35 protein-coding genes and 1 pseudogene are annotated in these 48,427 nt (G+C 63.5%); 18 read left to right on the top strand and 18 right to left on the bottom strand.

Translation table 11 applies throughout. The annotated features are described in order from the left end of the window. Nucleotides 1–82: 82 nt before the first annotated feature. The 3 genes from N7422_RS16360 to N7422_RS16350 all read left to right on the top strand — a co-directional run bounded on the left by N7422_RS16360 (nucleotide 83) and on the right by N7422_RS16350 (nucleotide 5,423). Entirely contained in the window at nucleotides 83–2,488 is a 2,406-nt protein-coding gene (locus tag N7422_RS16360; RefSeq protein ID WP_279807488.1) for a glucose/quinate/shikimate family membrane-bound PQQ-dependent dehydrogenase, read from the top strand. A 109-nt stretch (nucleotides 2,489–2,597) separates the two neighbouring features. Then, complete coding sequence (locus N7422_RS16355) at nucleotides 2,598–3,848, top strand: carbohydrate porin (protein ID WP_279807487.1); 1,251 nt, start codon at nucleotides 2,598–2,600, stop codon at nucleotides 3,846–3,848. Between the two features lie 183 nt (nucleotides 3,849–4,031). Further along, nucleotides 4,032–5,423 carry an APC family permease gene (locus tag N7422_RS16350; protein ID WP_279807486.1) on the top strand — a complete coding sequence of 464 codons (1,392 nt, stop codon included), beginning with the start codon at nucleotides 4,032–4,034 and terminating at the stop codon, nucleotides 5,421–5,423. A 91-nt stretch (nucleotides 5,424–5,514) separates the two neighbouring features. On the opposite strand, the gene argE is transcribed toward N7422_RS16350, so the two are convergent. Next, nucleotides 5,515–6,675 carry an acetylornithine deacetylase gene (gene argE, locus N7422_RS16345; RefSeq protein WP_279807485.1) on the bottom strand — a complete coding sequence of 387 codons (1,161 nt, stop codon included), beginning with the start codon at nucleotides 6,673–6,675 and terminating at the stop codon, nucleotides 5,515–5,517. After that, the gene (locus tag N7422_RS16340) at nucleotides 6,668–7,345 is read right to left on the bottom strand and encodes a DUF1028 domain-containing protein (protein ID WP_279807484.1); all 678 of its coding nucleotides are present in this window, start codon (nucleotides 7,343–7,345) and stop codon (nucleotides 6,668–6,670) included. The genes argE and N7422_RS16340 overlap by 8 nt, the downstream gene beginning before the upstream one ends. A gap of 368 nt (nucleotides 7,346–7,713) precedes the next feature. Here N7422_RS16340 and N7422_RS16335 point away from each other — a divergent pair, with 368 nt between their 5' ends. Both N7422_RS16335 and N7422_RS16330 read left to right on the top strand, forming a co-directional pair. Beyond that, nucleotides 7,714–9,030 (top strand): NAD(P)/FAD-dependent oxidoreductase, encoded by a 1,317-nt coding sequence (locus N7422_RS16335; protein WP_279807483.1) that lies wholly within the window; start codon nucleotides 7,714–7,716, stop codon nucleotides 9,028–9,030. After that, nucleotides 9,030–9,446 (top strand): RidA family protein, encoded by a 417-nt coding sequence (locus tag N7422_RS16330; RefSeq protein WP_279807482.1) that lies wholly within the window; start codon nucleotides 9,030–9,032, stop codon nucleotides 9,444–9,446. Before N7422_RS16335 ends, N7422_RS16330 begins: the two co-directional genes overlap by 1 nt. A gap of 67 nt (nucleotides 9,447–9,513) precedes the next feature. On the opposite strand, the gene N7422_RS16325 is transcribed toward N7422_RS16330, so the two are convergent. From N7422_RS16325 to N7422_RS16300, 6 genes are all read right to left on the bottom strand, one after another. After that, nucleotides 9,514–10,401 carry a pirin family protein gene (locus N7422_RS16325; protein ID WP_279807481.1) on the bottom strand — a complete coding sequence of 296 codons (888 nt, stop codon included), beginning with the start codon at nucleotides 10,399–10,401 and terminating at the stop codon, nucleotides 9,514–9,516. Between the two features lie 185 nt (nucleotides 10,402–10,586). Continuing rightward, nucleotides 10,587–12,224 carry a phosphoglucomutase (alpha-D-glucose-1,6-bisphosphate-dependent) gene (pgm, locus tag N7422_RS16320; RefSeq protein ID WP_279807480.1) on the bottom strand — a complete coding sequence of 546 codons (1,638 nt, stop codon included), beginning with the start codon at nucleotides 12,222–12,224 and terminating at the stop codon, nucleotides 10,587–10,589. A 79-nt stretch (nucleotides 12,225–12,303) separates the two neighbouring features. Then, nucleotides 12,304–14,559, bottom strand: coding sequence for an ATP-dependent DNA helicase (locus N7422_RS16315; RefSeq protein ID WP_279807479.1), 2,256 nt, complete (start codon nucleotides 14,557–14,559; stop codon nucleotides 12,304–12,306). Further along, entirely contained in the window at nucleotides 14,556–16,208 is a 1,653-nt protein-coding gene (locus tag N7422_RS16310) for a VRR-NUC domain-containing protein (protein WP_279807495.1), read from the bottom strand. The genes N7422_RS16315 and N7422_RS16310 overlap by 4 nt, the downstream gene beginning before the upstream one ends. Before the next feature lie 83 nt (nucleotides 16,209–16,291). Further along, nucleotides 16,292–17,692 carry a hypothetical protein gene (locus N7422_RS16305; RefSeq protein WP_279807478.1) on the bottom strand — a complete coding sequence of 467 codons (1,401 nt, stop codon included), beginning with the start codon at nucleotides 17,690–17,692 and terminating at the stop codon, nucleotides 16,292–16,294. A gap of 282 nt (nucleotides 17,693–17,974) precedes the next feature. After that, nucleotides 17,975–18,997 carry a zinc-dependent alcohol dehydrogenase family protein gene (locus N7422_RS16300; protein ID WP_279807477.1) on the bottom strand — a complete coding sequence of 341 codons (1,023 nt, stop codon included), beginning with the start codon at nucleotides 18,995–18,997 and terminating at the stop codon, nucleotides 17,975–17,977. Nucleotides 18,998–19,204: 207 nt separating this feature from the next. Between N7422_RS16300 and N7422_RS16295 the strand changes: the two genes are divergently transcribed. Then, nucleotides 19,205–20,119, top strand: a complete 915-nt coding sequence (locus N7422_RS16295) for a LysR family transcriptional regulator (protein WP_279807476.1) — start codon at nucleotides 19,205–19,207, stop codon at nucleotides 20,117–20,119. Between the two features lie 105 nt (nucleotides 20,120–20,224). Here the strand turns inward: N7422_RS16295 and N7422_RS16290 are convergent, their stop codons facing one another. The 3 genes from N7422_RS16290 to N7422_RS16280 all read right to left on the bottom strand — a co-directional run bounded on the left by N7422_RS16290 (nucleotide 20,225) and on the right by N7422_RS16280 (nucleotide 29,375). Further along, a complete protein-coding gene (locus tag N7422_RS16290; RefSeq protein WP_279807475.1) occupies nucleotides 20,225–22,876 on the bottom strand; it encodes an excinuclease ABC subunit UvrA in 2,652 nt (883 codons plus the stop codon). A 324-nt stretch (nucleotides 22,877–23,200) separates the two neighbouring features. Next, the gene (locus tag N7422_RS16285; protein ID WP_279807494.1) at nucleotides 23,201–26,200 is read right to left on the bottom strand and encodes an autotransporter serine protease; all 3,000 of its coding nucleotides are present in this window, start codon (nucleotides 26,198–26,200) and stop codon (nucleotides 23,201–23,203) included. Between the two features lie 175 nt (nucleotides 26,201–26,375). Further along, nucleotides 26,376–29,375 (bottom strand): autotransporter serine protease, encoded by a 3,000-nt coding sequence (locus N7422_RS16280; RefSeq protein ID WP_279807474.1) that lies wholly within the window; start codon nucleotides 29,373–29,375, stop codon nucleotides 26,376–26,378. Between the two features lie 311 nt (nucleotides 29,376–29,686). Here N7422_RS16280 and N7422_RS16275 point away from each other — a divergent pair, with 311 nt between their 5' ends. The 5 genes from N7422_RS16275 to N7422_RS16255 all read left to right on the top strand — a co-directional run bounded on the left by N7422_RS16275 (nucleotide 29,687) and on the right by N7422_RS16255 (nucleotide 34,993). Beyond that, entirely contained in the window at nucleotides 29,687–30,511 is an 825-nt protein-coding gene (locus tag N7422_RS16275) for an AraC family transcriptional regulator (protein ID WP_279807493.1), read from the top strand. Between the two features lie 72 nt (nucleotides 30,512–30,583). Beyond that, nucleotides 30,584–30,970, top strand: coding sequence for a cupin domain-containing protein (locus N7422_RS16270; protein WP_279807473.1), 387 nt, complete (start codon nucleotides 30,584–30,586; stop codon nucleotides 30,968–30,970). A gap of 364 nt (nucleotides 30,971–31,334) precedes the next feature. Next, nucleotides 31,335–32,639 (top strand): SIR2 family anti-phage-associated protein, encoded by a 1,305-nt coding sequence (locus tag N7422_RS16265; RefSeq protein ID WP_279807472.1) that lies wholly within the window; start codon nucleotides 31,335–31,337, stop codon nucleotides 32,637–32,639. Beyond that, complete coding sequence (gene herA, locus N7422_RS16260) at nucleotides 32,636–34,480, top strand: anti-phage-associated helicase HerA (protein WP_347815270.1); 1,845 nt, start codon at nucleotides 32,636–32,638, stop codon at nucleotides 34,478–34,480. Before N7422_RS16265 ends, herA begins: the two co-directional genes overlap by 4 nt. Before the next feature lie 66 nt (nucleotides 34,481–34,546). Continuing rightward, nucleotides 34,547–34,993, top strand: a complete 447-nt coding sequence (locus N7422_RS16255; protein WP_279807470.1) for a hypothetical protein — start codon at nucleotides 34,547–34,549, stop codon at nucleotides 34,991–34,993. A 123-nt stretch (nucleotides 34,994–35,116) separates the two neighbouring features. Here the strand turns inward: N7422_RS16255 and N7422_RS16250 are convergent, their stop codons facing one another. After that, the gene (locus N7422_RS16250; protein ID WP_279807469.1) at nucleotides 35,117–35,659 is read right to left on the bottom strand and encodes a hypothetical protein; all 543 of its coding nucleotides are present in this window, start codon (nucleotides 35,657–35,659) and stop codon (nucleotides 35,117–35,119) included. Between the two features lie 132 nt (nucleotides 35,660–35,791). On the opposite strand from N7422_RS16250, the pseudogene N7422_RS16245 reads away from it, so the two are divergent. After that, nucleotides 35,792–36,066 (top strand): annotated as a pseudogene (locus N7422_RS16245) (GABA permease); the annotation flags it as partial. A gap of 128 nt (nucleotides 36,067–36,194) precedes the next feature. On the opposite strand, the gene N7422_RS16240 reads toward N7422_RS16245, so the two are convergent. The 3 genes from N7422_RS16240 to N7422_RS16230 form a co-directional block, all read right to left on the bottom strand. Then, nucleotides 36,195–37,091, bottom strand: a complete 897-nt coding sequence (locus tag N7422_RS16240) for a phage exclusion protein Lit family protein (protein ID WP_279807468.1) — start codon at nucleotides 37,089–37,091, stop codon at nucleotides 36,195–36,197. A gap of 277 nt (nucleotides 37,092–37,368) precedes the next feature. Continuing rightward, complete coding sequence (locus tag N7422_RS16235; RefSeq protein WP_279807467.1) at nucleotides 37,369–37,989, bottom strand: tyrosine-type recombinase/integrase; 621 nt, start codon at nucleotides 37,987–37,989, stop codon at nucleotides 37,369–37,371. 132 nt (nucleotides 37,990–38,121) lie between these two features. Continuing rightward, nucleotides 38,122–39,075 carry a LysR substrate-binding domain-containing protein gene (locus N7422_RS16230; RefSeq protein WP_279807466.1) on the bottom strand — a complete coding sequence of 318 codons (954 nt, stop codon included), beginning with the start codon at nucleotides 39,073–39,075 and terminating at the stop codon, nucleotides 38,122–38,124. Nucleotides 39,076–39,198: 123 nt separating this feature from the next. On the opposite strand from N7422_RS16230, the gene N7422_RS16225 reads away from it, so the two are divergent. Both N7422_RS16225 and N7422_RS16220 read left to right on the top strand, forming a co-directional pair. Continuing rightward, nucleotides 39,199–39,834: a glutathione S-transferase family protein gene (locus N7422_RS16225; RefSeq protein WP_279807465.1), complete on the top strand. Its 636-nt coding sequence runs from the start codon at nucleotides 39,199–39,201 to the stop codon at nucleotides 39,832–39,834. A gap of 21 nt (nucleotides 39,835–39,855) precedes the next feature. Then, the gene (locus N7422_RS16220) at nucleotides 39,856–40,881 is read left to right on the top strand and encodes an LLM class oxidoreductase (RefSeq protein ID WP_279807464.1); all 1,026 of its coding nucleotides are present in this window, start codon (nucleotides 39,856–39,858) and stop codon (nucleotides 40,879–40,881) included. A 67-nt stretch (nucleotides 40,882–40,948) separates the two neighbouring features. Here the strand turns inward: N7422_RS16220 and N7422_RS16215 are convergent, their stop codons facing one another. Next, nucleotides 40,949–41,110: a hypothetical protein gene (locus tag N7422_RS16215; protein ID WP_279807463.1), complete on the bottom strand. Its 162-nt coding sequence runs from the start codon at nucleotides 41,108–41,110 to the stop codon at nucleotides 40,949–40,951. An 82-nt stretch (nucleotides 41,111–41,192) separates the two neighbouring features. Then, nucleotides 41,193–41,504 (bottom strand): hypothetical protein, encoded by a 312-nt coding sequence (locus N7422_RS16210; protein ID WP_279807462.1) that lies wholly within the window; start codon nucleotides 41,502–41,504, stop codon nucleotides 41,193–41,195. Between the two features lie 305 nt (nucleotides 41,505–41,809). Between N7422_RS16210 and N7422_RS16205 the strand changes: the two genes are divergently transcribed. From N7422_RS16205 to N7422_RS16195, 3 genes are all read left to right on the top strand, one after another. After that, a complete protein-coding gene (locus N7422_RS16205) occupies nucleotides 41,810–42,973 on the top strand; it encodes an outer membrane beta-barrel protein (RefSeq protein ID WP_279807461.1) in 1,164 nt (387 codons plus the stop codon). A 93-nt stretch (nucleotides 42,974–43,066) separates the two neighbouring features. Continuing rightward, the gene (locus N7422_RS16200) at nucleotides 43,067–44,425 is read left to right on the top strand and encodes a glutamine synthetase family protein (RefSeq protein WP_279807460.1); all 1,359 of its coding nucleotides are present in this window, start codon (nucleotides 43,067–43,069) and stop codon (nucleotides 44,423–44,425) included. A gap of 15 nt (nucleotides 44,426–44,440) precedes the next feature. Beyond that, nucleotides 44,441–44,566, top strand: coding sequence for a hypothetical protein (locus N7422_RS16195; protein WP_279807459.1), 126 nt, complete (start codon nucleotides 44,441–44,443; stop codon nucleotides 44,564–44,566). Between the two features lie 7 nt (nucleotides 44,567–44,573). Here N7422_RS16195 and N7422_RS16190 read toward each other — a convergent pair whose 3' ends face one another. Next, complete coding sequence (locus N7422_RS16190; RefSeq protein ID WP_279807492.1) at nucleotides 44,574–46,415, bottom strand: potassium transporter Kup; 1,842 nt, start codon at nucleotides 46,413–46,415, stop codon at nucleotides 44,574–44,576. Nucleotides 46,416–46,804: 389 nt separating this feature from the next. On the opposite strand from N7422_RS16190, the gene N7422_RS16185 reads away from it, so the two are divergent. Continuing rightward, a complete protein-coding gene (locus N7422_RS16185) occupies nucleotides 46,805–48,379 on the top strand; it encodes a HAMP domain-containing sensor histidine kinase (RefSeq protein WP_347815269.1) in 1,575 nt (524 codons plus the stop codon). Nucleotides 48,380–48,427 lie beyond the last annotated feature (48 nt).

Below are 48,427 nucleotides of genomic sequence, written 5' to 3'. Positions count from 1 at the left end.
TGCTCCACGCAAAATGTACTAACTTGTTAATTAGCTTGCTAAGGGATTAAACTGCCGGCATTCCACCTGCGAGATCCCCGTCATGAAAGACACCCCCCGCGCCTCTGGCGCCTCAACCCTCATCCTGGTCGGACTGGGCGTGGTCATCGCCCTGCTCGGCCTGCTCCTGGCCGCCGGCGGCGTCAAGCTGGCCGGCCTGGGCGGTTCCTGGTACTTCCTGAGCGGCGGCCTGGCCATGGCCATCGCCGGCGTTCTCATTGCCCGCCGCAAGCCGGCCGGCGCCTGGCTCTATGCCCTGTTCCTGCTCGGCACGGCGCTCTGGGCGGTGGTCGATGCCGGGCTGGTGTTCTGGCCACTGTTCTCGCGGTTGTTCATGTTCGCCGCCATCGGCCTGGTGGTGGCGCTGGTCTATCCGCAACTGGTGCGGCGCCAGGCACGTGGCGCCTATGGCGTCGCCGGCCTGCTGGCCGTGGCGTTGGCGATCGCCGCCGGCAACATGTTCGTCGCCCACCCCAGCGTCGCGCCCACCGGCAACGGCCCGGGCCTGACCCCGGTCGAGCCCGGCCAGCAGCAGAAGGACTGGGCACACTACGGAAACACCGAGGGCGGCAGCCGCTTCGCCGCGCTGGATCAGATCAACCGTGACAATGTCGACAAACTCAAGGTGGCCTGGACCTACCACACCGGCGACGTGGCCATCAGCGACGGCAACGGCGCCGAAGACCAGCTCACCCCGCTGCAGGTCGGCGACAAGGTGTTCATCTGCACCCCGCACAACAACCTGATCGCCCTCGACGCCGACACCGGCAAGGAGCTGTGGAAGAACGCCATCAACGCGCAATCCAAGGTCTGGCAGCGCTGCCGCGGCCTGGCCTATTTCGACGCCAGCGCGCCGATCGCCCAGCCGACCCAGCCGAACAGCTCGCCGATCAGTGTGGCCAGCGTGCCGGCCGGCGCCAACTGCCAGCGCCGCCTGCTGACCAACACCATCGATGGCCGCCTGATCGCGGTCGATGCCGACACCGGCGCGTTCTGCCAGGGCTTCGGCGACAACGGCCAGGTCGACCTCAAGGCCGGCCTGGGCGATGTCCCTGATTCCTACTACCAGCTGTCCTCCGCGCCGCTGATGGCCGGTACCACCGTGGTGGTCGGCGGGCGCGTGGCAGACAACGTGCAGACCGACATGCCCGGCGGCGTGATCCGGGGCTTCGATGTGATCACCGGCGCCCAGCGCTGGGCCTTCGACCCGGGCAACCCGGTAGATCGCGACGCCCCGCGAGGCGACAAGACCTACGTGCGCAGTACCCCCAACAGCTGGGCACCGATGTCGTACGATCCGGCGATGAACACCGTGTTCCTGCCGATGGGCTCCTCGTCCACCGACATCTACGGTGTCGAGCGCAGCGCGCTGGACCACACCTACGGCGCCTCGGTGCTGGCCCTGGACGCCACCACGGGCAATGAAAAGTGGGTGTACCAGACCGTGCACAACGACCTCTGGGACTTCGACCTGCCGATGCAGCCGAGCCTGATCGATTTCACCAAGGACGACGGCACCCACGTGCCCGCGCTGGTGATCGGCACCAAGGCCGGGCAGATCTACGTGCTCGACCGCGCCACCGGCAAGCCGCTGACCCAGGTCGACGAAGTACCGGTCAAGCCGGGCAACATCCCCAACGAGCCGTACTCGCCGACCCAGCCGAAGTCGGTGGGCATGCCGCAGATCGGCGCGCAGACCCTGACCGAGTCGGACATGTGGGGCGCCACCCCGTACGACCAGCTGCTGTGCCGCATCGACTTCAGGAAGATGCGCTACGACGGCCTGTACACCGCCCCCGGCACCGACCTGTCGCTGAGCTTCCCAGGCTCGCTGGGCGGCATGAACTGGGGCAGCATTTCCACCGACCCGGTGCACGGTTTCATCTTCGTCAACGACATGCGCCTGGGCCTGTGGATCCAGATGGTCCCCTCGCAGAACCAAGGCTCGGCCGCCTCCGGGGGCGAGGCGCTGAACACCGGCATGGGCGCCGTGCCGCTCAAGGGCACCCCGTATGCGGTGAACAAGAACCGCTTCCTGTCGGTGGCCGGCATCCCGTGCCAGGCGCCGCCGTTCGGCACCCTCACCGCCATCGACATGAAGACCCGGCAGATCGCCTGGCAAGTGCCGGTCGGCACCGTCGAGGACACCGGCCCCCTGGGCATCCGCATGCACCTGCCGATCAAGATCGGCCTGCCGACCCTGGGCGGCACCCTGTCCACCCAGGGTGGCCTGGTGTTCATCGCCGGTACCCAGGACTTCTACCTGCGCGCCTACGACAGCGGCAACGGCAACGAGATCTGGAAGGCCCGCCTGCCGGTCGGCAGCCAGGGCGGCCCGATGACCTATGTGTCGCCGAAGACCGGCAAGCAGTACGTGGTGATCACCGCCGGCGGCGCGCGCCAGTCGACCGACCGCGGCGACTACGTGATGGCGTACGCCCTGCCGTAAATCGCGTCGCCTGAATCGCCGGCAAGCCGGCTCCCACAGGGTCCGCGCACTCGATGTGGGAGCCGGCTTGCCGGCGATGAGGCCCTTTCAGACCACCCGAGACTTCGCAATGTCATCTGTTTCACGCCTCACCCCCTCCCTGCTTCTTGCCCTCGCCAGCACCACTACATTCGCCGCCGGCAACACCCTGACCGGCGACTGGGGCGGCCTGCGCCACCAGCTCGAGGAAAATGGCATCACCTTCACCGGCGACTACAGCGGCGAGACCGCCTACAACGCCCACGGCGGCCTGCATCGTTCGGCCCGCTACTCGCAGAACCTCAAGCTGGGCGTGCAGTTCGACCTGTCGAAACTGTACGGCCTGGACAACGCCGGCAAGGTCCAGCTGACCGTCAACGACCGCCGCGGCAACAGCGCCTCGGAAGACCTGGTGGGCAACCGCCTGCCGATCCAGGAGAACTACGGTGGCCTCTATACCCGCCTGACCGAACTCAGCTACGAACGCAACCTGTCGCCGGCCCTGAACCTCAAGCTCGGCTACATGGCCATGGGCAACGACCTCGGCGGCCTGGACAGCGGCATCCTGTGCAACTTCATGAACGCCGGTTTCTGCGGGCATCCGTTGAACATGTCTGGCGGCAGCGGCTGGACCAACTACCCCAACGCCCATCTCGGCGTGCGGCTGAAGTACGACCTGGCGCCCGACTGGCAACTGCGGGTGGCGGCATTCAACGTCGACCCCGAGAGCAACGGCAACGCCAGCCGCGCCTGGCACCTGGGGCCCAAGCACACCACCGGCACTGTGGTCCCGGTGGAGCTGGTGTACAAGCTGCGCGGCGAGCTGCCGGGCGAGTACAAGGTCGGCTACTACTACGACAGCTCGAACGTGCGGCGCATCGGCAGCAGCGGGGAAGTCGCCGGCCGTGGCGGCCATTACCTGCTGATCGACCAGGCCGTATGGAACGACCCCGCGTCGCCCGGGCGCAGCCTGCATGCGTTCGGCCAGTACTCGGCGTCGAGCAAGGCGGCCTCGCCGTTCACCAAGTGGTATGGCGCGGGCGTGGTGCTGTACAAGCCGTTCGAGGGCCGGCCACGGGATACCCTCGCGCTTGGCTATGGCCGCGCGGTGCCGAACCCGCGTAGCCGTGATGTGCTCGAAGACGCCGCGCTCGATGCCGGGCAGCCGTTCCCCAACCTCGACAGCGCCGAACAGCTGATCGAACTGAGCTACGGCTATCAGGCCACGCCGTGGCTGAACCTGCGACCGGACGTGCAATACATCGTCGAGCCGGGGGCATTTTCCGGCAAGGACATCGACAACGCGCTGGTATTCGGGTTGCAGGTCAAGGCGACATTCTGAGCCCAGGGCCGCCCTGCGGCCCTTTCGCCGGCAAGCCGGCTCCCACAGGAGATCGCGTGTACCTGTGGGCACCGGCCAACCCAGTTTTTTCCTCTGCACCAACCACATATTTACTAATTTCCCCGCCCTACCCCCTGCCCCAGTATCTGGCGCAACTACAACAACAAAGAGCGGAGAACTGTCATGAGTGCAAGTGCATCCGTGCCTGCCAGCGTGCAGCACGATCAAGCCGGCTTTCGCCGGGTCCTGGGGCTGGGGTCGCTGCTGGCGGTGGCCGTCGGCCTGGTGGTGTCGCAAGGGGTGATGGTGATGATGCTGCAAGGGGTCGGCGCCGCCGGCCTGGGCTTCATCGTGCCGCTGGGGCTGGCCTACCTGCTGGCCCTTAGCTATGCGTTTTCGTTTTCCGAACTGGCCTTGCTGATACCGCGCGCCGGCAGCCTGTCGAGCTATACCGAAGTGGCGCTGGGACATTTCCCGGCGATCCTGGCGACCTTCTCCGGCTACGTGGTGGTGGCGATGTTCGCGCTGTCGGCCGAATTGCTGCTGCTCGACCTGATCGTCGGCAAGGTCTATCCCGGAGTGTTCCCACAGTACTCGGTGGCCTTCGGCGTGCTCGCCCTGTTCACCGCCCTCAACCTCATGGGTATCGACATCTTCGCCAAGCTGCAGAGCGCCATGGCCGTGGTCATGGTGATCGTGCTGCTGATCCTCGGCGTCGCCGCGATCAGCGAGGGCCACGCCGATGGTGTCACCACCACCCTGCTGCAGGGCGACTGGAACCCCATGGGTGCCGGGGTGCTGGCCCTGACCGCCATGGCCGTGTGGGGCTTCGTCGGTGCCGAGTTCGTCTGTTCGCTGGTGGAAGAAACCCGCAAGCCCGAGCGCAACATCCCGCGTTCGATGATCATCGGCCTGACCGTGATCTTCGCCACCATCGGCCTGTACGGCCTGGGTGCGCTGTTCCTGGTGCCCCGCGAAGCGCTGAGCACGGACGCCCTGCCCCATTACCTGTTCGCCACCACAGTGTTCGGCAAGACCGGCGAGGTGTTCCTGGTGATCGCCGCGGTCACCGCCACCTGCAGCACCCTCAACACGTCGCTGGCGGCCATCCCGCGCATGCTCTACGGCATGGCCTGCAATGGCCAGGCGTTCCCTCAGTTCAAGCAGCTCAGCCCTCGCGCCCGCACGCCTTGGGTGGCGGTGCTGTTCGTGGCGGCGATCACCGGCGTGCCGATCCTGCTGATGGGCCAGGACGCGGCGGCGATCAACCTGTTGCTGCTGTCCGCCGCGCTGGCCTGGTTGCTGGCGTACATCATCGTGCACCTGGACGTGATCGCCCTGCGTCGGCGCTACCCGCACCTGTCACGGCCGTTCCGCACGCCGTTCTATCCGCTGCCACAGCTGTTCGGTATCGGCGGGATGCTCTATGCGATCTGGCATGCCTCGCCCAGCCCGGAGATGAGCGTGAAGATCTTCGGCACGGCGGGGGTGGTGCTGGCGGTGGTGTCACTGATCGCCGTCGTGTGGATCAAGGGGGTAATGAAGAAGCCGTTGTTCAGGCCTGAGCCGTTGTAAGCCACACCGGCCCATTCGCGGGCAAGCCCGCTGCCACAAGGTCATCGCAGCCCCTGTGGCAGCGGGCTTGCCCGCGAAGAAACCGACACTGTCAATCCTGCTTCAGATGATCCGCCAACCGCCGCAACATCGCATCGCACCCCTGCAACTGCTCGACGCTGACGAACTCGTCGGGCTTGTGCCCCTGCTCCATGCTCCCCGGCCCGCAGACCATCGTGGGAATCCCCGCCTGATCGAACAGTCCACCCTCGGTGCCAAAGGCCACCGTGCCGAAATCGCTCGAACCGCTGAGCAGCGCCACCAGGCGCGCCGCTTCGCTGTCGGCTGGCGTGGCGAGGCCCGGATAGGCACTCAACGGCCGCAGGCGAATGTCACTGCTGCCGTTCACCGCGCGCATGCGCGGCAGCAACTCGGCTTCGGCATAGGTCTGCAGCCGGTCAGCCACCGCCTGCGCCTCGAAACCGGGCAAGGCGCGTACCTCGAAGTCGAACTCGCACTCCTCGGGGACGATGTTCAGCGCCCTGCCGCCCTTGATCACGCCGGTCTGCACCGTGGAAAACGGCGGGTCGAAACGCGTGTCGTGATGCGCGGGAAGCGCCAGCTCGTCACCGATCTCGCCCAGCTTGCCGATCAGCCGCGCCGCGTACTCGATAGCATTGACACCGTAGGGGGCATAGGCCGAGTGACAGGCGGCGCCATGCACCTGGCAACGCATGGCCAGCTTGCCCTTGTGGCCGAGCACCGGCTTGAGCTCGGTGGGCTCGCCGATCAGGCACAGGCGCGGCTTGTGCGCACGCTGCGCCAGGGCGGCAAGCATCGAACGCACGCCCAGGCAGCCGACCTCCTCGTCGTAGGAAAACGCCAGGTGCACCGGCATCTTCAGCGGCTGGGCGAGAAACGCCGGCACCGCCGCCAGCACCGAGGCGATGAAGCCTTTCATGTCAGCCGTGCCACGGCCATACAGGCGGCCATCGCGCTCGGTCAGGCGGAACGGCTCGACGGTCCAGGCCTGGCCATCCACCGGCACCACGTCGGTGTGCCCGGACAGCACCACGCCACCACGATCGCTCGGGCCGAGGGTGGCGAACAGATTGGCCTTGGTGCCCTCTTCGTTGTGGAACAGTTCGCTGTCCACGCCAAGCCCGCCCAGGTAGTCACGGATGAACGCGATCAACTCCAGGTTGGAGTCGCGGCTGACCGTGGCGAACCCCACCAGCCGCTCCAGCAGCGCCCGGCTGCAGACCTCACTCATCGCCCGGCACTCCATAGCTCGGCGCGGCGGTCGGGTTCAGCGCGCGGGTCACGTAGTCCTGCATCTGCGGACGATAGGCCTGCCACAACCTGTCCAGCTCGCCGATGGGATCCTGCTCGGCCCAGTCCACGCGCAGGTCCACCAGCGGCCAGGTCAGTTCGCCGGCAATCTTCAATGCCGCCGAATGCACTGGCCCCGCCTCGCCACCGGCCGCCATGGCGGCGTGCATCGCCGCCAGCAGGCGGTCGGCCAGGTGGCCACCGGCCTGCTCGAACGCCGCCACCATCGCTTCGATCACCGCCTGCGAGGACAGCAGGTTGCCCGCCGCCGCGCACTGCTCGCCGGCCACGGCATGGTGCGTGCCCAGGGCCTGCTTGCCGGTGAACAGCGCCACCTGGCCATGGCTGTCGATCACCGTGACCTGGCGGTATTCGCTCCAGCCGTTGGCGCTCAGTACCCGGTCCAGCGCCGCTGCCGGCGGCAGCTGGCCCTGCTCGAGGGCATCGAGGATCTGCGGGCCGAGGGCCGGCAAGGTGATGTTCTGGGTCGACACCGCGCCGACCCCGGCGCGCACCCAGGGGCAGCGGGCGCCGACGGCGATGCTCGATGAACTGATGGCGATGCCGACCTGGCCGGTTTCCTGACAACGGCCGATGATGGAGAAGGTCATGGTGCAGCTCCTGTGTTGAGGTTACCGGCATTCTCGGCGGGCCCCGAAAGCCGCGAAACCAACATTTTCCTCGGTACTGGACAGGAAAAAACTATGACGCCGCCACGTTGAACGCGTGGGAGCCGGCTTGCCCCGCGACGAGGTCGGCCGAACCCTCTTCGATGGCCCGCCAGCGCTATCGCGGGGCAAGCCCGCTCCCACGATTGCGGTAAAACCCATTCGGGCACTTGCCGCCCCCCTTCGCCAATTTATCGGCAAGCCCCAGCTAAATACTATTTTCGCGATTCCCCAGCCATCCCTAGTCTGGCCCCAGGCAAAGGCGGTCCCCACCGACCTGAACAAGAACGCCGCTGAAGAAGGGCTGGGACATGACACTGAACAACATCGAAATCGACACCCTCGTGGTCGGCGCCGGCCAGGCCGGCGTGGCCATGAGCGAACACCTGAGCAAGCTCGGCGTGCCGCACCTGGTACTGGAGCGCAACCGCATCGCCGAGGCCTGGCGCACCGGCCGCTGGGACTCGCTGGTGGCCAACGGCCCGGTCTGGCACGACCGCTTCCCGGGCCTGGAATTCGACCTCGACGCTGACGCCTTCGCCGGCAAGGACCAGGTCGCCGACTACTTCGAGCAGTACGTGCGCAAGTACAACCTGCCGGTGCGCACTGGCGTCGAGGTGAGGAAGGTGGTGCGCAACGCCGACCGTCCGGGCTTCACCATCGACACCAACCAGGGGGTGATCCGCGCCAACCGCGTGGTGGCCGCCACCGGCCCATTCCAGCGTCCGGTGATCCCGGCCATCGCACCGAAGGACGCAGGCCTGCACCAGATCCACTCCGCCGCCTACTACAACCCCGAGCAGCTGCCTGAAGGCGCGGTGCTGGTGGTGGGCGCCGGCTCCTCCGGCGTGCAGATCGCCGAAGAACTGATGCGCGCCGGACGTCAGGTGTACCTGTCGGTCGGCGCCCACGACCGTCCGCCACGCAGCTATCGCAATCGCGACTTCTGCTGGTGGCTCGGCGTGCTCGGCGAGTGGGACGCCGAGATCGCCAAGCCGGGTCGCGAGCACGTGACCATCGCCGTGTCCGGCGCCCGCGGCGGCCACACCGTGGACTTTCGCGCCCTCGCCCACCAGGGCATGACCCTGGTCGGGCTGACCCAGTCGTTCGAAGATGGCGTGGTCCGCTTCCAGGACAACCTGGCCGAGAACATCGATCGCGGCGACGAAAACTACCTGGCCCTGCTCGACGCCGCCGACGCCTACATCGAACGCAACGGCCTGGACCTGTCGCTGGAACCCGAGGCGCGCAAGCGCCTGCCCGACCCCGACTGCGTCAGCCAGCCGCTGCTGCAGCTGGACCTGGCCCAGGCCAACGTGCGCACCATCATCTGGGCCACCGGCTACGGCGTGGATTTCAGCTGGCTGCAGGTCGACGCCTTCGACGCCAACGGCAAGCCACAGCACCAGCGCGGCGTGTCGAAGGAGCCGGGCGTGTACTTCCTCGGCCTGCCCTGGCTGTCGCGTCGCGGTTCCTCGTTCATCTGGGGCGTGTGGCACGACGCCAAGCACGTCGCCGGCCACATCGCCACCCAGCGCACTTACCTGGCCTACCGCGACCGCGAGCAGCGCGCAACGGACCGCCAGCCATCCTCGCTCAGCAACGTCAGCACTTTCGGAGCCCTCTGATGCCTACCCACACTCGCATCCGCATGTTCAACACCAAGGCGACCTACCCCAACCAGACCCTGGACAACGACCTGTGCCAGGCAGTACGCGCCGGCAACACCATCTATGTGCGCGGGCAGGTCGGTACCGATTTCGAAGGCCGTCTGGTCGGGCTGGGCGATCCGCGCGCCCAGGCCGAGCAGGCGATGAAGAACGTCAAGCAGTTGCTGGAAGAGGCAGGCTCGCAGCTGTCGCACATCGTCAAGACCACCACCTACATCACCGACCCGCGTTTCCGCGAACCGGTGTACATGGAGGTCGGCAAGTGGCTCAAGGGTGTGTACCCGATCTCCACCGGGCTGGTGGTGGCGGGCTTGGCGCAAGCCGAGTGGCTGATGGAAATCGATGTGATCGCGGTAGTGCCGGATCAGGCATGAAACGCTGAAACGCAATCGCGGGGCAAGTCGCATCGGCGCGCCGATGCGACTTGCCCCGCGATCACTTCTATCGGATGGAGCCGCGCTCGACACCGCCCATTTGCCCGAACCGCCCGGCCTGGAAGTCGTCGAACGACTCGGCGATCTCCGCCTGGCTGTTCATCACGAACGGACCGTAGCCAACGATGGGCTCGTCGATCGGCTCGCCGCTGAGCAGCAGCACGCTGACCTCATCCAGTGCCTCGATGCGCACATCGGCGCCATCGCGCTCCAGCAGCACCAGGCTGGCCGCCCCCGCCTCACGCTCGCCATTGACCCGCAGGTTGCCGCGCAACACCACCAGTGCGGCATTGCGCCCCGCGGCCACCGGCAATTGCAGCGTGGCGCCGGCCTGCAGACGAAGGTCCCACACGTCCATGTCGGTGAAGGTGCGGGCCGGTCCCTGATGGTCCAGGTAGCGGCCGGCGATCACCCGCAGGCTGCCCGCCTCGCCGTCCAGCGTCACCCGTGGAATGTCATTGGCCAGCAGTGTCTGGTAGCCGGCGGCGGCGCGCTTGTCCCTGGCCGGGAGGTTGACCCACAGCTGGACCATTTCCAGCGTGCCGCCGCTCCTGGCGAAGGCTGGCGAATGGAACTCTTCGTGGATGATGCCGCCCGCGGCGGTCATCCACTGCACGTCGCCCGGGCCGATCAGGCCACCGGCACCGGTGGAGTCGCGGTGCTCCAGCTCGCCCTGGTAGACGATGGTCACCGTCTCGAAGCCGCGGTGCGGATGCTGGCCGACGCCACGGCGCGTGGGGGTGGGCGTGAAGTCATGCGGGCCGGCGTAGTCCAGCAGCAGGAACGGGCTGATGTGCCGCGCCAGGTGGTCATAGGTGAACAGGCTGCGCACCGGGAAGCCGTCACCCACCCAGTGGGCGTTGGGGCTGCGATGGATGCCTTGGATCTTTTTCATGAGAAGCCTCCTCTCGTGGATAGAACCACCTTACAGATGAGACTAATGATTCGGTAGACCGCTAAAATGGCATTCATTGTTCCAATTTTGGAACAATGAATGCATCGCGGGGCAAGCCCGCTCCCACGCCAACGCACACGGGCTTGTGGGAACGGGCTTGCCCCGCGAGTGGCGTGGGACGTCGATCAGGCGATCGCCGCATCCACCAGCACTTGCGCTTCCTGCACCAGGCGCGCCAGGTGCGCCTCGTCGATGAAGCTCTCGGCGTAGATCTTGTAGATGTCCTCGGTCCCGGACGGTCGGGCGGCGAACCAGCCGTTCTCGGTCATCACCTTCAGGCCGCCGATGGCCTGGCCGTTACCCGGCGCGTGGCTGAGGATCTGCAGGATCGGCTCGCCCGCCAGTTCGGTGGACTTGACCTGCTCCGGCGACAGCTTGCTCAGCAACGCCTTCTGCCGCGCATCGGCCTTGGCCTCGACACGAGTGGCGTAAGGCTTGCCCAGCCTGGCGGTCAGATCGGCATAGATCTGGCTCGGGTTGCGCCCGGTGCGGGCGGTCATTTCGGCCGCCAGCAGCGCCGGGATCAGGCCATCCTTGTCGGTGGTCCAGACCGAGCCGTCCCGGCGCAGGAAGGAAGCGCCGGCACTCTCTTCGCCGCCAAAGCCCAGCGAACCGTCGAACAGCCCCTGGGCGAAGAACTTGAAGCCCACCGGCACTTCGTACAGCTCACGGCCCAGGCCGGCGGTCACACGGTCGATCAGGCCGCTGGAGACCACGGTCTTGCCCACCGCGGCATCCTGGCGCCATTGCGGACGGTTACGGAACAGGTAGTCGATGGCCACGGCCAGGTAATTGTTCGGCTGCAGCAGGCCGTCGGCGGTGACGATGCCGTGGCGGTCGTGGTCCGGGTCGCAGGCGAAGGCCACGTCAAAGCGCTCGCGCAGGCCGATCAGGCCCTGCATGGCGTGTGGCGAGGAAGGGTCCATGCGGATCTGGCCATCCCAGTCGACGGTCATGAAGCGGAAGGTCGGGTCGACCTCGGTGTTCACCACTTCCAGGTCGAGCTGGTAGCGCTCGGCGATGGCCGACCAGTAGCGCACCCCGGCGCCGCCCAGCGGGTCGACGCCCAGGCGCAGGTTGGCGCCACGGATCACGTCGAAGTCGATGACGTTTTCCAGGTCGGCGACGTAGCTGGTGACGTAGTCGTGACGCTGGGTGGTCGGCGCCGCCAGCGCCTGCTGGTAGTCCATGCGCTTGACGCCAGCCAGGTCCGCCGCCAGCAGTTCGTTGGCCTTGCCCTCGATCCACTTGGTCACGTCGCTGTCGGCCGGGCCGCCGTTGGGCGGGTTGTACTTGAAACCGCCGCTCTGCGGCGGGTTGTGCGACGGCGTGATGACGATGCCGTCGGCCAGCCCCTGCTGGCGATCACGGTTATGGCAGAGGATGGCATGGGACACCGCCGGCGTCGGGGTGTACTCGTCATTCTTGGACAGCATCACCTGCACGCCATTGGCTGCCAGCACCTCCAGCGCGCTGGCGGCGGCCGGGGCCGACAGCGCATGGGTGTCGGCGCCGATGAACAGCGGCCCGTCGATGCCCTTTTCCTGACGATACAGACAGATGGCCTGGGTGATCGCCAGCACATGGCGTTCGTTGAAGCTCAGCTCGAACGAGGTGCCGCGGTGGCCCGAGGTGCCGAAGGCCACGCGCTGGGCCGCCACGGCGGCGTCGGGGCGGCCGGTGTAGTAGGCGGTCAACAGGCGGGGGATATCGACCAGCACGCTGGCCGGAGCCGGCTTGCCTGCCAAAGGACTGAGCGTCATGCAGAACCTCGAAATCAACGAATGTGGGTGTTGGAACGCGCAGTGTACTGGGAGTTTCAGCCCCAGGCGATGGCAGCGTTCACACGCACCGCCACCAGGAGGGAAACATCTGCCGCACACGCGCTTCGGCAAACCGCTCGTCGATCAGCAGCAGCACGCCACGGTCCTCTTCGCCGCGGATCACCCGGCCGGCGGCCTGGATCACCTTGCGCACGCCAGGGTACAGGTAGGCATAGTCGAAGCCGGCACCGAACTGTCGCCCCAGACGCTGCTTGAACTGCTCGTTGACCGGATTGACCTGGGGCAGGCCAAGGGTGGCGACGAAGGCACCGATCAGCCGCGTGCCCGGCAGGTCCACCCCTTCGGCGAAGGCGCCGCCCAGCACGGCGAAGCCGACCCCTCGCCCGTCCGTCTCGAAGCGCGCCAGGAACGCCTCGCGGCTACCCTCGTCCATGCCCGGCGCCTGGCGCCACTGAGCCAGCGCGGGGTGGCGCTCGGCCAACGCCCGCGCCACCTGCTCGAGGTATTCGAAGCTGCTGAAGAACGCCAGGTAGTTGCCCGGCTGACGGGCGAACTGCGCGGCGATCAGCTCGACGATCGGCGCCACCGAAGCCTGGCGCTGCTGATAGCGCGTCGAGACCTCGCTGACGATACGCACCTCCAACTGCTCGGCCTTGAACGGCGCGGCGACCTCCAGCCATGCCACGTCAGCGGGCAGGCCCAGCAGGTCGACATAGAAGTGTCGCGGGTTGAGCGTGGCGGAAAACAGTGTGACGCTGCGGGCCGCGCGCATCCTCGGCCCCAGCAGCCGCGCCGGCACCACGTTGCGCAGGCACAGGGTGGCCAGGCGCCGCCCCCGCAGGCCACTGCGCTGGCTGATATCGAACAGAAAGTGCTCATCGAACAGCTCGGCGATCCGGCTGAACTGCAGCGCCTGATAGAAGAACTCCAGCACCTGGGGCTCGACCTCGGCGGGCGACTGGTTCATCCGCTCCTGAATCAGGCCGATGCACTGCTGCAAGGCCCGCACGAAGGCATCCGGCAGCTGTTCGAATGCCTGGTACGGCGCCACTTGCGCCTTGTACAGCGCGTTCCACTGCCGATTCAGGCGGTCCAGGGCACTGCCCAGGCCGGCCGGCTTGCTCTGGCGCAGCGCGAGCAACTGCCCCTGATCGAACGTCGCGCTGTACATCTGCCGACCGCGCTCGACCAGGTTGTGCGCCTCGTCCACCAGCACCGCCGTGCGCCACTGGTTGGCCTGAGCCAGGCCGAACAGCAAGGCATGGGCGTCGAAGTAGTAGTTGTAGTCGGCCACCACCAGGTCGACCCAGCGCGCCATTTCCTGTGCCAGGTAGTACGGGCAGACCTGATGTGCCAGCGCCACTTCGCGCACGGCGGCACGGTCGAGCAGCGGCACCTGCGCGGCAGCCTCGCGGGCAGCGGGCAGGCGGTCGTAAAAACCCTTTGCCAGCGGGCAGGACTCGCCGTGACAGGCGTTTTCCGGGAACTCGCAGGCCTTGTCCCGGGCGATCAGTTCGAGGCCGCGCAACGCCGGCTGCGCGCCGCCCTGGGTGAGCTGGCGCAGGGCATCGAGCGCCAGTGCCCGGCCAGGGGTCTTGGCAGTGAGAAAGTACAGTTTGTCCAGGCGTTGCGGCACCACGGCCTTGAGCAGCGGGAACAAGGTGCCGAGGGTCTTGCCGATACCCGTGCTGGCCTGGGCCATCAGGCAGCGACCGGTGCTCACGGCCTTGTACACGGTCTCGGCCAACTGCCGCTGGCCCTGGCGAAAGACCGGCCAGGGGAAGGCCAGCGCCTGCAGGCCCCTGTCGCGCTCGGCCAGGCGCTGTTCCTGGACCTGGGCCCAGGCCAGGAAGCGCTGGCACTGCCCTTCGAAGAACGCCAGCAGGTCACCGGCACGGTGACGCTGGCAAATGACCGTCTGGCCATCGCTGTCCACGTCCAGGTACACCAGCGCCACGTCGATTTCCGCCAGCTGCCGTGCCTGGCACAGCAACCAGGCGTAAACCTTGGCCTGGGCCCAGTGCAGCTGGCGATGGTTGTCCGGTTGGCGGGCCAGGTCGCCGCGATGGGTCTTGATCTCTTCCAGGCGGTTGCCCGCCGGGTCGTAGCCATCGGCGCGACCGCGTACGCGCAAGCCGCGATACTCACCCTCCAGCGCCACTTCGGCCTCGTAGCCGGCAGCGCGCTGGGCCACGACCCGACGATGGCCGGCGATGCCTTCTTGGGCGCTGGGCGACGGCGTAAAGCGCAGATCCAGGTCGCCGACCTTGGCGCTGAACTCGCACAGGGCGCGCACCGCGACGGTGTAACTCATGCCTGGGCAGCCTTCCAGCGCACATGGCAGACCGCGACCGGCAAGCCATGCTCATGACAGAACGCCAGCCAGCGCAGCTGGTTGTCCTGCAGCCGATCGCCCGGCCCCTTGACCTCGACCATGCGATAACCGCCCTGCCCGGGCCAGAACTGGATCAGGTCAGGCATGCCGGCGCGATTGGCGCGGATATCCTGTAACAGCCGCACGAAACAGGCTTTCAGGTGCTCGGCAGGCAGGTGCTCCAGCGCCAGCTCGAGCAAGGGCTCGTCAAGCATCGACCAGAACACGAACGGCGACTGCAACCCCTGCTTGGCCTGGTAGCATTCGCGGATGGCCTGTCGGTGGCTGCCATCGTCGAGTCGGCCCAGGCAGCTGTCGAACAGTTCGCCGCGACGCTGCTGGAAGCCGCTGTCGTGCAAATCCTGCGGGCCGGCCTGGAACGGGTGGAAGAACGCCCCGGGCACTGGCGCGAAGATCGCCTCCCAGCACAGCAGGCCGAACAGGCTGTTGAACAAGGTGTTCTCGACATAGCGGGCGACCCCGCCCGACTGCTCGAGGTGCAAGCGCACCGCCTCCTCCACGCCCAACGCAGCCATCTCGGCCGGCAGTTCCAACTCGATCAGTTCCACCGCCGAGGTGCGCCGACGCGCGCGGGGCGGCCCACCGAGCTTGCGCGCCAGGCGTGGCAACATGCGCTCGAGCGCCTGGCGCTCCAGAGCGTTGGCCGGCGCGACAGCCATGTCACTGGCCAGCGCATGAGCCTGGCGCCACTGCTCGCTGCGTTCGAACACCCGCACCTGACGGATCCGCGCCTCGGGATGGTCGCAGCCAGCGTAGATGTGCAGGGCCAGAGCCCAGTCACCCTGGCGTTCGCACTGCTGGCCAAGGCTGAACAGCAGCCGCGCCCGTCGCCGGGCCAGCCACGGGTTGGCGCTGTCGAACTGCTCCAGCGTGGCCAGCAGCTCGGCAGGGGCATCGCCCTGCTCCAGGCGTTCGGCACACTGATGCAGGGCCAGGGCCAGATCGAGCTCGGCACGCTGGCGCACGGCCCGGGAGTCGTCGCTGAACGGCACTTGCTCGTAGCGCAGCAGCCCCAGGTCGGCCAGCACGAAATCCGACCAGTCCTGATAGAGATTGCCGAAGAACAGCAGCCGCAGCCGGTCGCACAACGGCTGCAGCCGCCAGTGCAGCAGCCGTGCGGGAAAGTCGGGAAACCACTGGGCCAAAGGCCTGGGGGACAGCTGCAATGTCTGCAACTGCGCCAACAGGTCGCCCTTGCCTGCCCGTGGGTGCGTCAGCGCTCGGGCGAAACAACGGACCACCTCCTCCTTGCGCAGCAACCCGCATAGCAGCTCCACGTCCAGCGGTGCGTCCGTATCGACCCAGCCCAGCGCCAGCAGCGGACGCAACGCCGCGTCGGTATCGCCGATTTCGGCGTACACAAGCTTGTCACTGCGAAACCAGTCCCCCTTGCGCATGACCATGCGCACCAGCAGAGCCTGGGCGGGCACCGGCAGCGTGGCAAAGACTCGGATGAAGTCGTGTTCCTGGTTGCCGAGCAGATCGGCATAACGCTGCTCGACCCAGTTCAGGACTTGGCGGAAGTTGTGCAGGTAGTAGAGCGGATCATCGACGGAATGGGCGATCACGGTGCGGCGTCGGGCGTGGGAGATGGACACTGGTTATACATACAGACCCGTCCCCTGGGCAAGTCCACTGGATCAACGGCCCTTCACGTGGCGGTGCGCAACGCCGGATAGCCCTCTCCCTGGTGGACGACGAGCGGGCGCAACCACAGGTCGCGACGGGCCAGCTGACGAAACAGACTCTGCGTCTGCGGCTCGAGCGTGCCGGCGTAGATCGCTCGCAATTGCGCCAGTTCCAGGCCACTGGTATCCACCAGCCACTGACTGACCGGTTCCGGGCATGGTTGCCCGCGCAAGGCCCGGTGCAGGTACGGCAATGCGACGCGCATGCCTGGGTGACAGCGCAGCACGAACTGCTCGAGATGGCGTCCAGCGCCTTCGAACGGTGTGAACAACAGGCACGTCAGCTGTTTCTCGGCCACGCCATAGGCGCCGAGCAGGCGAGCCTGCGCCTCGTCACGCAAGTCCTGGCCCTGGGGCCAGGCAATCTGCTGGCCGAGACGGGCGAGAAAGGCCTGTGCACCGTCACGGTAGCTGCGTGGTTCCAGAAATTGCGCCCTCAGGCCATGCAGATGCGCCAAGGGCAGCGGATCGAACAGCCCCGCCGGCCCGAGGGCGTGGCACGGCAACGCTTGCTGAAGACCGAGCATGCGATCGAGGCGCTCCCCTTCAGCCAGATGCAGCAGGTCCTCCATCGCCACGACCCGCAATGCGGCCGTCGACGGCCCGGATGAACGCGGCACGGGCGGGCCCAGCGGATCCGCCAACACCTGGCCCAACTGCTCCAGCGACTCGGCCAGGGTGTTGGCGCAATGCGGCGCCAAGGTATGCGCCACCTCGACCGTGTGCCTCAGGCAGCGTCGCCCCCAGGCGAGCAGACGATGGCGTTCGCCAAGCGGCACCGCGCTGACCAGCGCGTCCGTGCCCGCCTCCACCTCGAGCGCCTGGGACAGGCTAGCGGCAAGCTCCAGGTAGGCCCTGGCACCCAGCAACGCATCGGGCCGCGCACCGGTGAGATGGCCATACAGCAGCCAGGCATTGCCCGCCTCGGACAGTTGCCGGGGCGTGCCTGCCTGCCGGGCGCCAAACGGCCCGACTTGGCCGCCATCGGCGCGTAAAAGCTCCACACGCGAGTCGTCGTGCAGAAACAGCGCACCAAAGCAGCGCTCGTGCATGGCCAGGGTTGCGTCGTCCAGGGTGGGCAGCCTGGCCACCAGCACGCGCAGACGGAACGTGGCGGCGTACCGGATGGCGATGCTGAGCTGGGCTGCCCGCAGGCACGCCAGCAGGTGGCTGCTGCGTCGATCGCCGCCATGCAGTACCAGTACCCGAAACCCGCCTATGTATTCCTGGCCACCGGCTATCACCAGCAAACGCTGCACCAGCAGTTGCACCGAGGCGCGCTGCGCCTGGGTCATGTGGTCGAGCAGGCGTTGCAAGACTTGCTGGTAGATATAGTGCATGGCTTGGTCGTGGGTTGTGCTCATGCGTTCGCTCCATCTTCCTGACGGCTTCAAAATTGAAGGCGAGATTCTCGCAGATGAATACAGAACCGAGCTTGAAGGAAACTTCCCAAAACCGAGTAAGAGAATTAATTGGATCAGGTCTGTTGTTGCAGGATTCCGCGCTATCAGGCTTTTTCGCTAATGGAGCCCGGCGTGCAGCGTTGCTCAGGACGACAGCGTCTGTAAGAAAGCCGCCAGCGACAACGAGCGCAAATAAAAAGCCCGGGCAAGAGCCCGGGCTTTCCATCTGCGCCTGACTGTCAGTCAGTTCACGGCCATGTCCAGCACCACTCGCCCACCACAAGGGCACTCGTCCATATAGCGATGTGCCTCGACCACCTGGTCGAATGGATAGACCTTGATGATCTGTGGCGTCAGCAACTGATCGGCAGTGAACTGGTTGATATCGCGCAAGGCACGCTGCACTGCCACCTGGTCCTGGGTGATGCCCAGCTCCGGCTTGCCGGTGAAGTTGCCGATGCAATGCACATGGAACTGGATGTTCTTCTGGAATGCCGCGCACGCCGGGAACGGCGTCTGGTTGCCGCCCTGCAGGCCATACAGCACCAGGTTGCCACGCGGCGCCAGCACATCGCCCAGCAGCGACATCTGCGGACCACCCATGCCGTCGAGCACCATGTCCACGCCACGCCCGTCGGTGTACTTGCCAATCTGCAGGACCAGGTCCTGCTCTTCGGTGACGATCACCTTGTCGGCGCCCAGTCCCAGCAAGTACTCACGCTGCTCGGGCTCCTTGGTGGCCGCGAATACCCTCAGCCCCAGGGCCTTGCCCAACTGCACGAAGGCAGGCCCGGCGCAATGGCTGGCATCCGTGACCAGCGCGCTCTGCCCGGCCTTGGCGCGAGCCAGGTCGACATAGGCGAAATAGGCCATCAACAGCGGCGTGTAGTGCACGCTCGCCTCGACCGGGGTGAGCACATCCGGGTAACGGGTGATGGCGCACCGTGGCAGTACGATCACATCGCCATACACCGGGTGATCGTTGGCGCTGGTGGCCGGGAAGCTGGCGACCCGGTCGCCCACCGCAATATCTTCCACGCCATCGCCGACCGCCGTGACGACACCGGCCATTTCATGGCCAATGCCCGCTGGCAGGCGCGCCTGGGAAGGTGCCAGATTCTGCCGCCAGAGCACGTCGTACCAGCTGACGCCGATCGCCTCGACGCGTATCTGCACCTCGCCGGAGGCCGGGGACGGCTCGGCCTGCTCCTCGCAACGGAGCACATCGGCCGGGCCGAACTTGTGGAAACGGATCATGCGGGACATCGCATACCTCGCCTGTGTGAATCTCGTATTACCACGGACTTTATCCGGGCTTTCACGGTTGGACCATCAGTGGCTGTTAATAGTCGACATGTCTGTCATTGATTGGGCCCCTGACAAATCTGTGCATTGGCACCCGGAAATCGGTGCAGGGTAACAGCCTTTGGCCTTAAGATTCACCCCTGCCCCACTTCCAGCGAGCCGCATCGAATGAATCGTAACGACTTGCGTCGCGTCGACCTCAACCTGCTGATCGTGTTCGAAACGCTCATGCACGAACGCAGCGTGACCCGCGCCGCCGAGAAGCTGTTCCTCGGCCAGCCGGCGATCAGCGCCGCGCTGTCGCGCCTGCGCAGCCTGTTCGACGATCCGCTGTTCGTGCGCACCGGGCGCAGCATGGAGCCCTCGGCCCGGGCCCACGAGATCTTCGCCCTGCTGTCGCCTGCGCTGGATTCGATCTCCACCGCCGTCAGTCGGGCCGCCGAATTCGATCCGGCCACCAGTAACGCGGTGTTCCGTATCGGCCTGTCCGACGACGCCGAGTTCGCCCTGCTGCCGCAGCTGCTCAAGCGCATCCGCGCCGAAGCGCCAGGCATCGTGCTGGTGGTGCGCCGGGTCAACTACCTGCTGATGCCCACGCTGCTGGCCTCGGGCGAGATCTCGGTGGGCGTGAGCTATACCAGCGAACTGCCGGCCAACGCCAAGCGCAAGGTGCTGCGCCGCAGCATGCCCAAGCTGCTGCGCGCCGACAGCATGCCCGGCAACATCAGCCTGGACGATTTCTGCGCACGCCCCCACGCCCTGGTGTCGTTCGCCGGCGACCTGTCCGGTTTCATCGACGAAGCCCTCGACGAGATCGGCCGCAAGCGTCATGTGGTGCTGGCCGTGCCGCAGTTCAACGGGCTGGGGAGCTTGCTGGCGGGGACCGATATCGTCGCCACGGTGCCGGACTACACCGCCGATGCCCTCACCGCCGCGGGCGGGTTGCGGGCTGAAGACCTGCCGATCGAGGTGCGCAGCTTCGAACTGCACATGGCCTGGCGCGGGGCGCAGGACAACGATCCGGCGGAGCGCTGGCTGCGGTCGCGGATACAGATGTTCTTCGGGGATCCCGACAGCCTTTGACCGATCTGTACAGCCGGCCAAGACATACCAGTCGGTTGTATAGGCCATTACCTTCAAAGATGCCAACAAAGGCGAGCCGGCCTCCCCCTTGGCACCATCACCCTCCTATTCTCCACGCAGCAGTGCCTGCGCAAGAAACGAAGCCGTCCGGCTTCCCTGCGCCATCGCGACCTGCCGCGGCGTACCGACCGCGACAATCCGACCACCGGCCTCTCCAGCGCCCGGCCCGACGTCGATCACCCAGTCGGCCTGGGCCACCGCGCGCATGTCGTGTTCGATCATCACCACGGTATTGCCCGCATCGACCAGGCGCTGCAGCTGCACCAGCAAGCGGTCGGCGTCCGACGCGTGCAGCCCGGTGGTCGGCTCGTCGAGCACGTACAGGCTGCGCCCTCGCTGGCTGCGCTGAAGCTCCGTGGCGAGCTTGATGCGCTGCGCTTCGCCCCCCGACAGCTCGGTCGCCGGTTGCCCCAGGCGCAAGTAACCCAGCCCGATCTCCTGCAACAGTTGCAACGGCCGCGCGATGGCGTCTTCGCTCGCGAAGAAGACAAGGGCCTGTTCAACCGTCATCTGCAGCACTTCGGCAATGTTGCGCAGGTTCCAGCGCACGGCAAGCGTGGCCTCGTTGTAACGGGCGCCATGGCAGGTGGGGCACGGTGCGTACACACTGGGCATGAACAACAGCTCGACGCTGACGAAACCCTCCCCTTCACACGTTTCGCAACGTCCCTTCGGCACATTGAAGGAGAACCGCCCGGCGTCATAGCGATGACGGCGCGCGTCCGGCGTGGCGGCGAACAGCTTGCGCACATGGTCGAACAGACCGGTATAGGTGGCCAGGTTGGAACGTGGCGTGCGGCCAATCGGCTTCTGGTCGACCTGGACCAGGCGCTGGACGACATCCACATCGCCGGCAAGATGACCGCCCGTGGCTTCGATAACCGCCGGCCCTTCGCTGTCGTTTTTTTCAGCCGCATCGTCCTCGGGCTCGTGCCCCAGGTGCAGCAGCAACAGCTCTGGCAAAGCCTGAGCGACCAGACTGGACTTGCCCGAACCCGAGATACCGGTCACCGCCGTCAGCACGCCGAGCGGGATGCTTGCATCCACGCCATGCAGGTTGTGCCGTCGAATGCCTCGCAGCTCCAACCATCCGGCCGCCTGGCGCTCGCGGCTGGCCGCTGCGGGGATCTCATCGAACAGATAACGTGCGGTGCGTGACTCGGCAATTTCGCGCAATCCTTCTGGCACGCCGCTGTAGAGCACACGGCCACCCCGCTCCCCGGCATCCGGCCCTACATCCACCAGCCACTGCGCGCGCCGCATCAAATCCAGGTCGTGCTCGACCACGAACAGCGAATTGCCGGCATCGCGCAGCGTGTCCAGCGAGTCGTACAACGCCTGGCTGTCGGAGGGGTGCAGGCCCGCCGAAGGCTCATCGAGCACATACACCACGCCAAACAGCATGGAGCTCAGTTGTGTGGCCAGGCGCAAACGCTGCAACTCGCCCGCCGACAGTGTCGGCGTGGCCCGATCCAGCGTGAGATAACCCAAGCCCAGCCCGCGCAATTGGCGCAGACGCGCCATCACCCCACCCGCCAGGCGCTGCGCGGCAAGACGCTTCTCCTTCGACAGCGCCGAGGTGCGGCGTACGTCAGGCGATACCGCATGGACCGCGCGACCGCTTGCGGCACGCGCGGCCCGGTCACGGCGTGTCGCCTCGCGGTCGGTTCCCTCCCCGGCCGTGTGAGCGTGAAAGTCGCCCTGGGCAATAGGCTCGAGCAGTGCGGCCAGGCGGTCGAGGGGCATTTGCATGAACTCGCCAATGTCCACCCCGGCAAAAGTCACCGACAGCGCCTCGGCCTTGAGCCGCTTGCCATGGCAGGTCGGGCACAGCTTGCCTTGCATGTAGCGCGATACACGCTTTCTCATCAACGCGCTCTGCGTGTTGGCGAAGGTGTGCAGCACGTAGCGACGGGCGCCGGTGAAGGTCCCCATGTAGCTGGGTTCGAGTTTGCGCTTGAGCGCGGCACGGGTCTCGGCCGGCGACAAGCCCGCATAGACCGGCACCGTGGGCGTCTCTTCGGTGAACAGAATCCATTCACGGTCCTTCTTTGGCAGATCCTGCCAGGGACGGTCGACGTCGTAGCCCAGGGTCACCAGGATGTCGCGCAGGTTCTGGCCATGCCAGGCCGGTGGCCAGGCGGCGATGGCGCGCTCGCGGATGCTCAGAGAGGGATCGGGCACCATGGTCGCTTCCGTCACCTCGTAGACATGGCCCAGGCCATGGCAGGCCGAACATGCGCCTTGCGGGGTGTTCGGCGAAAAGTCCTCGGCATAGAGCATCGGCTGATTGGCCGGATAGGCACCGGCACGCGAGTACATCATGCGCACGAGGCTGGATAACGTGGTCACGCTGCCCACCGAAGAACGCGCATTGCTCGCCCCGCGCTGTTGCTGCAATGCAACCGCCGGCGGCAGACCATCGATGGCGTCGACGTCGGGTATGCCGGCCTGGTCGATCAGCCGGCGCGCATACGGGGCGACCGATTCGAAGTAACGCCGCTGCGCCTCGGCATAGATAGTACCGAAGGCCAGCGAGGACTTGCCGGAGCCCGAGACCCCGGAAAACACCACCAGCGCATTGCGTGGAATGGCGACATCCACGTCCTTGAGATTGTTCTCCCGCGCGCCGCGCACGTGCACCAGGCCGCTGGCGGCGGCGGTGCATGAGGATTCACCGTATGGAGGATTTGGCATAGGTCCTGCCCTGCTATTGGATGGCAACGCGCGAAAGATTCGGCTAGCACCCGACTCAACCTGGCGATGCCGAATCATCGAGCGAATGCAGGCGTTGGGCTCGTGGTGCGCGCAGTGGCAACCTTTGCGATAACCCATCTGGCTCATGAGTTTGGTCGGTGCGTTGCGCAGGTGCAACGGCATCGGCGCATTGCAGTTACCGCGACGAGTTCGTCGGACAGCAGCATCTGCCAGGGCCCGGCAACAAGCTGATCGGTACGAGATAGCGCGCCCACGAACCCGTCGCCAGGTTCGCGGGGCAGGTACAACCCCGTTGCCGGGGCCTCAGAACGCCCAATCCAGGGTCAGGCCGACCCCGTGGCTCTTGTCGCGACTACCCAGTAGTCCGTTGTAGTCCAGGTTGACCCGGGCCTGGCGACTCAGGGCGACCCCCACCCGTGCACCGACCACCGCCGCGTCACGATCCAGCGACAGCGCCTGGACCTTGTAGGTATCGCCCTGACCTGCGAAGGCCAGATGCTGGTCGGCCCCGGTTGAGCTCAGGTTGTGCTGCCAGCCCAGGGTGGCGGAAAGCTCCACCGCCTGGCCGCCGGACAATTGCAGTTGCTTGCCGGCGCGCATGCCCAGGGTCGAGAGCCAGGCATCGCGGTTATCCTCGCCCCCCTTGAGCGCGGCGGCGCCGCCATGTTCCTTGAAACTGTCGCTGGCGATATGCACATAGGCCAGGTTGGCGAACGGCTCCAGCGCCACGCTCGGCAATTCGACCTTCCACGCGGCCTCGCCAAACACTTGGGTGCTCTGGGCATCACGCTTGCTTTTCTGGCGATCGGAGACCTCGTTGTATTGCAGCTCGCGCTTGGTCTCGATGCGGTGCCAGCTGTGGCTGGCGCCCAGGCTCAGGCGCAGCTGTTCCAGTTCCTTGCCGGCATAGGCTCCCAGATGGTAGCTGTCGACGCTGGCCGAGGAATGCCGACCATCGCCCATGCTCAACGAACTGTCGCTGTAGCCGGTGAAGACCCCGACGCGGGTGTCCTCGCTCATCTGCCCGTCGATCCCCAGCAACAGGCCGCCAATGGAACTGCTGTAGCGCGCTCGAGCGGAATCACCCTCGGCCTTGCCCCAGGCGCCCAGGGCTTTGACCCACAGGCCGTTGCCCTGGCCTTCCACGGTTGGGGCGGCGGCGACGCCCTGCTGGCGGGTACGCTCGCCCACCGCGTCGCGCAACTGGCGACTGTCGTTGAGCAGCAGGTTGCCCACCGCCGGGTGGATTTCCCCGGACAGCTGATCGAAAGCCCGCTGGGCGCTGCCGGCATCGGCCGACGACAGCAGGCTCTCGTAGACCGGGTTGCCCGCGCCGAGCCGATCGGCGGCCGCGGCCACCGAACGCTGGTTGGCGGTCAAGCCGACGCTGGCGAAGGCAGTGGCGTTGCGCTGCACCGCCAGCTGCACCCCGCTGCCGGTATAGGCCAGGCCACCCCCGAGAAACAGCGAGTTGGACTGCACGCTGGCGAAACCGCCCTGCACGCCGCCCGCGGCATCCAGGATGTCGAACTGACGCCCCACCAGGCTCGTTGCCTGCTGGGACTGCAGCGAAACACCAGGGTTCTGCAGATCCAGGGCCAGGTTCGCACCGCCCAGAGAGACCTTGCCATCGCTGACCAGGCGGTCGCTGCCAGCGGCGTCCACCTCCACGGCATAGGTCGAGCCCGGCTGGAAGGTCACATCGGAACTCACCTGCAAGGTGCCGATGGAGTTGCCTGGCGCCACCACGCCGCCGCTGTTGACCACCAGCGCGCCGATCCGGCCATTGCCGCCCAGCACGCCGCTGGCATTGACCGTCACGGTCGATTGCAGCGAGCCATTGACCGCCAGTCGCCCCTGGTTGACCAGGGTCGGGCCGGAGTAGGTGTTGTCACCGGTGAGCACCAGGGTGCCGATACCCTGCTTGGTCAGGCCGCCATGGCCAGCGATATCGTTGCTCCACAGGTCCAGCACGCAGCTCAGGTCGTTGCAGCGCCGCTCGGTCGGCCTGCCGGCATCCACCAGCGCGCCGATACCCGGCAGATCGACCACGAACTGGCTCGGACCGTAGCCACCGGCGATGCGAAACGCCTCGGGTATGTCCTGTTCGGTGACCAACATGCCCGGGCCGCGCAGCCCCTTGTCCAGGTCGATCATGCCCCAGCCGTACAAGGCATCGATACCGGGCGCGCCCATGTCGGTGGCGGTGGTGCGCAGCACACTGGCGATCTGTGCGCCGCTCATGTAGGGGAAACGCTCCATCAGCACCGCCGCAGCACCGGCGGCATGGGGCGCGGCCATGGACGTACCGTTCTTGTTGCCGTAGCCCAGGGTCAGGTCTTCCAGGCTGGTGCCGCCAATCACCGCGCTGTAGATCCGGGTGCCGGGGGCCGATACGCAGAAGCTCGCGGTATAGCCGCAACGGGAAGAGAACGTGCTGATCAGGTACGGGTTGGCGCTGTTGGTGTCGGGGTTCTGCTGCAGCGCCGCCACGGTCAGCCAGTTGGGGGCGATCTGCGGAACGAAATAGGCCAACCCGGCAATCGCATCGGGGTTGTTCAAGTTGTAGTCATTGCCGGCGGCGAAGATGGTCAAGACCCCGCTGCGGGCGGCGGCGAGGGCCCCGTCATAGGCGCCACCGGGCATGGTGCCCAGCAGTGGCTGGATCTGCGCGAACTGCGCCCGGGCATCGTCCACGGTGAAGTGCGGGAATGCCGGATCGCGCCCGCCCTTGGCGAAGCGATCGGTGATGCCGATGCCCCAGCTGTTGTTGATGATCCGCGCGCCGCTGGCCACCAGGCTGTCCCAACCGGCCTTGTACACCGCGCCATCGTTGCCCAGGACGATGCCATCCTCCGGGCCTGGGTCGCCGTTGTCGGCGCTGATGATCTGCGCATCGAAGGCCACGCCGTGCATCGACACACCGTCCCGGTTACCGGCGGCGATCCCGCCGACGTGGGTGCCATGGGAACCGAGCTTGCCATCCGAGCCCACCGATGGGCTGCCGTCATAGCGGAACGCGTCGCCCGCCTTCACCGGGATGTAGGGGTCGGTGTACTGACGGATGCCGCTGGTGACCAGGGTCACGATCTTGTCCTTGCCAGCGAACTCGGGGTGCTGGGCGTATACCGGCTGGTCGAAGATCCCAAGCTTCACCCCCTTGCCGCTGTAGCCGGCGGCATAGGCGCTATCGGCGTGGATCGCCCCCAGCCCCCAGTCGGCCTTGAATTCGCTGCTGCGCCAGCTGCTGGCATCGCCCAGCCGGCCACTCTCCACATAGGGCGCGGCCTGGGCCGTGCCCATCAGCGCCGCCCAGCCCACCAATGCCCGCCCCAGTGGGGCCAGGGCCCAGCCCTGCGCGAGCGCGCTGTCATCCTTTCTGACTTGCTTCACTACGACCTTCCTTAGTTGCATTGATAAAAACCGCGTTGGTCAAACTCCGTATTGCGACGCCTGGCTCCGCCAGCACCACAGCGCTTCAGAAACGCCATTGCAGGTTGAGCCCCGCGCCATGCTGCTGTTCACGACTGGCCAGGCGAGCCTGGTAGTCCAGGCTCAAGTCCAGGTCGCGGGTCAGCCCCACCCGTGCCTGGAGCCCCACCAGCGCGGCATCGCGCAAGGCCGGCGCAGTCTCCACCCGAAACGGCAGGTCGCTAGCGGCAAAGGCCAGGTGCTCGCGATCCTGGGTCCCGCTCAGGCGATGCTGCCAGCCCAGGCTTGCCGCCAGTTGCAGGTCCTGCCGCGGGCCCAGTTGCCATTGCTGGCGCCCGCGCACGCCCAAGGTGCTGAGCCAGGCATCACGCTGCTCGTCACGCGCATGCAGCGCCGCGGCGTCGCCCTTCTCATGGAAGGCATCGCGGTCCAGGTGCTGGTAGGTCAGGTTGACGAAGGGCTCCAGCTGCACCGGCGACAAAGCCGAGCGATAGGCGGCCTCGGCGAACAACTGTTGGCTGCGGGCATCGACCCGTGCGCGCTGGCGGCCGGACACCTCGCCATAGGCCAGGTCGCGCCGGACCTCGGCACGGTGCCAGCTGTAGCTGGCGCCCAGGCTCAGGCGCAGCTGGCCCAGGTCGTGGCGGGCATAGGCGCCCAGGTGATAGCTGTCGACCGTGGCCCGGGAGTGACTGCCACCCATGCCCAGGGAGCTGTCGCTGTAGCCTGCGGCCACGCCAGCCCGGGTCTGCTCGTCGAGGTCACGATCCAGGCCCAGCAGCATGCCGCCCAGGGAACTGGTATAGGACTCGCTGCCCTGCACGCCCTCGATGCGTCCCCAACTGCCCAGGCCCTTGAGCCAGAGCTGGGTCGAATCTGGCTCGCTCGCAGTCGTTCCAGGCGCGTTGGCATTCGCTGCGGGACCTTGCAAACGCTCGCCCAAGGCATCGCGCAAGACCGCGCCCTGGCTGAGCAGCATCGAGTCCAGCGCCGGGTAGATCTCGCCGGACAGCTGTCGCAGGCCTTCCCGGGCCTGGTCTTCCGAGGTCGAGAGCAGCAGGCTTTCATACACGGGATTGCCCGGTCCCAGCCGCTCCACCGCGGCGCCGCTGGAGCGCTGGTTGGCCGTGGCACCGACACTGGCGAACGGCGTGTCGCTGCGCGTCACGTCCAGCTGCACGCCGTTGGCCGAATAATCGAGTACGGTCCCCAGGAACAGATAGTCCGGCTGGACCTGGGCGAAATGCCCATTGACGCCACCCGCCGCCTGCAGGATATCGAACTGGCGCCCCACCAGGCTGGATACCGGGCCACCGGCCAACAAGTTAGGCCGTGCCTCGGGCACCAGGCTAAGATCGGCGCCACCGACACTGGCCTGGCCACCAACGACGAGCCGGTCGCTGGCGGTGGGCGACAACTCCACCCGATAGCTCGAGCCCGGCTGCAACTCCAGGTTGCCGGCGACATTCAAGGTGCCGATGGAGTTACCCGGGGCCACCACGCCCCCGGCGCTGGCGGTCAGCGCAGCGATCCGGCCGCTGCCGCCCAGGGTTGCGCCTGGGTTGACCGTCACCGCCGATTGCAGGTTGCCGTTGACCACCAGCAACCCGCCATCGACCCGGGTCGGGCCGCGGTAGCTGCTGTCACCCGTGAGCACCAGCCAGCCGCCTCCGGACTTGACCAGGCTGCCCTGGTAGACCCGCTGCGCGGCGGCCGCGTCCCGGGCCATGCCCAAGGCGTAGTCGCTGCGATCCTGCTGGCTGGCACCCGCTGCCAGGCCATGCTCCCAGCCGCGGTCCTTGAGGGTCTGCTGCCAGGCTTGGCGTTCCGTGGCGTCCTCGGCCTGACGCTGCGCCAGGGCCTGGTCGGAGATACCGTTGCTCCAGATATCGCCCTGCCCGCGCCCCAGGTTGACGTCGAACTCCCCCAGCAACTGCCCGGGGCCGTGCAACGCCCGGCCCAGGTCCGGGACGCCCCAGCCCACCTGCTCGCTGGGCCGCTGGGTCGGCGAGCCATCGAGCTGGCGCGAGGTGGTCAGCAGCACTTGCAGGGCCTGCTGGTTGTTCAGGTAGGGATAACGCTGCATGACCAGGGCCAAGGCCCCGGTGGCATGGGGCGCGGCCATCGAGGTGCCGTTGTAGGTGGCATAGCCGCCACCGGGCACGGTACTGGTGATCGCCGCCCCCGGGGTTGCCAGGCACCAGTACTTGGCGATGCCGCACTGGTTGTACTTCTGCTGGTTGTTCTTGTCCAGGCCCGAGACCGCCAACCAGTGGCCTTCCAGCTCCGGCTGGAAGTACGGCAGCGCCGAGCGCACGCTGGCATTGGCATAACCGCTGTTGCCGGCGCTGAACACGTTGATCACGCCACGGCGCGCCACGTCGCCGGCGGCGTCGAGCCAGGTGTCCTGCTGGAAATGCTGGGCGTAGGCCACGCGCAAGTCGCCCAGGGTCTGGTAGCTGACATCCTTGGGCTGGCTGCCCCAGCTGTTGTTGATAGCCCGTGCCCCGGCATCCACCAGAGCGCCGTAGACCGCCTCGAAATACCGCGGATCAGGGTCGGTGCCGAACAGGAACTTGTCGTTCTTGTTGGTGTTGCCCACATACACCTGGGCATCGAAGGCCACGCCGTGCATGCCCACGCCATCCCGGGCCGCGCCCATGGTGCCGGTGACATGGGTGCCATGGCTGTCGTTGGCGCCATTGAGCACCCCGGACACACTGAACGGGCTGCCGTCGAGGTACTGGCCGGTGGCGGTCACCGCGTGAAAACGTCCGGGGCTGGCCTCGGGATGGGCGGCATCGAACCCCGAGTCCAGGGCGCCGATGCTGACGCCGGCGCCGGTGATCCCGGCGGCATAGGCCTGGCTCGCCTGCATGCGCTCCAGGCCCCAGTCCTGCTGGTATTCGGCGGACCGCCAACTGGCGGGGTCGCCAGGGCGGCCAGGATCCTGATAGGCCGCCGCAGCCGACAGCGGCAACGCGGTGGCGAACGCCAGGCACAAGGTGCCGGTCAGCGTCTTGAGCTGATCACATCTCACATCCATGTCGATGACTTCTCTTGTTTTTGTCGTCAGGTCGCCCGTCCCAGGTCGACCGTTGTATCGCTGCATTGAAGCACAGCACTATAGCCGTAACAGCGCCAATTGCTCCTCCGTCGAATATCTGTGTAGCGCCTGCCGTAGCCGGGCCTGTCGATTCTGCTGAAGCTCACCGCACCGCTGACAAGGGAGTTCACCTTGCCTTGTCCGCAGTCGCCCCATCGCGGACATCTAGCGGAAATGGATTGGGTGCCTGCGTATTTCTGAAATAGGATCGCGTATACCCACAAGGCGGCCGAATAGCGGTAAGAATGTTCATGAAACCAAAAGCAGAGCCGCCGGCCACCTCCGACTGGGTGATACGCAGTGCCATGCCTGGCAGCGTGGAGCGCATCGAAGCATGGTTCGGCGGCCATGGCTACGACCCACATCGTCATGATACTTACTCGATCGGCCGGACCCTTGCCGGCGTGCAGAGCTTTCACTACAAGGGGGCGCTGTGCCACGGCGTGCCAGGCAACACACTGGTGCTGCACCCTGACGAAGTGCATGACGGCATGGCCGGCACCGATGCGGGCTTTCGCTACCGAATGGCCTACATCGACCCTTCGCTGATCCAGAACGTCCTCGGCGGTGAGTCGTTGCCTTTCATCGCTGGTGGGCTGTCCTGCGACCCACGTCTGTATCACGCCAGTGAGGCTTTTGTGCAGGCATTGGATCATCCTCTGGAAACACTGGAGGAGCAGGACGCCATATATGACCTGGCAATGGCTCTGCGTGCGGTCGGCGGCAAGCCACGCGGCCGCAAACGCCTGGACTACCGCTCGGCCGAGCGCGCCAAGGCGTTCATCATGGAGCACCTTCACCTCGGCATCACACTGCAGATGCTCGAGCACGCCAGCGGGCGCGAGCAATGGAGCTTGTCACGAGACTTCCGAGCCCTTTACGGCACCAGCCCTTACCGTTTTGTCACCCTCCGCCGGCTGGACTGTTTTCGCAGGTTGATCCTGGATGGCTTCACATTGGTCGATGCCGCCCTCGCCGCAGCGTTTCACGATCAGAGCCACATGACCCGGCACTTCACTCGAACCTACGGCGTGTCGCCTCTGCGCTGGCTGGAGCGCTTGCAAGCTGCCCGCTAAATTGCAGGATCGTACAAGAGCCGCGTACTTTTCGTTCGATAGGCTGACCGCTCCAACTAGAGAGGTTCTGCCATGCACGACATCCATCAGCAACCCATGTCACAACCTGTGAACTTGACTCAAAAGGCTTCGTTGATCGAGCAACAGTGGAGCCCAAGGGTCGTCGCGCAAATGAACGACTATCAATTCAAAGTCGTTCGAATCGAAGGTGAATTCATCTGGCACTCGCACCCAGAGACCGATGAAGCGTTTCTCGTACTCGAAGGCCGCTTGCGCATCGACCTCCCGGAGGGTTGCGTTCATGTGAATCCAGGCGAACTGTATGTCGTGCCACGTGGCGTAAAGCACAGAACAGCGGCGCAAGCGGAAACCAAACTGATGATGATCGAGCCGCGCGGCGTGTTGAATACCGGTCATGAAGGGGGGGAGCGAACCGCGGTGAATGACCTCTGGATCTAAGCCGATGCGCATAGGGTCGGCGTGCGCCACGGTGGGCCGAGGGCGGCAGGATGAGGTGACCGCTTCGACCTAAAGCGGCCCTTCAGCGCTGGCCACTAGCGGCCCACATCGAATGGCAGCGATGGGTCGATTGCAGCCGTTCACGACCAGCAGCTTTCGACCCATAGCTGCCGTTGGCAAGCCCGAGCTATCCGTCCAATAAATCTTGTCCTTATGGCAGTTTCTGATCGTCTCAGCACAGATTTCTCATGCAAGTAGCCGCGTGGACAGTTTGATGTCAATTCAGTAGCCTGCCTGTAGCCGTCGACGCCTTGTGCTGTAAGGGGCGTCCTGGACAGGATCTGCGCTTTTGGGGGAGGTTGGGATGCCTTTTGCAGCTATTCGGGGTGGTACTGCTTTAACGGATGAAACGGAGCTTGAGGCATATCTAGCTTCGCTCCTGAGACTAGAGAACATTGGTCTCCTCCTAGGCGCGGGCGCATCAGTAGCCGCTGGCGGCCTGACGATGATCGCGCTTTGGACTAGGTTCGTGACGGAGTCTCCAGAAGACGCTAACTGGATGGTTGAGCACGGATTCCTTCGCCAGGATGCCATCACACTTCCAAGGCCCGTTACACCCAACTTCGAGCATCTAATCGATAGTCTCGAAATCGCCCTCTCCGACTGGACTCGGCAAATGGGCATGTTCGATAGTAATCCGATTGACTATGCAGCAGGCGAGCAGGAGTTGGAGGAAAACCTCGGTAACCTGAAAAAGGTGAAAGCTGCTCTTTTCAGAACGGTTGTCAATGCTGCTCTGCTCCGGCAGGAGTGGTGGCTTTCACCCAGCGGCGTTGAATCGGACGACGATAGTCTCGCTAGTCAGCGGACAATTCTTCAGAAGCTAGTTTCGGCTCGACAACCGGGGCAGTCGTCCCCTTGGGTGTTCACCACCAATTATGACTTGGCTATCGAATGGGCAGCTGAATCCATTGATCTTCAGGTCTCAAACGGCTTCCTGGGCACCCACACCCGGCGCTTTTCCCCACAGAGTTTCGACCTAGGTTTCCGAAACACTCAAGCCAGGGGTGAAGCCAGATTCGGCGTCTATAATATTTATCTTGCCAAACTGCACGGTTCATTAACCTGGAAGCAGGAACGCGGTCAGGTATTTGAGGTGGCTGCGCCGCTTGCCCATCAACGTATTGAAGCTTTCATGGCAGAGCGGGACGGCGAGGACCTGGGCCTGATGGTGATGCCAAGAGCTGCAAAGTACATGGACACCATTGGCTACGTTCTAGGCGAACTTTTTCGCAGATTCGCAGAGTTCATGTCCAAACCGCAGAGCTGCTTGATCCTGTGTGGCTACGGGTTCGGAGATGAGCATATCAATCGGCTTATAAGGTCCGCCTTACTCAATCCCACGCTTCAATTGGTAATCTACTCCTCCGGGTTTAACGGTGACCCAGTTGATCAGAGCTTGCCCCAGGCATTGCGGAAATTACTTTCCCTGAAGAACCCTCGCGTCACTGTGGTAGGCGGTGGCGCCGCCCACGCTTACGTCGACTCGCTCGCGCGTCATCTGCCTGATCCTCTCATCTACGACGAGGACATGCGCAAATTTGAAAGGGCTTTGAGAGAACCGCAAGACCTTCAAGGCCGGGCGGCAGCGCCGGAGAATGTGCAATGAGAGGGCGTCTTCCGGTTGGTTACGTGGTCCGAATCGAAGGGTCAGATGTCACTCTCAACTTGCTGGATATGCATCGAGGCCAATTAGCGTCGCATGCCCAAGGGGTATCATCAGTGACGGAGGTCGGAAGCCTGTTGGTATTGGACGCAGGAAGCCGGGCTTTGGTGATGAAGGTTGTTTCCCTCAGCTTTGATGAGCCTCGCGAGGCCCATCGACTGGGGATCGGTTCCAGCACCCATCAAACCGAACCGCTGCGTAATATTTCAGGCGCTGTTGTTGGACGGCTGTCAAGACAGGAAGGCAAGGCGCTTTTCATAAGCGACTCACTTGCAACCCCTCCGCTCGGGGCTGAAGCCTTCCCGCTTAGTACGGAAGAACTGGCAGCAATCCTTTGCTCCGACAATGAGGACGATGTTCCGCTTAAGCTGGGTGATGACTTACGTGGGGGCGGCAGCCTGAATGTGGGGCTAAAGAATTTAATCTCAAGACATGTCGCGGTGTTGGGCAGTTCGGGTCAAGGTAAGAGCTGCTTCACAGCGGCTGTTCTTCAGCAAATAGTGAAACTACCCCGTGCGCGGATTGTTGTCTTCGACATCAATGGTGAGTACGAAGCTGCGCTCAACGTTCCTGAGCTTCCAGATGGCGCGGTCAAATGCACGACCATCGGCGGTCCAGGAGCGGACACGTTTAAGATTCCCTACTACGCACTGGGGCGTCACGGCCTTAACAGGCTGCTCATTCCCAGCGAAAAAACACAGCGGCCAGCGTTGACGTTTGCATTGGAGCACCTCCATCAAGTCCGCTGGTTTACCCAGCCCAGAGGTGCTGGATTGGCAAACGATACCGCGCCCTTTCTGTTCGACGATTGCCGTCAAGGAGGAGCTGCTGATGCCTATAGTCGAATCCAGCAGATCCGCAACGGCCAGGCTACCACTGTTGCGGTGTGGCCTCATATGGCCGCTCTCGCGTCACTCGTAGCTGAAAGCCACGGGATACAACCCTCTCAGAGGAATGGTCCAGAAAGGAATGCCTTCAGTTACTCGAACGTTTCACCACTGATCACTAGGATCAATCGATTCGTTGAAGACCCCATGTTCCGCTCCGTTGTGGACGTAGATGGTGGGGCAGGAACCGCGAACCCGCTCAATTGGACGCAAGAATCCACTAATCTGGTGGAGCAGATCTTTGGCGGTCAGGATGTGCCATGGCGTGTGCACATCATAAACCTCCGGCATCTGTCGCATGATCTTACCCCATTCATTCTCGGATCACTTTTGGAACTGTACGCCTACGAGCTTTTTCGGAGGGGGCAGGAGAATAAAATTCCAACCCTGCTCGTTCTGGAAGAGGCGCACCATTACCTGCGGCCTATCGGCTCCGGTGACGATGTAGGTGAAAACTCACTTGCATATGAAAGGCTCGCAAAAGAAGGCAGGAAGTTTGGCCTTGCCCTTTGGTTGAGTACGCAGAGGCCATCGGAGATATCCCCCACGGTTCTCTCCCAGTGCAACAACTGGGTCTCTTTCAGGCTGACATCTGAAAAAGACCTTGCGGCGATCCAATCAGCGAGCGAATGGGCTGATCGACGAGAAATCCGCCGCATCGCGGGCCTGCCAAGGCAGACTGCAATTGTTTTCGGTGGAAGCATTGCAATGCCTACACTGGTTCGTGCTGCTGACGCGTCACCCACGCCATGCTCAGGTGACGCTGATTTCAGTGGTTGGGCAACCAGAACGCCTGATACACCACCACCACCTCCTCCTCCGGTTCAGGAGCCACATTCAGCACTTCCATGGAACGAACCACCAGAACCTGCATACGACGATGATGTGCCCTTTTAAAAATAGCCGACCCTGTAGCCGGTCACTATCATCGTCACTTCTGCCTACATCAGATCGGAAAAATCTGTGAAAAAAACGAATATAGAACGCTTTGATGAAGTTACTGCGATGATTCTTTCAGCCCTGTATGCCAAGTTCCCGGAGCCTGTCCACATACATCCGGAGCTTTTTGGAATTCAGAAAGGCGCCTCTACACCTGGACCATTCGGTGGGATGAGCTATGGTGCCGAGTGGACAGAGATGAGGGTGTTTGCAATCGATACTGCTCGCTGGTTAGCCGAAGAAGGATACCTTTCCGAACGACCTAGTCGGCATGCCTCGCGATACACCCTTTCAGCTGCCGGCCTTAAGTCCATGAAGCATGTAGATCAACCAGAGATTGGTAGCGATACATTAGGGGAAAAACTAAAGAAAGCTTCTTCGAATGGGGCCAAGGCAATAACTTCAAAACTTGTCGACCAATTTCTTTCGATTGGAGCGTCACTGATTACGAAGTCTGTGGGACTTGACTGAAAGGTAGCCCCAAAAAGCCCGACTTAAAGCCGGGCGTTATAATGCACCTCTCATTTCACGCAAGAATTACAGGATGAATAGATAATGCGACATGGCCAAATTACCACAATGCGCATCAACACATCACCTGATAATTGCCTGCTCTTGGGCGTCGAGCGAGCGAATTGCCTGACCTAAACGTTCGTTCACACTGCTGTACATCACGCCAGCGCTATAAAGCAGCTGGTTTGCCTCTTCATAACTTCCAGCATCACCGGCGTTCGAGCAAAGCGCTGTAAGGTGCAGTATCTCATCTCTCAATTCGTCATCGTGCACCCGAACTCGGTAAAGCCCTACCTTACGGAAAGCAAGCATAACAGCTTCACTTACCTCATCCGGTACATAGCCTTTTTTCCATTCCCCCGTTCGAGCTAGCTTCACGTCTTCAGAATGAAGAATTGCAGTAGCACGCATTAGCTCAACTAGAGATTCTTGCAACAGCGGCAGGAGTACCCGTTGCGCATCGATTTTTTGCATTAGAAAAATTTCTTGCCGCTTCTCAAATCTCGCTCTCCTCTCTCGTTGCTCCTGCCTCCGCTCGTTAAATAAATCGAAAATAGCTTTCAGGACCACGCCGGCTACAAGTGTTACAACGGGAAACCATACGTTTGGAGTAAACGATTCCATAGAATTCCTTATGCGGCTCCAGCTACCGTCACTTCGTACAACGCACCCTCGCTCTCCAGGAGAGTTTCGGCCGACTGGAGTGATTCTCCAACCATTTCCAAGAATGTATCGTAAATTTTTCGCCAAAGGGATGAGGCCATCGCAGCAGCGAGCATACTCAATGCGTAGTTCCCTTCGGTGGACACTTGGATCTTTTCCTCGGCAGTCATCCTGACGCTCACCTGCTCCAACTTTTTCAGCGTAGCGAATTACGGCGAAATTGAATTCTGGTTCGGCTACTGAAGATCCTTGCCATCATTGCTTCTATCGCGCTCTGCGGCGCTGCCCTGATGGGCCTGCTGCCCGATCGGGAGGTCAGTGGCCTTGGAAGGCTTCTCGCTGAGCACGGAGGATTTGCACCCAATGGCTAGCCGTCCATCGCGTAAGACAGCTCTCAGCCAGTAGGGCACCTCAGCAACTGCTAGCTGTCGACCAAGGGAGAAGCGCTAAAGACAGCTGCATCCACGTCTAAAACCGGTGTCAGTGTGAATGACTGTTAAGCGTCGTTTTTTGCGCGCGATATATCATAGAGCAGGTCCCCAAGAATTACTGAAAAGGTTGCCCCCTCGATATTTGCTGTGATCCCTGTTTCATGGAAAAGGTATTGCAGAACAACCGTACAAATTGCGTCAATAACCTCATCATTTCCCACTTGATAACTCGCTGTATTATTAAATATTCGGTCATGTGCTGCCGGATGCGTATTTCGCAAACACGAATCACCGCCAACCTCTAAGCTCTGGAGGCATAGAACTGCTACGGCGAGACCAAGTGCGCGCTTCTTAAGCATTGGGTCGCATTGGGGCAAGCCGTCCAATAGCCATTTTGTGGCATGACTGTCTGCCTCCCGCTCCTCTTGCTCTGAAAAAACGGTATTGATCAGGGGGTGCTGCAATACAACGTGCGCAATTTCATGATGTGAAATCCATGCGAGTGCGCAAAGAAAGAGTTCTGTCGCAACAGCCGAGTCATCGCAACTGCCTGAATTTTCTTTCGGACGAGGACCTGACTCAGGCCACGGTTCTGTGCCGGTACTGGTTAAATTAACTTTTGCCCATTGAAGAATATTTGCTGACTCACGCAGTCGCTTGTTCCCAACGCAGTCAAACTGCTCCGCGCCTGCGCGTTGCGATTCTGCGTACTCTTGCGTTAGTACCCAGCAGTGGTGCGAGAAGGCCCATAGATATTCTAGAGATGCGATGGGTAAAACAATTTCTGGCGTTTGGCTATCCTCTTCCAGTCTAACTCTAAAGCCAAATTTAGGCTCATCCACCATAACAAGGTCAATTTTATGTTCGTCACGTTGTTGCGCGCAGAGGTCGGCTTTTTCCGGCGCAACATTGAAAGGGGCACTGGCAATTTGAGCTTCAAGAAGACAGATGGGAGAGCGCATGTATTTTTATCAGCCAACTTACGTAGAAAAATAGGGCAGTTCGAGCGCACTATGTGCTGGATGTACAAGGCTAACCTCGTAGAGGATCACACACAATCCCTATCTCCTTATCTGACCAAAGGGGGCGATTTTGGCCGGTCGAATCATTCGACGAATAGCTGCCGTGGGTCGAAAACAATCGTTCTTGAGCGGCTGCTTTTGGCCGATTGCTGTCCTCCGTGAAGGGCCGCTATGGGTCGGATAGCGACGGTCAAGCATCGACCGTCACTATGGATGGTCAGACTTCCGTTTGCTCCGCCATTTCCAGGGCATCATCGACCTCGATTCCCAGGTATCGGACGGTGCTTTCAAGCTTCGTGTGCCCAAGCAGAAGCTGGATAGCTCTCAGGTTCTTCGTCCTGCGATAGATCAGCGATGCTTTGGTTCGCCGTAGTGTGTGAGTACCGTACATGGTTGGGTCCAGGCCAATGGCTGTCACCCACGCTTTGACGATTCGAGTGTATTGCCTGGTGGAAAGATGGTCTGAAGCGTGCAATCGGGTTGGAAACAAGAAGTCCTCGCTGCCCAGGTGCGCCTGATGCATCCACGCCTCCAAAACCGTTCGAGTTTGCTCAGTGATTTCAAATTGCACTGGGTGCTGAGTTTTCTGCTGCATCACGATGGCCCGTGACGAAACGTGCTCCCCATGGGCGATGTCTCGAACTCGCAGCTTGGTTAAGTCACAAGCACGTAGCTTGCTGTCGATGGCCAAGTTGAAGAGCGCCAAATCACGTGTCTTCTCCGCGAGCTGGAGCCTGACCCGAATGGCCCAGGTATCTCTGACTCGGAGTGGGGCTTTCTGCCCGACAAGCTTTCCCTTGTTCCAAGGCTGATGGCTGTATCTAGCAATAGTGTTCATGGCTCGTCCTCCACGTTGAGGGAGGACAAGGGTGAATCAGTCACAACGAGTGATGGTCGTTATTCGACCCCAAGCGGACACTTGCGTCGCCCCATACCTCCAGACTCGATCCTTCCAGCCCTGCCTCTCTGCTTACATCAGATCCGTGTTATCAACACCCTGCGACAAGCGGCCTGAATCCGGCTCTGCGGCACGCGACGACTCAGTCTCAAGTTGCGCTTGAATCCAGTCGATGAACGCACGCACGTGCGGTCGACTCAGGTTCTCCTTGCGGGCAACCAGGTAGTAGGCGAAACGCGAGGGCCAGGCCCGATCGACCGCCACCACCAGGCTGCCATTTCGCAAGTCATCCTCGGCGTGCTGCGCCTGTACGAGGGCGATGCCCTGGCCGCTGGCGGCAGCACGCAACAAAAGCAGATCTTCGTCAAAGCTCGGTCCGCGGCGGCTACGGCCGTCGGGCTCGACACCATGAGCCTGCAACCACAACGTCCAATCGGCACGGTCGGCATCCTGCAAGAGTGGGTAGTGCAGGCAGTCCTGCGGTGCGTGCAGCGCCGGCCCACCGACAAGCAAGCCGGGGCTGGCCACCGGCAGCAGCACGGGGGCCAGCAGCGGTATCGACTCAAGCCCAGGATAATCGCCCAGACCATGACGCAGGGCGATATCGACAGGATCACGGTGCAGATCGACCAGCTCGGCCGTGGACTGCACGCGCACGTCGATCTCCGGGTACCGCGCACTGAAGTCAGCCAGCCGCGGCACCAGCCAGCTGGAGGCGAATGAGGGCTGGGTACTGATCGTCAGGGTGTTGGCACGAGTCAGGGCCTCAAGGTCGAGAAGAGCGCTTTCGATCTGGCCGAATCCGCGAGACAGCCCCGGATAGAGACTCGCCCCCGCTTCCGTGAGCTGCACACCATAACGGCTGCGGGTCAGCAGGATGACTCCGAGGCGATCCTCCAGCAGACGAATCTGTTGACTGATTGCCCCGGGGGTAACGCCCATACGCTCGGCGGCGGCCTTCAGGCTGCCCAGGCGGGTGGTTTCGGAGAAGGCACGCAACGCGAGCAACGGCAGGACTGCACCCATGAACTGTCAACCTTAGAAAAACTGATTTGAACAAGCGCAATGATCGTTAGTAAACCAACTGTCTGCTACCTAGCATAGCGCAACACCAAACAAGCTCGGTTCAGTTTTATTGAGGTGAATGACATGCAGGACCCTGCGTTCGTGCTGTATACCGACAGCTCCCCCAACGGTTTCAAGATCACCATTGCCCTCGAGGAGCTGGGGCTGCCTTATCGTCTGGTCCACGTGAACATCGACCTGGGCGAACATCGCCACGCGGACTTCCTGGCACTCAACCCGGCGGGCCGCATTCCGGTCCTGGTCGATCGCAAAGCCGAAATCGTGCTGTTCGAGTCAGCAGCGATCCTGTTGTACCTGGCGCAACACAGCGGCCAACTGCTCGAACAGGCAGCGCAACCCCGTTGGGCAGCAATCACCTGGCTGATGTACCACAGCGCCAGCATGGGCCCTTTGCTGGGTCAGCGCGTGCACTTCGAGTGCTTCGAGGCCATACCCAATGCTGCGGCGCGCAAGCGCTACCGCACCCTCACCGAAGATGCCTTCGCCCTCCTCGACCAGCAGCTCGCCACCCGTCCCTGGCTGGCCGGCGACGCCTATTCGATTGCAGACATCGCCAACTTCGCCTGGCTGCACATCGCCGTGGTGGTGGGCTTCGACTTCAGTCCCTATCGCCACCTGAGTCGCTGGTACCGACAAGTCGAGCAGCGGCCCGCCGTGCAACGCGGCATTCGTCTTCCGGCGCCAGCCACTGGCCCTTGACCCCCCGACCAAGGAATGTCCATGAAATTCATCAGCACCCAAGGCGCCAGCGCCGATGCCTTCGCCCTTCATCCCGGTTACCGTCGCATGTTCGCTCATGGTCAGTTGACCCTGGGCATCTTCCTGCCGCTTCGATTCTATGACGGTGACATGGGGGTGCTCCGCGGGCAGGCGCAACTGGTCAGCGAAATCGACCGCCTGGGCTTCGCCGCCGCGTGGGTACGTGATGTGCCGTTGTACGATCCAGCTTTCGGCGACGCCGGCCAGGTATTCGATCCGTTCACCTACCTGGCCTATCTGACGGCCCATACCCGCAAGATCACCCTGGCGACCGGTAGCGCGATCTTCGCCCTGCGCCACCCCATCGACCTGGCCAAAGCCGCGGCTAGCCTGGACTGCCTGTCCGGTGGGCGTCTGGTACTGGGCATTGCCTCGGGTGACCGGCCTGTGGAGTTTCCGGCCTATGGCCTGGCTCATGACAGCCGCGGGGAGCGCTTCGCGCAAAGCGTGGACTACTTCCGCCGATTGCTGGCCGGCCAGCCGGCACCGATCCATTCGCCGCTGGGGCAACTCGAGGGAGCCCAACTGCTCCCCAGGCCCTTCACTGGACGGATCCCCTTGCTGGTGACCGGCTCGTCACGCCAGTCCTTGCAGTGGCTTGGCGAGCAGGCCGACGGCTGGATCACTTATCCCGGAGCCACCCACAATATCCTTGGCCCGCGGCGCCTGGCCGAGAAGATCAATGCCTGGCGAGCGGTCATTCCTGGTGGAGGCTTGCGCCCACACGTCACCAATGAATGGATCGATCTGGATGAGGACCCGAACTTCCCGCGAACGCCGCAGCAGGGTGGCTACGTGCTGCGCACAGGCCGAAACGGCCTGATCGATCTGCTGCATGAGTGGCGTGACGCCGGGGTCAATCATGCGGCACTGGGCATGCAGATGGCGCAGCGCCCGGCGCTCGAGATCATCCAGGAACTGGCCGAGGAAGTCCTGCCACTGTTTCCAGCACTGGCTGGACCGCAGCCTCATGCGCAAACCTGGTAGGCATTGCGATCCAGGACCAGCACAGGCTGGGCTTGGATGCGAGGGCGGGGGCTAGCCTGGCCCCCTCTCACTTACGCGCAGTGCCCATGCCGGCATCCGGGTTCTCGTGCTGCGGGCCAATTCCTTCGCCCTCCTCGTCTTCGTCCATGAGCGGATCATCTTCTACTGGATCGGGAGACCTGGGGTCGTCAGGGTTCATGTCACCTTGCTTTCTCGGATCGGTGCTCATCGCTGCATACCTCGCATGAGAAGAAATGCCGGATACCACACCTGATTGGATGAGTGGCGGATCACGCCCGTTCAGTTCGCCTTCACACCGTCGGTCTCCTTGCGACAGCGTCTGCCTCGCCCGGCAGGCGCTGCGCTGCGGCCAGCTCCCGCGCCCTCGCCACGCCCCACAGCAAGGCGGTGGTCATGGACTGGCCAGGCCTGGCGCTGTAGGCCTCCTCATGCACCCGCGCACCCTCCAGAAGATAGAGCCCGATGAACAACTGAGTGGTTCCAACGCGGGACAGACGGACTTGTACATCAATGCTCAATCCGCAATCGAGTACTTCGGTATGCGTACGACAGTGCAACTGGGCGTCCACCCATTCCCAATACGTCTGGCCTCTCGTTCTCATCGCTTTCTCCACAAGGTTGAGATTCATCAAGTAAGGCATACCGGCAAAAGGTCTGCATGCCGCCGATCCGATCTTGCGCACCGATCGAGAATCGGCCACCCGCACCTGCGCTTGAAGTTGCCGAAGGGAGGTCGACGGAAAGGTTTTATTCAGAATTTACGTCGGCGAAAAGGAAACCGACAGCAACTTGATACGCGAATCAATACGCTTTCGGCACATCTTCGCAGTATCGAGAGTTCCACATGACTTCATGCGTCACGCCCCTCCTTCGCCGTCCGTCAACCGCCCCGTCAAAGCGCCAGGCCTTGCTGCCCACCCAGGCAGGGCTTGCGGCGATACTTCTGGCCGGCACCGCGTCGGCAGAGCAATTGCCTTCACCCTCGATCGCCAGCACCTTGCCTGCGAACGCCACGCCCTTCGCCGTGGATGCCGGGCTGCTGGGCAAGGTCCATGTCAGCGGTCAGCTGACCGGGCTCGGCCTTTGGCAGAACCACGTGGTCGATGCACCAGGCAACGGCAATGAAACCTTGCGTGCCGACCTGAGCAACGCACAAGTCGAACTGCAGACCCTCGAAGGGCCGCTGCAGTTCTACCTCCAGGCTGGCGCCTATTCGCTGCCTGCCCTGGGGAGCGCCTACATGAAGTCGAGCAAGGCCGCGGATGAGCTTTATGGGAACCTGCCGGTAGGCTATCTGAAGGCGCCCATCGGCGAGCACTTCTCGATCATGGCCGGCGCCCTGCCGACACTGGTGGGCGCCGAGTCGACCTTCACCTTTCAGAACATCAACATTCAACGTGGCCTGCTCTGGAACCAGGAACCTGCGATCAGCCGTGGTGTTCAGCTCAACTACGCACATGACCAGCTCAGCGCCAGCCTCTCGCTCAACGATGGTTTCTATTCCGGCAAGTACAACTGGGTCAGCGGATCCCTGGCCTATGCGCTCGACAGCCGCAACACACTGACGGTCATAGGCGCAGGCAACTTCTCCGGCAACTCGAAATCTTCCGTTGCCACGCCCACGGTTCAGAACAACAGCCAGATATACAACCTGATCTACACCCACGCCGATGGCGACTTCAGCCTGAGCCCGTACCTGCAGTACACCCGCATCGATACCGATCGCAGCGTGGGCATTGGCGCCGCCGCTGAAAGCTACGGCGCGGCGATTCTGGGCAAGTACAGTTTCAATGACGCCTGGGCCCTGGGCATGCGTGCCGAATACATCGACAGCAAGGGCGCAGATTGCCGCCTGGAAGAAGACTGTACCCCGACCAACCTGCTGTACGGGGCTGGGTCTGGCGCCTGGTCCTTGACCGCCACGCCCACGTACCGCAGCGGCCCATTCTTCACCCGCGGTGAGTTGGCCTATGTCAAGACCCAGGGCGCCGATGAGGGGGCAGCGTTCGGCAGCTCCGGCAGCGAACGGGATCAAGTCCGCGTGCTGGTCGAAACCGGCCTGATGTTCTGAACCACGCGACCGCCAGCGCCCCTCGTCCGAAGCGCATGTTCGGACGAGTCGGCGCGATTTCAGGATGAAACAATCAAGACTTCCGAGGTTTGCATGAACACCCCCGCCGAGCAGTGGGAGCAACGGCTCAAGTACCAGGGCATCACCGAAGTCGAATGTGTCGTGAGCGATCTTTCCGGCATTGCCCGCGGCAAGATTGCCTCGACCAGCAGGTTCCTCGAAGAGCGCGGCATGCGGCTCCCGGAAAGCGTGCTGCTGCAGACGGTGACCGGCGATTTCGTCGAAGACCAGATCTTCTACGCCCTGCTGGATGAAGCGGGCATAGACATGTTCTGCCGTCCCGCGCCCAATGCCCTGTACATCATGCCCTGGATCGCCGAACCCACCGCCATGGTCATCCACGACAGCTTCGACAAGTTCGGCAAGCCCATCGAGCTGTCACCACGCAACGTCCTCAAGCGTGTGCTCGCGCTGTACGCCGACAAGGGCTGGAGACCCGTTGTCGCACCAGAGATGGAGTTCTACCTGACCAAGCCCAGCGGCGATCCGGACCAGCCGCTCTCTCCCCCTGAAGGCCGATCGGGCCGGCCGGAAAAAGGCCGGCAGAGCTTTTCCATCGATGCGGCCAATGAGTTCGCCCCGCTGTTCGAGGATCTCTACCACTGGTGCCAGTCCCAAGGCCTGGATCTGGATACCCTCAGCCATGAAGGCGGCCCCGCCCAGATGGAGATCAACTTCCGCCATGGCGACGCCCTGCGCCTGGCGGACCAACTCATCGTGTTCAAGCGCACCTTGCGCGAAGCCGCGCTCAAGCATGCGCTCAGCGCAACCTTCATGGCCAAGCCGATCGCCAACGAGGCTGGCAGTGCGATGCATATCCACCAAAGCGTGCTGGACCTGGCCAGCGGCGAGAATATCTTTGCCACGCCAGACGGCGCCATGAGCGAGCGGCTGCTGCACTACATCGGCGGCCTGCAGAAATACACGCCAAAGCTGATGCCCCTGTTGGCCCCCAACGTGAACTCCTTCCGCCGTTTCCTGCCAGAGGGCTGCGCACCGGTGAATGTCGAGTGGGGCGTGGAGAACCGCACCGTCGGCCTGCGAGTGCCGAGCGCCGCGCCGGCTGCCATGCGCGTGGAAAATCGGTTGCCCGGCGCCGACGCCAACCCGTACCTGGCGCTGGCCGCCAGCTTGCTATGCGGTTATCTGGGCCTGACCGAACGGATCGATCCCAGCGCCCCGGTGCAAGGGCGTGCCTACGACCGCCGTGGCCTGCGCCTGCCGAATACGCTCGAGGACGCGCTGGTCCAACTGGAGGCATGCGACGTGCTCAAGGAACACCTCGGGCACCGGTTCGTGCAAGGCTACGTTGCGGTGAAACGCACCGAACTCAAGCACTACAGGCAAGTGATCAGCGCATGGGAGCGTGAGTACCTCCAGTTGAGCGTCTGATCGCCGCTTCATGCAATGCCCGACAACCGCCCGCAGACGAAGTCGGTGAAGAAAGGCCTGCGCAAGAAAGTCGAGGCCGCCCCCTCGCAGCCTCGCCATCTGGTGACGGAAACCGGCGTCGGCTACCGGTTCATCCCCTGAGCACGCGTCACATCTCGACCTGGGTACCCAATTCGATCACCCGGTTCAACGGCAGCTTGAAGTACTTCAGGTTGCTGTTGGCGTTCTTGAGCAGAAACGCGAACAGGTACTCCCGCCATTTCGCCATGCCGATCCGGTTGGTTGGCACGACGGTTTCGCGGCTCAGGAAATAGGTGGTGCGCATCGGCGCGAAATCCAGGTCATCCCGCTGGCAATGGCTCAGCGCGAGGGGCACATCGGGCTCCTCGATAAAGCCGAAATGCAGGCTGACGCGGAAGAACCCGTCGCCGAACGCCTCGATCTCGAAGCGCCTGTCTTCGCTTACCCGCGGCGCATCCTCGGAGACCACGGTCAGCAATACCACCTGTTCATGCAACACCTGATTGTGCAGCAGGTTGTGCAGCAAGGCGTGAGGCACCGCGTCCGTGCGCGCGGTGAGGAACACCGCGGTACCCTGCACCCGATGCGGCGGCTGGGCATGAAGACTGCCGATGAACAACGGCAGCGGCAACGCGGTTTCATCCAGTCGCTCGACAATGATCTTCTTGCCGCGCTTCCAGGTGGTCATCAGGACGAACAGGCAGACCCCCGCGATCACCGGGAACGCCCCTCCCTCGAGAATCTTCGGCGCATTGGCGGCGAAATACAGGCTGTCGACCACCAGGAAACCCAGCAGCATGGGAATGGCCAGCCAACGCGGCATCTTCCACAGCAACAGCACCACTGCCGAGGAAAGCACCGTGGTCACCAGCATGGTCCCGGTCACCGCCACCCCATAGGCCGCGGCCAGGGCACCGGACGACTCGAAGCCGATCACCAGCAGGACGACCCCGACCATCAACGCCCAGTTCACCGTGCCGATGTAGATCTGCCCCTGCTCTTCGCTGGACGTGTGCTGTATGAACATGCGCGGCACATAACCCAGCTGGATCGCCTGGCGCGTCAGCGAGAACGCGCCGGAAATCACGGCCTGGGACGCGATGATGGTGGCCAGCGTGGACAGCGCGATCATGGGCAGCAGCGCCCATTGGGGCGCCAGCAGGTAGAACGGATTGCGGACCGCCTCCGGGTTGCCAAGAATCAGTGCGCCCTGGCCGAAATAGTTCAGCACCAACCCCGGCAGCACCAGCATGAACCATGCCCGGGCTATCGGTTTGCGACCAAAATGGCCCATGTCCGCGTACAGCGCCTCGGCACCGGTCAACGCCAGCACCACGGCGCCGAGAATGGCAACGCCAATGCCCGGGTGGGCCACGAAGAACTGCACGGCCCAGGCGGGATTGAGCGCCTGCAGCACTTCCGGGCGCTGCACGATGCCGTGGACGCCCAGCGCGCCGAGTACCACGAACCACAATGTCATCACCGGCCCGAACAAAATACCGATACGCGCCGTGCCATGTTTCTGGATCAGGAACAACGCCACCAGCACGATCACCGACAGCGGCACGACCCAATGTTCGATACCGTCAAAGGCCAGTTGCAGGCCCTCCACCGCCGACAACACCGAAATCGCCGGTGTGATCATGCTGTCGCCATAGAACAGTGCCGCCCCGAACAGGCCGAGCAGCACCAGTATCCGGCTCATTCTCGGGAACGGGGCCGCCGCGCGGCGCGCCAAGGCGGTCAGCGCCATGATCCCGCCTTCCCCCTGGTTGTCGGCGCGCAGGATGAACAGCACGTACTTGATCGAGACCACCCAGATCAATGACCAGAACACCAGCGAGAGAATGCCCAGCACCCCGTCGACGTTGGCCTGGACTCCATAGTGGCCGGCGAACACTTCTTTGAGCGTGTACAGCGGGCTGGTGCCGATGTCGCCATACACCACGCCTACAGCGGCAATCAGCATGCCGACGCCGGTGGTCTTGCCAGGGTGGGTTGGGTTCGAAGCGATAGCGATCTGACTCACGGATGACTTCTCTGGGCTGACGAATAAAAAGCGCATGCCTTCCCTGAGCAAGACGACTTCCCGAGGTGCCGCCCAGCCAAATTGCCCCGGCATTGCGCATTGGCGCGAGCCTCGGCCCTGGCGAGCGGACACAAAACGCGGTCAGTATCCCGACATGCGATTCTGGCCTGCGTAAAAATAGCGTAAAGAATGCGTTGCGCTATTGCCGTCTTCTTCCAAAGCGCCCTCCCCGGCCATTTGCTGCGACCGCGCCGACTGGCGCAGTAGATGACCCGTCAAGTCGGCCCAAGGCGGAAAACCGGCATGTCAGGCGTGAGGCCTGGCCATGCTTGCCCTCCAGGCATGGACACCGGTTAGCCACTACACTGACACGCAGTTGGACCAGCGTTGTCTTCGATTCGCCTGGGGCGTCCTTGCATCCTGACTACCGCATCGGAGGCGCGATGCCAGCATTTTTCCACTGGATCCGTTCTCTGCTCAGACGATCACTCCCCAGCGAGCCGAGCCAGCCCTTCAACCTGATCCGCCGATTCTCGCTGTTCAGCTTCATCATCATCAGCAGCGTGGCCATCGGGCTCGCATCGCTATCCACCCGCTTCATCATCAACGAAAGCCTCGAACGGGACGCTTTGCTGTCCGCCCAGTTCATCCAGTCCATGGCCGCGGGCGAGATACGCCACCATGACTTGCCCGGCATGAAAATGGGCGATGTCCTGTCATCCACGCATCTGGGCATGCTCAACGCAGAAACGGCGAAGAACCGCGAGCGCGCCCGGTCGGAGTTTCTCGATCACTTGTCGAACCTGCCCGACCTGCTGCTGGCGAGCATTTTTTCCCCGGATCGCCAGGTAATCTGGTCGACCAATCCCGCCTTGGTGGGGCGCACCGTGCATGACGACCCATTGCTGGAATCCGCCTTCAGCTCCGCTGGGCGCGTGAGCGCTCGCTATGACGAGGTGGAGGCCGGGCGAACCGAGCAGCAATTTAGCCATGCCCCGAAGATGTTCTTCGTAGAGAACTACATTCCGCTGCTGGATGATCAAGGCGAGGTCCTGGCCATGGTCGAGATCTACAAGGAACCCGTGGACCTGATCGAGCGCCTGGAGCGTGGACAGCAACTCATCTGGACCGCTTCGGCCTTGGGCGGGTTGTTCGTCTATTGCGGACTGTTCTGGATCGTCTGGCGCGCAGCGCAACTGCTGAATCTGCAGCAAGACCAGCTGATAGCCAACAAGACCTATGGCGGCCTCGTGGAAATGTCCACCGCCGTCGCCCACAGCCTGCGTAATCCATTGGCGAGCATCCGCACCAGCGCGGAGCTGGCGCAAGTGGCGCCAGGGCAGCCAGCGACCGGCAACATCACGGACATCATTGCTCAGGTGGATCGCATGTCCCGCTGGGTGAGCGATCTGCTGCAGTGCCTGCGGCCATTGCATGGCGAAGCGCAGGCCGTTGACCTGGTGGCCGCCATGCATCGGGCGCTGATCAGTCTCGCACCGCAGTTGCACCAGGCGCGAATCCAGGTGGCGTTCAGTGCCGAGGGCGGCGCGCCAGTCATCAGCCACCCGTTGCTTCTCGACCAGGTAATCAACAGCGTGCTGGCCAACGCCATCGAGTCCATGCCCGCCGGCGGCGAGCTGACGCTGGCGCTGGAGCGCACCGGGCCGGCTGAGCTGTGCTTGTACATCGACGACACTGGCCCAGGACTGGCTCGGCAGCAGGAATTGATGTCGGCCAAGTCTTTCTACACCACCAGACAAGGTGGCCTTGGTATCGGCATGGTCATGGTGAAACAGGTGATGGAACGCTTCGGCGGAGCTGCTTCGCTGAGCAGTCGAGCGCCGCGAGGCACGCGGGTGTGCTTGCGCTTTTGCGCTGAAGCTCGCTCGCCCGATGCGCATTGAATGGGTTCGATGCTTGAGTACCTGCCGCGTCGGATCAACAGCATCCGA

The sequence above is a fragment of the Pseudomonas sp. GD04091 genome (genome assembly GCF_029836165.1).
GTDB lineage: Bacteria > Pseudomonadota > Gammaproteobacteria > Pseudomonadales > Pseudomonadaceae > Aquipseudomonas.
This window is presented reverse-complemented; position numbering and strand designations above follow the sequence as displayed.

Excerpts from the sequence above, each read along its gene's own strand:
- N7422_RS16360 (WP_279807488.1), top strand. The coding sequence starts at position 83 with ATGAAAGACACCCCCCGCGCCTCTGGCGCCTCAACCCTCATCCTGGTC.
- N7422_RS16355 (WP_279807487.1), top strand. The coding sequence starts at position 2,598 with ATGTCATCTGTTTCACGCCTCACCCCCTCCCTGCTTCTTGCCCTCGCC.
- N7422_RS16350 (WP_279807486.1), top strand. The coding sequence starts at position 4,032 with ATGAGTGCAAGTGCATCCGTGCCTGCCAGCGTGCAGCACGATCAAGCC.
- argE (WP_279807485.1), bottom strand. The coding sequence starts at position 6,675 with ATGAGTGAGGTCTGCAGCCGGGCGCTGCTGGAGCGGCTGGTGGGGTTC.
- N7422_RS16340 (WP_279807484.1), bottom strand. The coding sequence starts at position 7,345 with ATGACCTTCTCCATCATCGGCCGTTGTCAGGAAACCGGCCAGGTCGGC.
- N7422_RS16335 (WP_279807483.1), top strand. The coding sequence starts at position 7,714 with ATGACACTGAACAACATCGAAATCGACACCCTCGTGGTCGGCGCCGGC.
- N7422_RS16330 (WP_279807482.1), top strand. The coding sequence starts at position 9,030 with ATGCCTACCCACACTCGCATCCGCATGTTCAACACCAAGGCGACCTAC.
- N7422_RS16325 (WP_279807481.1), bottom strand. The coding sequence starts at position 10,401 with ATGAAAAAGATCCAAGGCATCCATCGCAGCCCCAACGCCCACTGGGTG.
- pgm (WP_279807480.1), bottom strand. The coding sequence starts at position 12,224 with ATGACGCTCAGTCCTTTGGCAGGCAAGCCGGCTCCGGCCAGCGTGCTG.
- N7422_RS16315 (WP_279807479.1), bottom strand. The coding sequence starts at position 14,559 with ATGAGTTACACCGTCGCGGTGCGCGCCCTGTGCGAGTTCAGCGCCAAG.
- N7422_RS16305 (WP_279807478.1), bottom strand. The coding sequence starts at position 17,692 with ATGAGCACAACCCACGACCAAGCCATGCACTATATCTACCAGCAAGTC.
- N7422_RS16300 (WP_279807477.1), bottom strand. The coding sequence starts at position 18,997 with ATGTCCCGCATGATCCGTTTCCACAAGTTCGGCCCGGCCGATGTGCTC.
- N7422_RS16295 (WP_279807476.1), top strand. The coding sequence starts at position 19,205 with ATGAATCGTAACGACTTGCGTCGCGTCGACCTCAACCTGCTGATCGTG.
- N7422_RS16290 (WP_279807475.1), bottom strand. The coding sequence starts at position 22,876 with ATGCCAAATCCTCCATACGGTGAATCCTCATGCACCGCCGCCGCCAGC.
- N7422_RS16285 (WP_279807494.1), bottom strand. The coding sequence starts at position 26,200 with ATGGGCACGGCCCAGGCCGCGCCCTATGTGGAGAGTGGCCGGCTGGGC.
- N7422_RS16280 (WP_279807474.1), bottom strand. The coding sequence starts at position 29,375 with ATGGATGTGAGATGTGATCAGCTCAAGACGCTGACCGGCACCTTGTGC.
- N7422_RS16275 (WP_279807493.1), top strand. The coding sequence starts at position 29,687 with ATGAAACCAAAAGCAGAGCCGCCGGCCACCTCCGACTGGGTGATACGC.
- N7422_RS16270 (WP_279807473.1), top strand. The coding sequence starts at position 30,584 with ATGCACGACATCCATCAGCAACCCATGTCACAACCTGTGAACTTGACT.
- N7422_RS16265 (WP_279807472.1), top strand. The coding sequence starts at position 31,335 with ATGCCTTTTGCAGCTATTCGGGGTGGTACTGCTTTAACGGATGAAACG.
- herA (WP_347815270.1), top strand. The coding sequence starts at position 32,636 with ATGAGAGGGCGTCTTCCGGTTGGTTACGTGGTCCGAATCGAAGGGTCA.
- N7422_RS16250 (WP_279807469.1), bottom strand. The coding sequence starts at position 35,659 with ATGGAATCGTTTACTCCAAACGTATGGTTTCCCGTTGTAACACTTGTA.
- N7422_RS16240 (WP_279807468.1), bottom strand. The coding sequence starts at position 37,091 with ATGCGCTCTCCCATCTGTCTTCTTGAAGCTCAAATTGCCAGTGCCCCT.
- N7422_RS16235 (WP_279807467.1), bottom strand. The coding sequence starts at position 37,989 with ATGAACACTATTGCTAGATACAGCCATCAGCCTTGGAACAAGGGAAAG.
- N7422_RS16230 (WP_279807466.1), bottom strand. The coding sequence starts at position 39,075 with ATGGGTGCAGTCCTGCCGTTGCTCGCGTTGCGTGCCTTCTCCGAAACC.
- N7422_RS16225 (WP_279807465.1), top strand. The coding sequence starts at position 39,199 with ATGCAGGACCCTGCGTTCGTGCTGTATACCGACAGCTCCCCCAACGGT.
- N7422_RS16220 (WP_279807464.1), top strand. The coding sequence starts at position 39,856 with ATGAAATTCATCAGCACCCAAGGCGCCAGCGCCGATGCCTTCGCCCTT.
- N7422_RS16215 (WP_279807463.1), bottom strand. The coding sequence starts at position 41,110 with ATGAGCACCGATCCGAGAAAGCAAGGTGACATGAACCCTGACGACCCC.
- N7422_RS16210 (WP_279807462.1), bottom strand. The coding sequence starts at position 41,504 with ATGAGAACGAGAGGCCAGACGTATTGGGAATGGGTGGACGCCCAGTTG.
- N7422_RS16200 (WP_279807460.1), top strand. The coding sequence starts at position 43,067 with ATGAACACCCCCGCCGAGCAGTGGGAGCAACGGCTCAAGTACCAGGGC.
- N7422_RS16195 (WP_279807459.1), top strand. The coding sequence starts at position 44,441 with ATGCCCGACAACCGCCCGCAGACGAAGTCGGTGAAGAAAGGCCTGCGC.
- N7422_RS16190 (WP_279807492.1), bottom strand. The coding sequence starts at position 46,415 with ATGCTGATTGCCGCTGTAGGCGTGGTGTATGGCGACATCGGCACCAGC.